This is a genomic window from Bacillus sp. R86525 (assembly GCF_042466195.1).
Lineage (GTDB): Bacteria > Bacillota > Bacilli > Bacillales > Bacillaceae_G > Bacillus_A > Bacillus_A nitratireducens.
Map to the genome: position 1 here is coordinate 4937672 of NZ_JAXHPX010000007.1, position 57671 is coordinate 4995342.

The 57671-nt window shown below is 35.3% G+C and carries 50 protein-coding genes, 2 pseudogenes, 3 riboswitches and 1 other annotated feature (2 of these 56 running past the window's edge); of the genes and pseudogenes, 12 read left to right on the forward strand and 40 right to left on the reverse strand.

Translation table 11 applies throughout. From position 1 onward, the window contains the following. Positions 1 to 140 carry the 3' portion of a BH0509 family protein gene (locus tag SJY24_RS28100; RefSeq protein ID WP_000817786.1) on the forward strand. 7 nt of this gene lie to the left of the window's left edge, so 140 of the gene's 147 nt are visible here — the last part of the coding sequence; its start codon lies beyond the left edge, outside the window; the stop codon is at positions 138 to 140. 106 nt (positions 141 to 246) lie between these two features. Further along, positions 247 to 675, forward strand: coding sequence for an EamA family transporter (locus SJY24_RS28105; RefSeq protein WP_002115869.1), 429 nt, complete (start codon positions 247 to 249; stop codon positions 673 to 675). Between the two features lie 14 nt (positions 676 to 689). Here SJY24_RS28105 and SJY24_RS28110 read toward each other — a convergent pair whose 3' ends face one another. Continuing rightward, positions 690 to 1283 (reverse strand): DedA family protein, encoded by a 594-nt coding sequence (locus tag SJY24_RS28110; protein WP_377866994.1) that lies wholly within the window; start codon positions 1281 to 1283, stop codon positions 690 to 692. Between the two features lie 476 nt (positions 1284 to 1759). On the opposite strand from SJY24_RS28110, the gene SJY24_RS28115 reads away from it, so the two are divergent. Beyond that, positions 1760 to 4516, forward strand: a complete 2757-nt coding sequence (locus tag SJY24_RS28115; protein WP_377866995.1) for a tetratricopeptide repeat protein — start codon at positions 1760 to 1762, stop codon at positions 4514 to 4516. A 211-nt stretch (positions 4517 to 4727) separates the two neighbouring features. Here SJY24_RS28115 and lepB read toward each other — a convergent pair whose 3' ends face one another. From lepB to SJY24_RS28130, 3 genes are all read right to left on the reverse strand, one after another. Continuing rightward, positions 4728 to 5264 (reverse strand): signal peptidase I, encoded by a 537-nt coding sequence (lepB, locus tag SJY24_RS28120; RefSeq protein ID WP_000983287.1) that lies wholly within the window; start codon positions 5262 to 5264, stop codon positions 4728 to 4730. A 275-nt stretch (positions 5265 to 5539) separates the two neighbouring features. After that, positions 5540 to 6220: a lysoplasmalogenase gene (locus SJY24_RS28125; RefSeq protein WP_071745359.1), complete on the reverse strand. Its 681-nt coding sequence runs from the start codon at positions 6218 to 6220 to the stop codon at positions 5540 to 5542. A gap of 123 nt (positions 6221 to 6343) precedes the next feature. Further along, positions 6344 to 7294: a DMT family transporter gene (locus SJY24_RS28130; protein WP_000845724.1), complete on the reverse strand. Its 951-nt coding sequence runs from the start codon at positions 7292 to 7294 to the stop codon at positions 6344 to 6346. A gap of 426 nt (positions 7295 to 7720) precedes the next feature. Here SJY24_RS28130 and SJY24_RS28135 point away from each other — a divergent pair, with 426 nt between their 5' ends. After that, entirely contained in the window at positions 7721 to 9646 is a 1926-nt protein-coding gene (locus SJY24_RS28135; RefSeq protein WP_377866996.1) for a heavy metal translocating P-type ATPase, read from the forward strand. 183 nt (positions 9647 to 9829) lie between these two features. On the opposite strand, the gene SJY24_RS28140 is transcribed toward SJY24_RS28135, so the two are convergent. Genes SJY24_RS28140 through SJY24_RS28150 form a run of 3 tightly spaced genes read right to left on the reverse strand, consistent with a single transcriptional unit; the run spans position 9830 to position 11739 of the window. Next, on the reverse strand, positions 9830 to 10699 hold the full coding sequence (locus SJY24_RS28140; RefSeq protein WP_377866997.1) for a YihY/virulence factor BrkB family protein: 870 nt from the start codon (positions 10697 to 10699) through the stop codon (positions 9830 to 9832). Between the two features lie 6 nt (positions 10700 to 10705). Continuing rightward, on the reverse strand, positions 10706 to 11221 hold the full coding sequence (locus SJY24_RS28145; RefSeq protein ID WP_377866998.1) for a DUF4075 domain-containing protein: 516 nt from the start codon (positions 11219 to 11221) through the stop codon (positions 10706 to 10708). Between the two features lie 53 nt (positions 11222 to 11274). After that, the gene (locus SJY24_RS28150; protein WP_000250903.1) at positions 11275 to 11739 is read right to left on the reverse strand and encodes a low molecular weight protein-tyrosine-phosphatase; all 465 of its coding nucleotides are present in this window, start codon (positions 11737 to 11739) and stop codon (positions 11275 to 11277) included. Positions 11740 to 11915: 176 nt separating this feature from the next. On the opposite strand from SJY24_RS28150, the gene SJY24_RS28155 reads away from it, so the two are divergent. Further along, positions 11916 to 12140, forward strand: a complete 225-nt coding sequence (locus SJY24_RS28155; RefSeq protein WP_000366197.1) for a DUF1128 domain-containing protein — start codon at positions 11916 to 11918, stop codon at positions 12138 to 12140. A gap of 192 nt (positions 12141 to 12332) precedes the next feature. Beyond that, positions 12333 to 14999 (forward strand): cation-translocating P-type ATPase, encoded by a 2667-nt coding sequence (locus SJY24_RS28160; protein ID WP_377866999.1) that lies wholly within the window; start codon positions 12333 to 12335, stop codon positions 14997 to 14999. 189 nt (positions 15000 to 15188) lie between these two features. On the opposite strand, the gene SJY24_RS28165 is transcribed toward SJY24_RS28160, so the two are convergent. The 7 genes from SJY24_RS28165 to SJY24_RS28195 form a co-directional block, all read right to left on the reverse strand. After that, the gene (locus SJY24_RS28165) at positions 15189 to 16271 is read right to left on the reverse strand and encodes a toxic anion resistance protein (RefSeq protein WP_044739901.1); all 1083 of its coding nucleotides are present in this window, start codon (positions 16269 to 16271) and stop codon (positions 15189 to 15191) included. 18 nt (positions 16272 to 16289) lie between these two features. Next, the gene (locus SJY24_RS28170; RefSeq protein WP_377867000.1) at positions 16290 to 17921 is read right to left on the reverse strand and encodes a YceG family protein; all 1632 of its coding nucleotides are present in this window, start codon (positions 17919 to 17921) and stop codon (positions 16290 to 16292) included. A 110-nt stretch (positions 17922 to 18031) separates the two neighbouring features. Continuing rightward, positions 18032 to 18823: a TerC family protein gene (locus SJY24_RS28175; RefSeq protein ID WP_097881462.1), complete on the reverse strand. Its 792-nt coding sequence runs from the start codon at positions 18821 to 18823 to the stop codon at positions 18032 to 18034. 73 nt (positions 18824 to 18896) lie between these two features. Then, positions 18897 to 19475, reverse strand: coding sequence for a TerD family protein (locus tag SJY24_RS28180; RefSeq protein ID WP_377867001.1), 579 nt, complete (start codon positions 19473 to 19475; stop codon positions 18897 to 18899). A gap of 80 nt (positions 19476 to 19555) precedes the next feature. Next, positions 19556 to 20140: a TerD family protein gene (locus tag SJY24_RS28185; protein ID WP_377867003.1), complete on the reverse strand. Its 585-nt coding sequence runs from the start codon at positions 20138 to 20140 to the stop codon at positions 19556 to 19558. A 23-nt stretch (positions 20141 to 20163) separates the two neighbouring features. After that, positions 20164 to 20760: a TerD family protein gene (locus SJY24_RS28190; RefSeq protein WP_219917002.1), complete on the reverse strand. Its 597-nt coding sequence runs from the start codon at positions 20758 to 20760 to the stop codon at positions 20164 to 20166. A 128-nt stretch (positions 20761 to 20888) separates the two neighbouring features. Then, on the reverse strand, positions 20889 to 21767 hold the full coding sequence (locus SJY24_RS28195; protein WP_377867004.1) for an ROK family protein: 879 nt from the start codon (positions 21765 to 21767) through the stop codon (positions 20889 to 20891). 203 nt (positions 21768 to 21970) lie between these two features. On the opposite strand from SJY24_RS28195, the gene SJY24_RS28200 reads away from it, so the two are divergent. Continuing rightward, positions 21971 to 23098, forward strand: a complete 1128-nt coding sequence (locus tag SJY24_RS28200; RefSeq protein WP_377867005.1) for a cell wall anchor protein — start codon at positions 21971 to 21973, stop codon at positions 23096 to 23098. Between the two features lie 116 nt (positions 23099 to 23214). Here SJY24_RS28200 and proS read toward each other — a convergent pair whose 3' ends face one another. Next, a complete protein-coding gene (gene proS / locus SJY24_RS28205; protein WP_377867006.1) occupies positions 23215 to 24645 on the reverse strand; it encodes a proline--tRNA ligase in 1431 nt (476 codons plus the stop codon). 46 nt (positions 24646 to 24691) lie between these two features. Next, positions 24692 to 24900: a binding site (T-box leader), on the reverse strand. Between the two features lie 93 nt (positions 24901 to 24993). Then, positions 24994 to 25287 (reverse strand): YesK-like family protein, encoded by a 294-nt coding sequence (locus SJY24_RS28210; RefSeq protein WP_377867007.1) that lies wholly within the window; start codon positions 25285 to 25287, stop codon positions 24994 to 24996. 155 nt (positions 25288 to 25442) lie between these two features. On the opposite strand from SJY24_RS28210, the gene SJY24_RS28215 reads away from it, so the two are divergent. Next, a complete protein-coding gene (locus tag SJY24_RS28215) occupies positions 25443 to 26756 on the forward strand; it encodes an alkaline phosphatase family protein (RefSeq protein WP_377867009.1) in 1314 nt (437 codons plus the stop codon). A gap of 108 nt (positions 26757 to 26864) precedes the next feature. Next, positions 26865 to 28148, forward strand: coding sequence for an MFS transporter (locus tag SJY24_RS28220; protein ID WP_377867010.1), 1284 nt, complete (start codon positions 26865 to 26867; stop codon positions 28146 to 28148). 46 nt (positions 28149 to 28194) lie between these two features. Here SJY24_RS28220 and SJY24_RS28225 read toward each other — a convergent pair whose 3' ends face one another. From SJY24_RS28225 to SJY24_RS28295, 15 genes and pseudogenes are all read right to left on the reverse strand, one after another. After that, positions 28195 to 28587 carry a hypothetical protein gene (locus SJY24_RS28225; protein ID WP_377867011.1) on the reverse strand — a complete coding sequence of 131 codons (393 nt, stop codon included), beginning with the start codon at positions 28585 to 28587 and terminating at the stop codon, positions 28195 to 28197. 12 nt (positions 28588 to 28599) lie between these two features. Then, entirely contained in the window at positions 28600 to 28851 is a 252-nt protein-coding gene (locus SJY24_RS28230) for a helix-turn-helix transcriptional regulator (RefSeq protein ID WP_128856027.1), read from the reverse strand. A 56-nt stretch (positions 28852 to 28907) separates the two neighbouring features. Continuing rightward, entirely contained in the window at positions 28908 to 30140 is a 1233-nt protein-coding gene (locus tag SJY24_RS28235) for an MFS transporter (protein WP_377867012.1), read from the reverse strand. Positions 30141 to 30206: 66 nt separating this feature from the next. Further along, positions 30207 to 30788 (reverse strand): TetR/AcrR family transcriptional regulator, encoded by a 582-nt coding sequence (locus SJY24_RS28240; RefSeq protein ID WP_377867013.1) that lies wholly within the window; start codon positions 30786 to 30788, stop codon positions 30207 to 30209. Between the two features lie 76 nt (positions 30789 to 30864). Further along, a pseudogene (locus tag SJY24_RS28245) lies at positions 30865 to 30951 on the reverse strand (histidine kinase); the annotation flags it as partial. Positions 30952 to 31080: 129 nt separating this feature from the next. Then, positions 31081 to 31326: a hypothetical protein gene (locus SJY24_RS28250; protein WP_377867014.1), complete on the reverse strand. Its 246-nt coding sequence runs from the start codon at positions 31324 to 31326 to the stop codon at positions 31081 to 31083. 13 nt (positions 31327 to 31339) lie between these two features. Further along, positions 31340 to 31654, reverse strand: coding sequence for a thioredoxin family protein (locus tag SJY24_RS28255; protein ID WP_377867015.1), 315 nt, complete (start codon positions 31652 to 31654; stop codon positions 31340 to 31342). A 10-nt stretch (positions 31655 to 31664) separates the two neighbouring features. Then, positions 31665 to 32036, reverse strand: coding sequence for a DnaJ family domain-containing protein (locus SJY24_RS28260; RefSeq protein ID WP_377867016.1), 372 nt, complete (start codon positions 32034 to 32036; stop codon positions 31665 to 31667). Between the two features lie 579 nt (positions 32037 to 32615). Beyond that, positions 32616 to 34160, reverse strand: a complete 1545-nt coding sequence (locus SJY24_RS28265) for an ABC-F family ATP-binding cassette domain-containing protein (RefSeq protein ID WP_377867017.1) — start codon at positions 34158 to 34160, stop codon at positions 32616 to 32618. A gap of 305 nt (positions 34161 to 34465) precedes the next feature. Next, a pseudogene (locus SJY24_RS28270) lies at positions 34466 to 35238 on the reverse strand (hypothetical protein). Positions 35239 to 35304: 66 nt separating this feature from the next. Next, positions 35305 to 36054 (reverse strand): ABC transporter ATP-binding protein, encoded by a 750-nt coding sequence (locus tag SJY24_RS28275; protein ID WP_098597612.1) that lies wholly within the window; start codon positions 36052 to 36054, stop codon positions 35305 to 35307. Further along, complete coding sequence (locus tag SJY24_RS28280; RefSeq protein ID WP_377867018.1) at positions 36051 to 37049, reverse strand: ABC transporter substrate-binding protein; 999 nt, start codon at positions 37047 to 37049, stop codon at positions 36051 to 36053. The genes SJY24_RS28275 and SJY24_RS28280 overlap by 4 nt, the downstream gene beginning before the upstream one ends. Further along, a complete protein-coding gene (locus SJY24_RS28285) occupies positions 37046 to 37819 on the reverse strand; it encodes an ABC transporter permease (RefSeq protein WP_001057159.1) in 774 nt (257 codons plus the stop codon). The genes SJY24_RS28280 and SJY24_RS28285 overlap by 4 nt, the downstream gene beginning before the upstream one ends. Continuing rightward, positions 37791 to 38111, reverse strand: a complete 321-nt coding sequence (locus tag SJY24_RS28290; RefSeq protein ID WP_000082898.1) for an MTH1187 family thiamine-binding protein — start codon at positions 38109 to 38111, stop codon at positions 37791 to 37793. The genes SJY24_RS28285 and SJY24_RS28290 overlap by 29 nt, the downstream gene beginning before the upstream one ends. Positions 38112 to 38211: 100 nt before the next feature. Beyond that, positions 38212 to 38313: riboswitch (TPP riboswitch) on the reverse strand. 61 nt (positions 38314 to 38374) lie between these two features. Further along, positions 38375 to 40114 carry a methyl-accepting chemotaxis protein gene (locus SJY24_RS28295; RefSeq protein ID WP_377867019.1) on the reverse strand — a complete coding sequence of 580 codons (1740 nt, stop codon included), beginning with the start codon at positions 40112 to 40114 and terminating at the stop codon, positions 38375 to 38377. Between the two features lie 135 nt (positions 40115 to 40249). After that, positions 40250 to 40334, reverse strand: a riboswitch (cyclic di-GMP riboswitch). A 282-nt stretch (positions 40335 to 40616) separates the two neighbouring features. Here SJY24_RS28295 and SJY24_RS28300 point away from each other — a divergent pair. Further along, positions 40617 to 41930 (forward strand): anaerobic C4-dicarboxylate transporter family protein, encoded by a 1314-nt coding sequence (locus SJY24_RS28300; RefSeq protein WP_000498716.1) that lies wholly within the window; start codon positions 40617 to 40619, stop codon positions 41928 to 41930. A gap of 57 nt (positions 41931 to 41987) precedes the next feature. On the opposite strand, the gene SJY24_RS28305 is transcribed toward SJY24_RS28300, so the two are convergent. From SJY24_RS28305 to thiM, 3 genes are all read right to left on the reverse strand, one after another. Beyond that, complete coding sequence (locus SJY24_RS28305; protein WP_377867020.1) at positions 41988 to 42923, reverse strand: alpha/beta hydrolase; 936 nt, start codon at positions 42921 to 42923, stop codon at positions 41988 to 41990. Between the two features lie 82 nt (positions 42924 to 43005). Beyond that, the gene (thiE, locus tag SJY24_RS28310) at positions 43006 to 43665 is read right to left on the reverse strand and encodes a thiamine phosphate synthase (RefSeq protein ID WP_377867021.1); all 660 of its coding nucleotides are present in this window, start codon (positions 43663 to 43665) and stop codon (positions 43006 to 43008) included. Positions 43666 to 43681: 16 nt separating this feature from the next. Then, positions 43682 to 44488 (reverse strand): hydroxyethylthiazole kinase, encoded by an 807-nt coding sequence (gene thiM / locus SJY24_RS28315; protein ID WP_377867022.1) that lies wholly within the window; start codon positions 44486 to 44488, stop codon positions 43682 to 43684. A gap of 72 nt (positions 44489 to 44560) precedes the next feature. Further along, a riboswitch (TPP riboswitch) is annotated at positions 44561 to 44673 on the reverse strand. 228 nt (positions 44674 to 44901) lie between these two features. Here thiM and topB point away from each other — a divergent pair. Further along, positions 44902 to 47091, forward strand: coding sequence for a DNA topoisomerase III (gene topB / locus SJY24_RS28320; RefSeq protein ID WP_377867023.1), 2190 nt, complete (start codon positions 44902 to 44904; stop codon positions 47089 to 47091). 41 nt (positions 47092 to 47132) lie between these two features. Here the strand turns inward: topB and SJY24_RS28325 are convergent, their stop codons facing one another. The 4 genes from SJY24_RS28325 to SJY24_RS28340 form a co-directional block, all read right to left on the reverse strand. Continuing rightward, positions 47133 to 49994 carry a YhgE/Pip family protein gene (locus tag SJY24_RS28325; protein WP_377867024.1) on the reverse strand — a complete coding sequence of 954 codons (2862 nt, stop codon included), beginning with the start codon at positions 49992 to 49994 and terminating at the stop codon, positions 47133 to 47135. Positions 49995 to 50299: 305 nt separating this feature from the next. Continuing rightward, positions 50300 to 51091 carry an endonuclease/exonuclease/phosphatase family protein gene (locus SJY24_RS28330; protein WP_044739883.1) on the reverse strand — a complete coding sequence of 264 codons (792 nt, stop codon included), beginning with the start codon at positions 51089 to 51091 and terminating at the stop codon, positions 50300 to 50302. A gap of 4 nt (positions 51092 to 51095) precedes the next feature. Next, the gene (locus SJY24_RS28335) at positions 51096 to 52733 is read right to left on the reverse strand and encodes a PTS transporter subunit IIBC (protein WP_000705548.1); all 1638 of its coding nucleotides are present in this window, start codon (positions 52731 to 52733) and stop codon (positions 51096 to 51098) included. A 206-nt stretch (positions 52734 to 52939) separates the two neighbouring features. Further along, positions 52940 to 54604, reverse strand: coding sequence for a glycoside hydrolase family 13 protein (locus tag SJY24_RS28340; protein WP_377867025.1), 1665 nt, complete (start codon positions 54602 to 54604; stop codon positions 52940 to 52942). Between the two features lie 397 nt (positions 54605 to 55001). Here SJY24_RS28340 and SJY24_RS28345 point away from each other — a divergent pair, with 397 nt between their 5' ends. Next, a complete protein-coding gene (locus tag SJY24_RS28345) occupies positions 55002 to 56336 on the forward strand; it encodes an FAD-binding oxidoreductase (RefSeq protein ID WP_377867026.1) in 1335 nt (444 codons plus the stop codon). A 122-nt stretch (positions 56337 to 56458) separates the two neighbouring features. Here the strand turns inward: SJY24_RS28345 and SJY24_RS28350 are convergent, their stop codons facing one another. Then, complete coding sequence (locus SJY24_RS28350; RefSeq protein WP_377867027.1) at positions 56459 to 57142, reverse strand: ABC transporter permease; 684 nt, start codon at positions 57140 to 57142, stop codon at positions 56459 to 56461. 157 nt (positions 57143 to 57299) lie between these two features. Next, positions 57300 to 57671: the 3' portion of a Crp/Fnr family transcriptional regulator gene (locus SJY24_RS28355; protein WP_001081901.1), read on the reverse strand. It continues 318 nt past the right edge of the window; 372 of the gene's 690 nt are visible here — the last part of the coding sequence; its start codon lies off the right edge, out of view; it ends in the stop codon at positions 57300 to 57302.

The window sequence follows — 57671 nt, forward strand, 5'->3', positions numbered from 1 at the left end:
GAGAAGAACGCAAAAACATGATTGAATTTATTGAAAAGAAAAAAGGAATTGAGCGTGACGAATTATTGTTTATGACAGACGATGAAGTAGAACATATTTATAATGTAACGTACTTTTTATATGAGGAAATTGCAGAGTAGTATAATAATCCCCACCTTATTAAAAATATAAGGTGGGGATTATTTCGTTATTAATACATGAGAATGATTTTCATGTATAATAATGTAAGATTGGAGGAATTTTACTATGAGCTCATGGCTATTATTCGCACTATTATCAGCAATTGCTGCTGCCCTAGTATCTATTTTTGGAAAAATCGGCTTAGATGGAATCGATGCTAACGTTGCAACGACGATTCGTTCTATTATTATGGCATTATTTATGGTAGGGGTTATTATTATACAAGGTAAATTTCAAAATATCGGTGATGTCCTCCTAAATAAAAAAGCACTGCTATTTATCACATTAAGTGGAATAGCTGGTGCTTCGTCATGGCTATTTTATTTTCTTGCATTAAAAACAGGAAAAGTCTCACAAGTAGCACCTATCGATAAATTAAGTGTAGTATTTTCCATTATTCTCGCGATGATTATATTAGGTGAAAAGTTAAACTTTATGACTGGTATTGGTGTAGTCTTTATTACAGCTGGTGTATTATTTATTGCTTTCAGCTAAAAAAACCGCTATTATTAGCGGTTTTTTCTTTTCCTTATATAAATCCACACAATCAATGCTACAATTGCCGAAACTAATAAAATCCATATTCCATAATGATGTAAACTATATTCAACAAAGCGCCACTTCTCTCCCAGTTTCCAACCTAGACCAATAAAAATACTTATCCAAATGAGCGCACCGCCGTAAGCGTACAAACAAAATCGCCACAATGTTAAATTCGACACCCCAGCAAAATATGCTGTTAAATGACGTACTCCTGGTATAAAGTATCCAATCATTAAAAGAAATGGACCGTATTTTTCAAATAAAATATGTGTTTTTTCAATATGATGTTCCTTAATTCTAATTTTCGGTCCATATTTTTTTAAAACAGGGAGCCCAAGTTTTAACCCTAATATGTAACTTAATGTAATACCAAGCATTGCACCTGCCATTCCACTTAAAAAAGCAGCTGTTCCTGACATAACTCCTTTTGAAATGTTATAGCCTATAAAAGTCAATAAAAACTCATCCGGTATAGGTAATCCAACAATCCCGCCAGCTAAAGCTATAATAATTCCAAAATACCCATAATGTGCGATTAATTCGCCAATATGTTGCTCCATTCGGAAGACACATCCTATGCACGATCGTTATTCCATATTGTGCCCGTTCTATCTTCAAGCCAAACATGGTATACATATTCACTATACATTGTTTTTATAATGAACTCTACTTCTATTCCGTTCCTTTAACAGAGATTGAATCCGTGTTTTTTTGTCCCTCCCCACCGATTATTAGCCTGCACCAATCGGGATTTTACGGGCTGCGGGGTTTCCACTTAACTTCCTTGCATTCGCTAATTTTTGGAGTAGGAGTCTTACCGCCTATAAATAGCCAGATTAAAAAATAAAAATTCATAGGCTTATTTTTTTGTTACAATAAAGGAAAGTTACTTTTTGCAACGGTTTAACTCTCAGGAAAAATGATATATCTAGCAAAAACATAGTCTGGTCTATATAATGCAACTTCTACCTATTAGAGTAACATGCACCCTTTTACATACAACATCATTTTTCTAAATTATACAGGGGGAACGAACATGACCATTGAAAAACAATTTATCCAAAAGATTTACTATAAAACATTTTTAACAGAAGACTCTTCCATTCCGGTAACGGAAGTACTCGGTGAAGCATATATAAATGAATCAAAAAATGAATTCTCCAATATATCTAATATTCGCTTCGCACAAGGTGAAGTTTATTTTCAAACTAAAGACTTTGAAGCCGCTATATTCAAATGGGAGAAAGTAAATAATGAACTTGCTCTCTGGGCCATGAAGAATATTGCAGATGCCTATTTCGAATTAGATTTCTTACCAAAAGCAGAAGAAATTTATAAATCTATCCAAACAGAAGATACAACTCTTACGATGGAAGTTTCCCTACAACTTCTTTCTCTTTATATCGAGCAAAATCGTTTAGGTCTAGCATTTAAGACGATTAGTGAAGCTGTCGCGTTTCAACCGGACTATCCAAATATTACTGCAATCGCTCGATCGTTCTATGAAAAACAAGAAGATTGGAATAATGCTATTGAACTAGCGGTTCAAGAAGGAATTCGAACAAAATCATTACACTGGTTTGATACTTTAATCAATTATGTAAACAGAGGCTTTACTAACAAGATAAAACCCGAGTATTTCTATGAATCTTTAAAAGCCTTATATGCTATTGATCAAGTTCAGTTTAAAGAACTTGTTATTTCACTTTGGAACAGCTATGAAAATGAATCATTCCATCTACCTTGGATTCAAACAATAAATCACTTATTCTTACATATTGAAGTAGATGCTAATGACAATTGGAATGAAATTTCTACTCGCTATCAAGAGACTTACTTCGAATTGATTACTGGACAACATTTCATGCACGAATTACAAGAACTTGTACCAGATTTATTAACAAATTGGTTTAGTTTAACGAAAGCGGAAGATTCTTTACTTGTCTCCGCAGCAGTATTAGCATGGAATGAAGTTTCACCAACAACTCTAGAATCATTACTTGTAAAAAGCGCAGGTGCCTTACTTTCAAATGCATCAGCTCATTCAAATGTTGATATGGCAGACGTATCAGCATTATTTGAAACGATTGCTGTATGGGCTGAGAAGAATGATGTAGATTTAGGTCATCAATTCACACTACTTGTTCGTGAGTTATACGATTTAACTGTTACACAACTTCTAGTAGCAGGAGCTAGCGATTATGATAAATCAGCCTTTATTAACTCTATACTAGGAGAAAATATATTAAATGAGGCTATAACAACTTCAATTACATTTAAAGATGATAGTCAAACTGAAATAACTGAGCTTACAGAACTAGATATACGAAATATACCAAACTTTGACGAACTTCATAACATACTAGCGGTACCTTCTCAGTCAGAACTAGAAAGAAAATGTATTGAAGTTAAATTACCAAGTAGATTTTTACGAAAAAATAAGTTTTCATTCCTTGTTACACCTACTGTGCATGGACAACTTAACAAAAACAACTCTCACTTTGAATATTTACAGGCAGCAGATAGTCTCATCTATGTACTAAATTCAGCTTCACCATTACATGATGAAGAACTCGATACATTATTATATATTCGTGAGCAAGTACCAAATTTACAAATTCAATTCGTCTTACAAACAATTGATACGAATACTAGTGAAAATATCACGAACAACATTAAAAAGAAAATACTCGTACATTTCCCAGAAGCACAATTTTTCCCTTACTCTCCTTCCCAAGAGAGTAGTGAACAGCTAGGTAACGTAACAGACTCTATTCTTTCTAACCTTACTCAGCGTAATGTGGAAAAAGAACGCATTGAAAAATTATTATGGTTTATCCAAAAAACAATTGCATACCTTGTAAATGAACGTGTGGAATTAGAAAATACGTTAGTGAAATCCGTCCGCTGGAATAAGCATATTTTAGTAAAACTTGATGGCTTTATTAATAATCTTACTGCCATCCAAAAAGATAAAATTCGTTCTATTACAGAATCTTATCTTTTAACGAAAGAAGAGATTACGCAAGATATACATTCTCAAATCCCTGAATTGTTGCAGAGTTGCTCTGATCTCGTTCAAGAAGATAGTGATTTCAAATTAGTCCATGAAGAGCTAAATGTAGCAATGAATGAAAGAATTCAAAAGCATGTACAGCAAGTGCTTCTTCCTAAGTTTACTGGGTCTATTCAAGAATGGATTGAAACTGCTCATAATGAATTCATCCAAGCTCAGGCTTATTTAGATGAAATGGGCGATACCTTTAATAAACTCTATGAGGAAGAGCGTATTAAACTTCCTTGCGATTTCAAATTACTAGATGACTGGGATAGAGATGTTGCAAGAATGACGAACAGAATTACAGTGGCTGACATCAATATTTTATTACGCTTTACACCAACACAATTTTTCTTAAAAAGTGCAGGAAAATTATTCGGTAATATGCAAAAAAACCAGTCTATGCTATCAAATAAATATAAACAATATATTGAAACAGAAGATTATACAGAAGTTGCTCAGATGATTTCAAAACAATTCTTCCTTCAATTTGAAGTGTTTGAAGGTGCGCTAGAACGTGATATCATGATGTTCTTTAAAGACCCTCTTAGCATATTGAAACAAACTGTAGAAGCGGCCCAACTTGAAATACAAGAAGATGAGCAAACATTAACAAAGCTAAGAACCAACCCAGAAACTTATCATGATCCTTTAGCACTATTTAAATTGCAATTATTACAAAAAAAATTCATGTTAAATATTGAAACTATCGATTCACAAGAAACAATAAAGTGAAACTTTAATCAGTGGGGGGTTTTTGTTCATCCCCACTGATTATTAGTTGAACCAATCGGGCGTTTACGGGCAGTTGATCTCCCACCTAGCTTCTTTGCTCCACCTGAATTTTGAGGTGGGAGTTTTACTGCCCGTTAATGCGGGATAAATACAACACCAACTGTTTAAATAAGAAAAACCAAGCAACTAATTCGCTTGGTTTTTCTTATTTTTAATTTACAATTTTCACATGTTCAAATGGATAATATATCGCCATGAGCTTTCCTAATACTTCTGTTCTATCAATGAGCCCTAAGCCGTTCCTACTATCCCTACTAACTAAACGATTATCTCCCATCACAAAAATTTTATTTTTAGGAATTGTAATCGGTCCAAAGTCTTCAGTTAAATTGATAAGTAATTTTTCTGCCTGTTTTTTATTATTATTTAAATACTCTTCGTTTTTCACTTGATGATTAACATATAGTTGATCATTCTTCATCTCAATTACATCTCCTGGCAATCCAATAACTCTCTTCACGTAGAAATTATCTGTCTTCACGACAATAATATCCTCTCTCTCATAACTTTCAAATCTCTTGGCAAGTTTATTAATGATTACTTTATCTCCATCTTGTAACGTCGGCCTCATCGATGCTCCTTTTACAGTCGTAGGAAAAAACAAAAAGATTTTTGCCAAAAACACTAATAAACATGCTATTGCAATTATTTCAAAGAATTCACGCAAACGTTTTTTCTTTTGCATCATTCCACCATCTCATCATCTTTTTATTTTTATTATAAATACTCCGACTGATGAATTTCCACAAAATTCTGAATTATAACATTGGAATATTACAAATATAAAAATAACATTCCTCATAAATTTACTATTCTTATATATTACTAGATAGGTATTTTTCTATGGAATTCCTGATTAGTAAATATAATATACTGCATAAATTAAACAAACAAATATATTAGCATAGCGATAAAAAAAGATACTCTCAAAATAGCCTATCTACTATTTTTGAGAGTATCTTTTTATAATCCTACATATACAATACACATCTGCGCTGCGACATATGTAAACCAAATCCAAAGTGGTTCATACTTCAGTTTGCGCCCCCCGATATCTGTAACACCGATAATAAAATCAGAAATCACGAACAATAAACCACCAAGTGCTGGCACCCACCATATTCCTGTATTCTCGTAATATAAGGCGAATGCAAAACAAGCCATTCCTCCGACCCACAAACCGTAAATTAGAGCCCCTATCGTAAACAATTTATCCTGTTTTTCATTTCGGATAAAAAAGAACCATCCTATAATTAGAAAGAGTCCGTATACGAGTAAACCAATCCAAAAACCATTCCATGAAATACCTGTTTGTAAAAATGCTTTCACATAGAAACAATGTGCAAGAGCGAAAGTAACCATTCCTCCAATTAATCGATGACCAATTGGAATCAATCCTGCCATAAATAAATCTCCTATAGTTGATAAAGTCATACCAAGTGCAACCCATGTACTATATTCTACCGACGGATCTTGTAACCATATCCAAATTGCACTACCAGTTAAAGAAAAACTCAGAATAAGACGAACCGCTAACGGCAACGGCATATTATTTCTCGTTCTTTTCGTCTGTCCTATTGCATAAATTGCTCCCGTTAAAAAAAGAATAATTTGTCCGACTAACACAATGTAAAGTACATTCATAATATGTTCTCCTCAATAAATGCTTTTTCTATCTTTTTTTCGTTACATATGGCACGTTTTCCTTTTTCTATGTAAAAAAAGAAGAACATTACTGTTCTTCCATTTTAATCGTTTTTCTGTTCTCTATGCTACCTGTTTTTCTTGCTCAATTTTCTGTTTAGCCGGAGCACGATTTACTACAATAATTCCCGCTGCAACACATGCTAAACCAAATAGTACAAAGGAATGAATTGCTTCCCCTAAAATTAGACTGGATAGTAAAACACCAAACACTGGTATAAAGAACATATACATCGAAACTTTTCCTACTTTGTTATACTTCATAATTGTATTCCATATACAAAATCCCGCTGCCGATAAGAACGATAAATATATGAGCATAAGTATTGCATGTAGGTTAAATGTAAATGGTATTACTCCAACTTGAAATGCACCTATACATAGTAACCCAATTGATCCAAAAATCATTTGGTATGCTGTCATGTACCCAACATCTAATGTTTTACTTCCTTCTTTTGCTAGTATATTTCCATACGAATACATCATTGCTGCCCCAAGAAGTAATAAGCTACCTATTCCAAAGTGGAATGATAAGCTTCCATCACTCGGTACATTCACCAAAATCACACCACAAAAACCGATAGATACTCCAATTATTTTTCTCATATTGAGAGCATCATCTTTATATAAAAAGTGCGCGAGTAAAATTTGAAAGAATGATGATGTTCCTGAAATAATCGCTCCTTCAATTCCTGAACTGTAACTCATTCCAATATAAAAACATATATATTGAAGAAAAGTTTGGAACAAACCAATTTGAACTAACTGCTTCCCTGTTCCTTTTTTGAACTGCATATCTTTTCCTAACGCTTTAAAAAATAATAAGAGCATTGCACCAGATAAGAAAAAGCGATAACCCGCAAATAATATTTGTTCTCCGACTTCTTGTGGCTGAATTCCAAGTTCAACATAGCTTAATTTAATAAAGGGAAATGCGCTTCCCCATAAAAAGGTTGCTACTATTGCAGCAATAAACACGCCAATCGGATTGGTAAAAAATTTCTCTGTCTTCAACTTGATGTCTTCCTTTCCGATCTTTTTATGAACAATATTCATATATACCAAAGGAAATGCGAAAACACAAGTTTTCAGTTTATCCCGCTATTCGCCGGGCAGTAAAACTTCCACCTCCAAATTCGGCTGGGGCAAAGAAGTTAGGTGGGAGCCCTGCTGCCCGTAAAAGCCCGATTGGTAGGGGCTAATAATTAGTGGGGGATGAACAAAACCCCCACTAATTAAAGTTTTACTTTATACTAAAACAAAAACATATCATCTAAGAAAAACATATGCTATACTATAGAATAATTACAACATAATAACTATTAAAATCAGATTCAACAGAAATGCTGCTATCCATTATGGATGGCAGCTTTCGTCGTTTTATAGGGGTTTCGATTTTGATTCTTTTTCTCAATAAGAATTCGGAAGGAGCGAGTAGTAATGAACGCAGAAGTAAAAACATTACAAGCACAAAAAGATATTTCTCATCCCTCTTTATGGGATACATTAAAGAAACATTATGAACTTATATTTGCAATCGCATCTGGTATTTTCATTTTAGCTGGTTGGTTATTCACAAAGAACGAGGCAATAAACGCAGGTATTATTTTCTATATCCTTGCCTATGTAATTGGAGGATTTGCAAAAGCAAAAGAAGGTATTGAAGACACAATTGAAGAGAAAGAGCTAAATGTTGAAATGCTCATGATTTTTGCAGCTATCGGTGCCGCAGTTATCGGTTACTGGGCAGAAGGTGCTATTTTAATCTTCATCTTTGCATTAAGCGGCGCAATGGAATCTTATACATTAAGTAAAAGCCAAAAAGAAATTTCAGCGCTTCTTGATCTACAACCGGAAGAAGCATTACGTATTTCAAACGGAACTGAGGAACGTATTCCCGTTGGACAATTACAAATTAACGATATTATTTTAATTAAGCCAGGTGAGCGTGTTCCTGCTGATGGCACAATTCATAATGGTGAAACAAATATTGATGAAGCAGCTATTACAGGAGAACCTATTCCGAATGAGAAAAAATTCGGCGATGAAGTATTTGCCGGCACTGTAAATTTACGTGGTGCTATCGAAGTTAAAATTACGAAGCCGAGCGATCAAACATTATTCCAAAAGATTATTCGTCTCGTACAAAGTGCACAAAGTGAAAAATCGCCATCACAACTATTCATCGAAAAATTTGAAGGAACATACGTAAAAGGTGTACTACTCGTTGTTGCGCTTATGATGTTCGTTCCTCATTTCTTACTCGATTGGAGCTGGAATGAAACGTTTTATCGCGCTATGATCTTACTTGTAGTCGCTTCTCCTTGTGCGCTAGTTGCAGCCATTACACCAGCAACTTTATCAGCAATTTCAAACGGAGCGAGAAATGGTATTCTCTTTAAAGGTGGTATTCATTTAGAACGTCTAGCTTCAGTAAAGGCGATTGCCTTTGATAAAACAGGAACATTAACACAAGGAAAACCTACTGTAACAGATGTATATGTTCGAGATGGCATAGCAGAAAGTGAAGTACTTTCTATTACAGCAGCGATTGAAAGTCACTCTACACATCCTTTAGCAGAAGCGATTGTTAAATATGCAAAACATGCTTACGACATTACGATAAAAAAACCAGAAAACGTTGAAGATGTAACTGGTTTTGGATTAAAAGGAATATTAGAAAACAACGCTTATAAAATTGGTAAAGCTGATTTTATCGGAGAAGAAACAAAAACATTTCATAATGGCATTTCTGTCTCACTTGAAAAAGAGGGAAAAACTGTCGTTTATATAAGTGATGAGGATGGTATTCTTGGACTAATCGCTTTAAAAGATACCCTTCGTCAAGAAACAATAGCTGCTATTCGTGATTTGCAAAGCATTGGTGTAGAAGCAATCATGATTACTGGTGATAATGAAGAAACAGCAAAAGCAATTGCCAATGAAAGTAATATAAAAGAATATTACGCATCATGTTTACCAGAAACGAAAGTTGAAACGATAAAGCAGTTAAAAGAAAAGTACGGTACAGTAGCCATGGTCGGAGACGGCATAAATGATGCGCCTGCACTCGCTACTGCTAGTATTGGTGTGGCAATGGGTGAAGGAACAGATGTAGCATTAGAGACTGCAGACGTTGTTCTCATGAAGAACGAATTATCTCGTCTCTCTCAAGCAATCCGTTTATCAAAACGAATGAACCGTATTGTGAAGCAAAATGTAATCTTTTCGCTAGCTGTAATTGCAATGCTGATTTGTTCTAACTTCTTGCAATTTTTGGCTCTTCCATTCGGTGTTATTGGACATGAAGGAAGTACGATTCTTGTCATTTTAAATGGTTTGCGATTATTAAAAGGAAACAAATAAAACGGGTCCCTCATAAAGGACCCGTTTTTTTAATGGTAGCTATTGTGACCGTTCGCACTGCTGCTCGTTTTATGCTTTGGATGCGAACTGCTCTTTTGTTTATTGTTACTTTTATTATTGTGGTTCTTTTTATTATTACTCATGAAATATCCCCCCTGTTCCCTTTTATTATGGAACAAGAGCTCATTTTTCATTACGGGAATTATTGTCACCCGTTCTATAATGATGGAGTAAACCATTAATTTCACCGCCAAGCAAAATTACCCATCCAGTTAAGTAAAACCATAACATTAAAATAATGATACCACCGAGACCACCATATGTATTAGCGTAATTTGCAAATTTATCTACATAATAGGCAAATGAGTACGATACCACAATCCATCCTACAGTAGCAAATAAAGCCCCCGATATGACTTCTCTTCGCTTTAATTTCCGATCAGGCGCAAACGTATATAAAAAGCTAAATAAAGCGAACAAAACGAAGAAACTCGCTACTAAACGCGTAATACTCCAAACGTAAGAAAAACTATCCGATAAACCAATTGCTTTAAACACAGCTGCCCCAATCACTTGTCCAAATACCGGAACGATTAGTGCAAACACAATCATAAAAATTATTGCTAACGTAAACACGATAGATAAAGCTCTTGTTTTAATAAAGGAACGGGTTTCTGCTACATCATAAGCACGGTTAAAAGCGTTCATAACCGCATTCACCCCGTTTGAAGCAAACCATAGCATCGATAGTAAACCGAATGATAATAAACCACCATTTTGCTCGTTTACAACTTTATCTACGTTTACTTCAATTAAGTTCATCGCATCTTCTGGTACGTACGGTTCTAATAAATTGAGCACACTTTCTGTTTGAAGGTCAATAAAGCCAAGAAGCGTAATTAAGAAAACAAGCCCAGGAAAAATCGCAAGCAAGAAGAAATAAGCGAGCTGTGCTGCCAAGCCCGCTACATCATCGCGCATCGTCCGGTCATATAAATCTTTCCCAAACGAAAAAGTGCGATGTCTTCTTACTTTTTCTATAAATTTCTTCATATATTTTTAAACGCTTTTCTTCTCTTCTTTATTTTGCTTTAACTCAATGTACGCTTCAGTTTTTTTTTCCTCTGCATTTGAGTCTTTCATAAATAATTCACGCGCTTCTTTCATACCACCATCTTCAGCTACCACTGGCTCTTCTTCCGCTTTAAGCTCATCTACCTTTGGAGATACAGCTTGAATTTCAATCGTTTCTGGTTTTTCTACTGGCTCAACTTTTTTCTTACTAAAAATTTCTTTCGTTTCTTTTAACGTCTCTACAACAGACGGCGTTAATTTTTTAATTTCTGCTACTTTCGCTTTCACTACATTAAAATCAGCAAGTTCGCGTCCTTTATCTGTAACAGTTTGCACTTTTTCTTTTATCTTCGCATTTTCACCAATTTCAATCATCTTTGTTTTTGCTTTTTCTGCTGTATTTTTTACTTTTTCACGGTTTTCTTTCTTTAACATAGATACCGCTACACCTGCAGCTACACCAATCGCAATGTTTCGAGCAATATTATTTTTCTTTGCCATATTCCTTCACCCTTTCATTTCTTATGTTAGAAAGTATTACTTTCTAAGCTTCCTCATATTCCTTGTTCATTTCGAATGAAAGCTAATAGCTTTGCACACCCTTCTGTTACAAGGTCATACACTTCTTGGAAGTTCCCTGTAAAGTAAGGGTCAGGAACGTCTGTCCAGCCACCGTCTGGAACAAAATCGGACAGCATACCAATATAGCCTCCAGTTTTACCTAAACTTTTTAAATCTGCTATATTCTTGTTGTCCATGGCAATAATATAATCAAACTTTGTTAAGTCTTCTTTTTCTACTTTCCTTGCTTTAATTCCTTCAAAAGCGACTTCATTTTCTTTTAAAATTTTTTGTGTTCCTTTATGTGGTGGATGACCAATATGCCAATCTCCAGTTCCTGCAGAATCAATGACAATTTTCTCTTCGAGTCCCTCTTTTACGACAAGATCTCGAAAAATCGCTTCTGCCATTGGAGAACGGCAGATGTTCCCAAGACAAACAAACAATACTTGGACCATATTTTTGTTTCTTCCCTTCTTGGTGCATTTCTTGCTATATACTTATATAGTATAAACAACCAATTATTAATTATAAAGGAAATCCCTACTAATTTAATAGGATTGAAAAGTTTCATTAACGAAAATGATAAAAAATGTTAAGATAACCTTATGTTATTTTAAAGGGGGACACTTCGGTGGATTTATCCGTAAAATCAGAAGAAAACGTTGAATATATGGTAGAAGCTATTAAAGAAAAATTACGCATGGTTAATGCTGGAGCAATGAGAGCAGCTAGCTTTAACGAAGAAATGTACGAGGACTTACGTGACATTTATGAGCATGTTATGAAACGTGAAACATTTAGCATTAGTGAAATGCAAGCTATTACAGAAGAGTTAGGTACATTAATTAAAAAATAACAAAGAGCCTCATAAATAGAGGCTCTTTTTAATTTCAACAAATTCATGACAACTCTGCGCTTTTCCTCATCACATTCTAAAATACTGTACAATGAAAGTAGAACCTCATCTTAGATTTTTTCTCCATACATACTACTCTAAAAAAATTGCCACACTACCATTGCTAACTGTTTTTACTGGGGGTGCTTACTTATGAGCAATTGGTACAGTAAGACGAAAGATCAAACATTAATCGACCTAGAAACAAATGAACAACACGGTTTAACAGATGAAATCGTAAATGAACGTTTAAAGCAATATGGCCCTAATGAATTAATAACAAAACAAAAACGTACTTTATGGCAACGCATTTTCTCCCAAATTAACGACGTCCTCGTATACGTCCTTATTATTGCTGCCCTTATTTCCGCCTTTGTAGGTGAATGGGCCGATGCAAGTATTATCGCGCTCGTTGTTATTTTAAATGCAGTTATCGGTGTCATCCAAGAATCAAAGGCCGAGCAAGCTTTAGACGCACTAAAGAAAATGGCGACACCTAAAGCTATCGTAAAACGAGACAGCGAACTTAAAGAAATCCCATCTGAGCACGTCGTTCCAGGTGATATCGTTATGCTTGATGCCGGACGATATATACCATGTGATTTACGGCTTATCGAAACTGCTAATTTAAAGGTTGAAGAATCTGCCCTAACTGGTGAATCTGTCCCTGTCGATAAAGATGCAATCTACCACCCTTCCATGCAAAGTGATGAGCAAGTACCATTAGGCGATCAAAAAAACATGGCCTTTATGTCGACGCTAGTAACATACGGACGTGGCGTCGGCGTCGCTGTTGAAACTGGAATGAACTCACAGATTGGTAAAATCGCTACCCTTTTACATGAAGCAGACGATGATATGACACCACTTCAAAAAAGCTTAGCACAAGTAGGAAAATATTTAGGTTTTGTCGCTGTAGCTATTTGTGCTACTATGTTTCTCATCGGTTTTTTACAAGGACGAGATACGTTAGAAATGTTTATGACTGCAATTAGTTTAGCTGTTGCAGCCATTCCAGAAGGCTTACCAGCTATCGTTTCCATCGTTCTTGCAATTGGTGTTCAGCGTATGATTAAACAAAATGTTATTATTCGTAAACTACCAGCTGTTGAAGCCCTCGGTTCTGTCACAATTATTTGTTCAGATAAAACGGGTACGTTAACACAAAATAAAATGACTGTTACTCACTTTTATAGTGATAACACATACGATCACTTAGAAAATTTAAATGTAAATAATGATGCGCAACGTCTATTGTTAGAAAATATGGTGCTATGTAATGATGCGTCTTACAATAATGACTCACAAACCGGAGACCCTACTGAAATTGCGCTTCTCGTTGCTGGAAACACTTTTAACATGCAAAAGGATCATTTAGAAAAGATACATGAACGCGTTAACGAACTACCTTTCGATTCTGATCGTAAAATGATGTCAACTGTACACACGTACGATGAAAACTACTATAGTATGACGAAAGGTGCTATCGATAAACTTTTACCTCACTGCACCCATATCTTTATAAATAACAAAATCGAGGTCCTAACAGATTCTGATAAAAATCAAATATTAGACGCTGCCCAGTCAATGTCTCAAGAAGCTTTAAGAGTACTTTCATTCGCATTTAAACAATACAATTCAAGCGATGTGGATATAAATCATCTCGAAGAAAATCTCATCTTTATCGGTCTTGTCGGTATGATTGATCCACCACGTACAGAAGTAAAAGATTCCATTACTGAGTGTAAAAAAGCTGGTATTCGTACAGTTATGATTACTGGCGATCATAAGGATACCGCCTTTGCAATTGCCAAAGAACTTGGCATTGCTGAAGAAATATCTGAAATTATGATTGGAACTGAATTAGATAACATTCCAGATACAGAACTAGCAAGCAAAATTAATCACTTAAATGTATTCGCTAGAGTCTCTCCAGAACATAAAGTGAAGATCGTAAAAGCATTACGCGCTAAAGGAAATATTGTTTCCATGACTGGAGACGGTGTAAATGATGCTCCATCTTTAAAACAAGCAGATGTTGGAGTAGCAATGGGCATTACCGGAACAGATGTCGCAAAAGGCGCAGCGGATGTCGTTTTAACAGACGATAATTTCTCATCTATCGTTAAAGCCGTTGAAGAAGGTAGAAATATTTACCGTAACATAAAAAAATCGATTCTCTTCCTACTCTCTTGTAACTTCGGAGAAATTATCGCTTTATTTTTAGCTATTTTACTTGGCTGGGCGACACCTTTACGCCCAATCCACATTTTGTGGGTCAATTTAATTACCGACACACTTCCTGCACTGTCACTCGGTGTTGATCCTGAAGATCCAGATGTGATGAAGGAAAAACCACGACATGCGAAAGAAAGCTTATTTAGCGGTAGCGTTCCTTTTCTTATTTTCAATGGAGTTGTAATTGGACTTCTCACTTTAACAGCCTTTATCGTTGGGGCAAAGCTCTATACAGGAGATACAAATTTATTTCCTCTCTTCCCAAAGCAAATTGATGAAGACGCTCTATTACATGCTCAAACGATGGCATTTGTCGTTCTTAGTTTTTCGCAACTCGTTCATTCATTTAACTTACGTTCAAGAACGAAATCGATTTTTTCAATTGGGATATTTACAAATAAATATTTAGTCTTCTCCCTTCTTATCGGTGTTCTTATGCAAGTTTGTATTATCTCCATCCCTCCTCTTGCCAATATATTTGGTGTGCATGCATTAACATTACGCGATTGGGGATTTGTTCTCTTATTAAGTATCATTCCTCTTGTTGTGAATGAAATTATTAAATTAGTTAAGAGAAGCTAAAAGGCAATGAGGAATATTCCTCATTGCCTTTTCATTTACCCCGCTATTTGTCGTGCAGTAAAACTCCCATCTCAAAATTCGGCTGGAGCAAAGAAGTTAGGTGGGAGATCCACTGTCCGTAAACGCCCGATTGGTGAAGGCTAATAATCAGTGGGGATGAACAAAACCCCCACTGATTAAAGTTTCACTTTAGCCTTGTAATTCTTTTTTGATGTTCTCAGTTAATGCAGCCATACGCTTACGACTTTCTTCACGCTCACGTTTATTTTGTTCTTCAATTTGTTGTGTTTCTTGCATACCTCTTGAAATAATATTCCAAGTTTCCTCAAGTGTTTCCATCTTAATACTAGAAGAACCTGATAATCTCGCTACTTCCACACTTTGTGTTGCGATATTTTGTGCATTTTTCTTAAGTAATTCATTTGTACGGCGATCAAGTTCAGCCATAGAATCTGCAACAAGCTTTTGACGCTTCGCATTTACCGCTTGAATAATACCATTTTTAAAGATAGGAATCGTTGTAATAAATGCTGTATTGATTTTACCGATTAATTTGTTGTTACCACGTTGAACCATACGAATTTGTGGCGCTGTTAATAGAGCAACCATACGCGCTTTTTCTAAGTCATCAATACGTTGTTCTAAAATTTCAACAGAGTTTTTAAGCGATTCTAATTCAATACCTGCTAACTGATCATTATTACGTACGCGCTCTTCGTACATCGGAACTAACTCTGTATTTAAACGCTCTAATAACATTTCCCCTGCTACTACGTATTTTTCTAAATCTAAATAATACTTTAAGTTTTGCTCATACAGGCCATCTAATGTACCAATTGATTTTTTCATTTCATCTTGATACTTCGTAATTTCTACGTATACTTTATCCATTTCGCGACCCATTGTCTGATACTTACTAAAGATTTGTTCAATCATTTTATCTGCTTTTTTGAACATGCGTGAGAAGAAACCACTTTTCTCTTCCGCAAAGTCTTTACTATCAAATCTGTCCATAATTTTACCAAGCTGTTTTAATAATTCGCCAGAGTCTTCTATTTTTGATAAAGACATTGTATGTAAAATTTGATCAGCGAAACGTGAAATTTCCATAGATGGTTCTTTTCCAAGCTCGATTAATTCTAATTGATCTTTAATATCTACCGCATTATAAATACGTTGCACTTCCGCATCTTGTCTAAGTTGTAAACGAACATCTTGTGCAGTTTGCTCATTCAATTCTGTTTTCGAATCTAGTACGACTGGGTTATTCATATGGTATTCTCCCTTTCCTTATAAAAATGGACGAAATAGTCCTTTTATTGTTTGTGATAAATTTTTATAGGCTGATGAACCATGAAACTCAAGATCGAAATTAACTTCTTCAAGCCAATGTGAATCAAATGCTCCTACTTCAATATACGGTTCAATATCGTTTCTCCCAGTTGGATTGAAGTGGAATACATCTACTCCAATTTGATTTAAAAACAATAATAAAACAGCATCAGAACGGCTTAATTCTCCACTCTTCTCATTATTAAATATAACAATTTTCGGTACTTCTTGCGAATAATCAAATTTCTCAAGCTGCTCTAAAATGTTCGGCGGGATTTGAGAAAGCTGTGCGAAAACATACAGTGCTACATCTTGTTTCGTCTCTTTCGCAATTGGTTTACACATTTCACTTTCGCACGTATGAATGATTGCCTCTGCAATACCATGTTGTAAACCTTCTGGTAAACGTTTATGTGGCCACCAATGGCTATTCATAATTAAATCCGGATGTAACTTTCCTCCGCGGTCTAAAGCATCCCGGTAATGATATTGGAAATTCGCTTTTTGTTCTTTCGTAAATGGAAATGTATTAATTAATAAACTGTTATCAAATGATGTAACAGCCTTTAATCGTTGAAAATATTCTTTATCATTCTTTGACACACCTGATATTTTTGCAAATAAAGAAGGAATATAAATATGCTTATTTTCAACAAAGAAGGTTGGGCGTACAAATGCCTTTTCTTTCGTAATTAAAAAGAGTTCATCATATGTTGTTTTTAATGTACGTGCTACAGGTGTATATGAACGGAATTGCCATGGCTTGTACAGCAGTGAATTATCGTGGTGAAGTACTTGCTCGATTTCTTTTGAAGCTTGATAAGCTACTGTTGCGACGCGCTCACGACGCCGATTAGGAAATGGCTCCAATGAAATACGGCCCAAATGAGATACGACAAAAGTCCTTCCTTCCTCATCTACACTCTCAAACCCATCTTTTCCTTCAGGGTGATAATAAAGTACATCGCAGCCGAGCATAATAAGAAAGTATAAGAAATATATACGACTCTCCGTCGCATCACCGTACCAAACGATACGCGGCATTTGTTTCTTATAATTAATCGTAGAGAACCACTTCGCTACGTAATTTTCACTTAATTTAATCATATCGATTAAAAAACGACGGAACCCTTCTGTTTTTAAAGATTGATTATGTTGTTTTTCATACAATTTTAATACGGAAATAAACGTCGTATGTATATAATGCTGTAAATCAGGATTGTCTACTTGTGGTAATAGTTGTTTTCCAGACAAATGGGCTACAAGTCTATTTACTGTAAGTCCATTCGGTGCTTCTTGATGTAATGCAAAAACTTCTTGAATATGGCGCAGTTTTTCGGGATCAATCACCTTATTTAAATTTTGTTCATGCAAAACCTCAATCCCTTTTGCTTCACTATAATCAAATAACTCATTAAAATATTCATCTACATCATTGGGAACACCAAGAATACGAGTTGCTATATAACTAAATTTCATCTCATTCTCTGTCAGTTCATATTGTGGGCGTTTTTCTAAAAGCGCTTCAAATTGCTTTAAATCTGATTCTTCTTTTAATGCACATGGTTGAAGTGTAAAACGTGAGAACACAACAGTTCACCTCCAAAAACATTTACGTTTTTTATAAAGTCTCTCTTCTATTATAAACTATTTTTAGTTATAAAAAATGGGCGCTCGTATAACGAGCAAACCCATTTCAATTATTTATGTTCATTTTTAGTAGCTGCAACTTCTTCTTTAGCTTGTCCAGAATTCTTCATGTAGTGAAGTATAAATGTTGCTCCAAACGCTATTACTAAAATAATAAAGAACAGCATATGACTTATTTCAATATGAATGACAGACAGTAGCATTTTTGCTGCAATAATTAAAATTAAAATATATGCTGTCGTTTCCAATTCTGGAATACGCTCTAACAACTTTAAGAATACACCAGCAATACCACGCATCATTAAAATACCGAGCATTCCACCTAATAGTAAAATCCAAACTTCATTCGATACACCAAATGCAGCAAGAACACTATCTACAGAGAAAGCGATATCCATTAATTCAACCATCGCAACCGTTCCCCAGAAGACACCAAACATTCTGAAGAGAATACTATTTTGGTTCATACCATGAGCTTCCTCTTCTTCTGCATTACCTTTTCGTTTATCAATGAAGTATTTAATTGAAAGCCAAGCTAAGTAAAGTGCACCTAACACTTTTACCCATGCTAATTTAATTAAGAACATTCCGATTCCAATTGCAATAAAGCGGAATACATAAGCTCCAATAAGTCCATAGAATAATGCTTTTTTACGTTTCTCTTCCGGAAGGTGTTTTACCATTACTGCTAACACAAGTGCGTTATCAGCAGATAACAATCCTTCAAGCACAACAAGTGTACCAATTAATCCCCAAGATACTGGATCTTGCAACACTTTAATCCACATGTCCAAGTCGAAAAACTGAGCATACGTATCAAGGATTCCTTGCAAAATACTCATCTTACCTTTATCCCCTATTCTTTGCTAGATTTATAGAAAGGTCAAAAAAAGGAAACGAATGTCGTTTCCCCTCTTATGCATCCAAGCCATACGCTCTTACAAGCGCACCTAAGCCACCTTGGAAACCGCTTCCTACTGCATTAAACTTCCACTGTCCATTATGACGGTATAATTCACAAAAGACAACTGCTGTTTCAATAGAGAAATCTTCTCCTAAATCAAAACGAAGAACTTCTTCGTTTGTTTCTTCATTTGCTAAACGAACGAATGCATTTGCAACCTGCCCAAAGTTTTGATTACGGCCTTCTCCATCATAAATTGTAACTGTAATAGCAATTCTGTGCACATCTGCTGGAACTTTCTTCAAGTCCACAACAAGTTGCTCATCGTCGCCTTCACCTTCACCTGTACGGTTATCTCCTGTATGTAGAACAGATCCACAAGGAGACTGTAAATTATTATAGAAGATAAAATCAGTTTCCTTCGTACATTTTCCGTTCGCATCTAATAAAAAGGCAGATGCATCTAAATCGAAATCTGATCCACCGTCATAAGATTTGATATCCCATCCAAGACCAATTACTGCTTTTGTTAAACCAGGGCTTGTCTTACCTAAATCAATTTTCTGTCCTTTTTGCAATTGAATAACCATTTATATTCACCTCTATATTTTAATCTTAAAAAATATATCCATCAGTAAATATACATTTCACTGATGGATATATAAATCTATTACTCTACATCTAAACCAAAGTTATTACATAGAGAACCTAATCCACCTTGGAATCCACTTCCGATTGCATTGAACTTCCAGTCACCTGCATGACGGTATAATTCCCCTACTACAACAGCTGTTTCAATAGAGAAGTCTTCTCCTAAATCGTAACGAATTAACTCTGCATTCTTTTCTTCATCTAAAATACGTACGAAAGAGTTAGAAACTTGTCCGAAGTTTTGGCTACGGCCTTCTCCATCGTAAATTGTGATTGTGAAGCAAATCCGTTCAATATGTGATGGAACGTTTTTTAAATCTATTTTAATCGATTCGTCATCACCTTCACCTTCGCCAGTTCGGTTATCTCCTAAATGCTCTACAGCACCATTTGCACCTTTTGGGTTATTATAGAAGACGAAATCCTCTGCACCTGAAACTTTACCGTTAGCACCTACTAAGAAAATACTAACATCTAAATCGAAATCGTTTTGTCCGTCATAACGATTCGTATCCCAACCAAGTCCTACAAGAACTTTTGAAAGACCTGGATTTGTTTTTGTTAAGTCTACCTTTTGTCCTTTTTTCAATGAAATTGATGCCATATTCAATTCCTCCTTGGTTTATCTTATTGGTAACGTGATACAATCTCACTTAAGTTTTTATCTTGTGTTCCTTCTCCAACTGCTGAAAACTTCCATTCGTTTCCGTCTCGATACATTTCACCTGCAATTAGAGTCGTTTTGCCAGCATAATTATCCGATAAATTATAGCGTGCTAATTCTTCACCAGTTTGCGGGTTTTGAATACGAATATATGCATTACGAATCATCCCGAAATCTTGGCGGCGATTTACACAGTCATAAATATTTACAACGAATACTAAACGATTAATACGGCTCGGAACTTTATGTAATTCTACGAAAATTGTTTCGTCATCACCAGCGCCTTCACCTGTTAAATTATCTCCTGAATGAATAATACTACCACAAGTAGAAAGCTTGTTTCCGAAGTAAACTAAATCGTTTTTGTTTAAAAAATGATCCCCTTCTAACATAACAACAGATGCATCACAATCTACATTTGGTTTACTTCCAAATAATGAAGACAGAAACCCACCTGATTGCCCAATTGGATCCCAGCCCAAGCCAACCTGCAGTTTTGCTACTCTCGGTTGTCCTTTCGTTAAATCGATCTTTTGACCTTTTTCTAAAATAATAGGCATGAAGTTTCTTCCTTTCTACAAAGCATTTTCCAAGGCGGAAAATATTGTATTCTTCCCTTATATTGTAGCATTATTTATCTAGTGATAAAAAGGATAAATTCTCAGTTATATGAAAACATTCATATAATTTACTTATGATGATGTAAGAAGTGGTAAATAGCACCAATCATTCCTGCGCAATTACCGTTTTGTGCAAGTTCAATTTCACAATTACTATAAATCTCTTTGTTTAAATATTTTTCTACCTCTTCTTTTACTTCTTTTAAGAACTTATTTCCTCTATCAGTAATTCCTCCACCTATAACAATCATTTCTGGATTAAGAATATAAGCAAGGTTACTAATTCCAATCGCTAAATGTTTAAAGAAAACCTCAACTGCTTGCGTAACTTCCCTATCTCCTTTATCATACAATTCGAAAATTGTTTTTCCATTCCAATTACTTTCACCTTTATATTTTCGTACAAGACGAATTAACCCTGAAATTGACGCAACCTCTTCAAACGTCTTCCCTTCTATTAACATATTTCCCCACTCGCCAGCACTAAACGAATGCCCTCTGTATAACTCTCCATCTATAAAAATCGCTCCTCCAATACCAGTTCCAAGAGTAAGCATAATAAAATTTCTTTTTCCATTTCCAATACCTTTCCATGTCTCTCCCAAAACTGCACAATTCACATCATTTTCAACGGACACAGGAACTTGTAATACCTCTTGCAATCTAGCAATAATAGGAATGGTAGCGTAGTCCGGAATATGATCCACCCCTCCCGTTACAACCCCTTTATAAATATTAACAATTCCCGCTGTACTAATACCAATTCCTGAAATAGTATGTTCAGTCATTAATTTTTTTGATAAATATATAAGCTTTTGAATAATTTGTTCCCCGCCCAAGTGAATTTCTGTTGGGACCTTTTTATGCATTAGTACTGCCCCTATTTCTGAAACAATTCCATATTTAATTTGCGTACCACCAATATCAAATGCAATATATTCTTTCATCCGTTGCCACTTCCTCTACTGTTATGAGTGTAAATTCTCCATCGCTCTACTATTTGTAGGAAATTTACATTAACTCTTTTCTCCCTTTAGAAATACACCACCTTTTTCTATATATAGTTTTTTTTGCATAAAACCCTTTTTCCTATGAAATATTACAAAGGGATGTATTTTAGATGGAATATTAATTTCTTAGGAGGAAAACAATGACGAAAATCTTCATTTTAGCATCAACACTTTCTTTATCCTTTTTTAGCGGCTTAAATATTGGTAATGCCGCAACGGAAAACTTCCATCCAATAACAAACGCTATTGTACAAAATAACGATAATTTAGCAGAAGGTAATTCAAAAGATAATAATAAACCTCCAGGAAACAATGGTTCTCAGGACGATAGTGGTTCTGGTGGCAGTGGTTCTGGCGGTAACGGCTCTGGCGGCAGTGGTTCTGGTGGTGACGGTTCTGGTGGCAATGGTTCTGGTGGCAGCGGTTCTGGTGGCAACGGTTCTGACGGCAGCGGTTCTGGTGGCAACGGTTCTGGTGGCAACGGTTCTGGTGGCAATGGTTCTGGTGGCAACGGTTCTGGTGGCAATGGTTCTGGTGGCAGCGGTTCTGGTGGCAATGGTTCTGGTGGCAATGGTTCTGGTGGCAGCGGTTCTGGTGGCAATGGTTCTGGTGGCAATGGTTCTGGTGGCAATGGTTCTGGTGGCAATGGTTCTGACGGCAACGGTTCTGGTGGCAATGGTTCTGGTGGCAGTGGTTCTGGTGGCAACGGTTCTGGCGGCAATGGTTCTGGCGGCAATGGCTCTGGTGGCAGCGGTTCTGGTGGCGGCAGTTCTGACGGCAATGGCTCTGGTGGCAGCGGTTCTGGTGGTAATGGTTCTGGCGACAATGGCTCTGGTGACAGCGGTTCTGGCGGCAATGGTTCTGGTGGCAGCGGTTCTGGTGGCAATGGTTCTGGTGGCAACGGTTCTGGTGGCAACGGTTCTGGTGGCAGTGGTTCTGGTGGTAATGGTTCTGGCGGCAATGGCTCTGGTGGCAGCGGTTCTGGTGGCAACGGTTCTGGTGGCAGTGGTTCTCAGGGCGGTAACCGTGTTAAAGGCGATAGCAGTTCTCAGGGTGGAAACGGCTCTCAAGGCGGCAACCATATTAAAGGCGATAGCAGTTCTCAGGGTGGAAACGGTTCTCACGGTGGCAATGTAAAAGATAATGCGAAAAAACAAGGCGATAAGTTACCTAATACTGCAACACATTACCCTGCATCAATTTTAATGGGGATTTCGACATTCCTAATTGGTGTGTTACTATTTATTCGTCGTAAAAACGCAAAATAAAAACAACATCCTTCCATCTAAAAAATACATGAAACAAATTGTAAAACTAAAAAGGACTTTGGATTGCATTTTATTATGCACCCCAAAGTCCTTTTCATCATCTATCAAAAAGAGCATTAATACGCTTTTCCCCAATACACCATTTTCTTAGCTTCTTTACCACAACAAATACATTCGTCAGCTAAATGCTCTTGCTCAAAAGGCATACAGCGTGAAGATACACCAACTTCTTCTTTTAGCTTCTCTTCACAAGCTAATTCTCCGCACCACATTGCTTTAATAAACCCTTGCTTTTCATCTGCTACTTTTTTCATCTCTTCGAAATTCGTCGCACTATACGTATTCTCATCGCGAAATACTTTTGCTTTATTAAATAAATAATGATGAATCTCCTCAAGTAATGCTGGAATTCGTTCTTCTAATTGATCCATTGATATAAATTCTTTTTCCTTCGTATCTCTTCTTACAAGTACAACTTGATTCTTTTCAATATCCTTTGGACCAACTTCTAATCTAATTGGAACACCCTTCATTTCATACTCATTAAATTTCCAGCCAGGTGTTTTATTACTAGCATCTATTTTTACTCGCGCAACCTTTTGAATACGCCCTTGTAACTCTGTTGCTTTTTCTAAAACGCCTTCTTTATGCTGAGCAATAGGGACAATAACAACTTGCACTGGTGCAACTTTCGGCGGCATTACAAGTCCATTATTATCGCTATGAACCATAATAAGTCCACCTATCATTCTTGTTGATACACCCCAAGATGTTTGGTGTACATATTGCCATTTACCGTTACGATCTAAAAACTTAATATCAAATGCTTCTGAGAAGTTCGTTCCAAAGTTATGAGATGTTCCTGTTTGAAGCGCTTTTCCATCATGCATTAAACTTTCAATCGTATAAGTTGCCTTTGCTCCTGCAAACTTTTCTTTTTCTGTTTTTTGCCCTTTAATTACTGGTATTGCTAAGTAATCTTCACAAAAAGAAGCATATAGATTTAAAATATTTAATGTTTCAGCTTGTGATTCTTCTGCCGTTTCATGAATCGTATGACCTTCTTGCCATAAAAATTCAGTTGTACGAAGGAATGGTCTCGTCGTCTTCTCCCAACGAACTACTGAACACCACTGATTATATAGCTTTGGCAAATCATTATATGATTGCACAATCTTTGAAAAATGCTCACAGAATAAAGTTTCAGATGTAGGGCGTACACAAAGTCTTTCCGCTAATTTTTCATCCCCACCATGAGTAACCCATGCTACTTCAGGAGCAAACCCTTCCACATGATCCTTCTCTTTTTGCAATAAACTCTCCGGAATAAACATTGGCATATACACATTTTCATGACCAGATTCTTTTAACTTTTCATCCATCACTTTCTGCATATTTTCCCATAAGGCATAACCGTACGGACGTAGAATCATACATCCTTTTACACTTGAATAGTCCACGAGTTCAGCTTTTTTTACGATATCGGTATACCACTGCGCAAAGTCCTCTTCCATCTTCGTAATAGTTTGTACCTGTTCTTTTGCCATAGTCCTTCTTCCTCCTTTAGAAAATACAAAAAAGCCCGTGTCCCCAAATAGGGACCGAGCTTTGTCGGCGTTACCACCCTGATTCATACACAAAAAAATTGAGTATGCTCTCTTTTTGATAACGGGAATTTCCCGCTGCATATGCAGAACTCAAAGGCAGGTTCCATATTGCCTTTTTAAGAATCTTTCAGCCTGGCGGATTCTCTCTCTGCTAAAAAGGTTGAACATGTACTAGTCCTTTTTCATCGTTATAACGAAATAAATTTGTTGATTATCATAATACAAATTCTTTTTTTAAACAATAGCTAATTTTCTTATTATTATATATTCTTTTCATTTTTTGCAGTTTTATACGTAGCTTTTTCGAGAGATTTTTACAAGTTGATGTGCAATCATACCGATAAGTGTACCTAGTAGAACGAAGAAACCAATAAATCCATATCCCATTCCTTCCCATCCACCAATAACCATCATTGTAGCGGGAAAGGATGCTAAGCAAAGAAGTATTAAACTAAGTGCAAATATAATATCGAACTGTTTGTCTGGAAACCGTTTCTTTAGTAAATACGAAATAGCAAATACGAGGATAATCGTGATTCCGCCAATGATGTAAAAGATACCAAATCCATCTAGCCAATCCATAGTATTCCCTCCTTCCATTCATTCCCTTATACTTAATTATATGTTTAATTTTTCTGAAAATAAATAATGAATTTTTGTTCAAAAATATATTTTTATTACCAGGTATTAATAGTAATATATAAGAATAGGTTTTATATAATCAGGAGGGAAGCTTTATGGATAAAGCATTAACAAACCACGTCATTATTTTATCTTTCGATTGCTTATCAGCTTTAGATTTTCCTATATTACAAAAACTACCTAACTTCCAATGTTTAATAAAAAATGGCGCTGTTGTGGAAAAAGTGGAGCCAATTTATCCTTCTGTAACGTATCCAAGCCACTCAACAATCGTAACCGGTAATTATCCTAATAAGCATGGCGTTGTCAGCAATACATTACTTCAACCAGGACGTGAGTCACCAGATTGGCATTGGTATCGAAAGTCCATTAAAGGAACAACTTTATACGATGAAGCACGCAAAGCAAATTTAACGACAGCTGCCCTTCTATGGCCTGTTACTGGAAGAGCAAATATTGATTACAATTTACCTGAAATTTTTCCAAATAGACCGTGGCAAAATCAAATTTTAGTTTCATTATTTAGCGGTAGTCCGCTATATCAATTAGATTTAAATCGTCGTTTCGGCCATATACGAAATGGACTGTCACAGCCTGAACTTGATGATTTCGTCCTCGCTTCTACTGTACATACAATCCATACGAAAAAGCCAAATGTTATGTTCGTACATTTTACTGATTTAGACACTCAAAGACACTATCATGGCTTTGAGTCTAAAGAAACAATAGCTGCAATCCACAGACACGACGAACGCCTTGGAAAAATTATTCATGCATTAAAAGAAAGCGGGATATACGAAGAAAGTACAATTATTGCACTTGGCGATCATAGCGCCTTAAGTGAAAACAAAGCCGTTCAATTAAATGTACTATTTCATGAAAAAGGGCTTATATCTATAAATTCAAAAGGAAAATTAGTAGATTGGAAGGCCTATTGCCAAAGTTGCGACGGGTCTGCCTATGTATATGTGAGAGACAAAAACGATACGGATACAATTCGAGAAGTACAACTACTCCTTGAAGACCTGCTTCAAAATAAACAAAACGGAATTGAATTTATACTTCATGATGAAGATGCGAAGGAATGCGGTGCAGACGGTAATTGTTTATTTATGTTAGAAGCACAAGAAGGGTATTATTTCACTGAAAACTATACAGGAGATTTTATAAAAGAAATTACTGCAAAAGATGTTACGCCTAGTAAAAAATATACATTTGGAACTCATGGTTACTCGCCAATAAAACCTAACTATGAAACAATTTTTATGGCTGCTGGGAAAGGTATTCAAAGCGGCGTTACAATTCCGTATATGAGACTGATTGATGAAGGTCCGACTATCGCTAGGTTACTCGGTTTGCACTTAGGTGAAACAGACGGCGCAATTGTAGAGGATTTACTTCAATTGTAAAGAACTGTGTATATATGTAAAAGTTATGTAAAAATCATCACTGTTTCTCTTTTTATAATTTTTATTTTTGTACACTGTTAGTAGAACAAATTTAAGGGGGAACATTATATGAAAAAAATGTCCAGACCAGAAAAAAGCTGGATATTATACGATTGGGCGAACTCGGTATATTCGCTCGTCATTACAACTGCATTATTTCCAATTTACTTTAAAGCAGCTGCAAAAGAAGCTGGACTATCTGGTGCAACTTCAACAGCCTATTGGGGATATGCAAACTCGTTCGCTACACTTTTAATTTCTATACTTGCTCCTATTCTCGGCACAGTTGCTGATTATAAAGGGTTTAAAAAAAGATTTTTCACATTCTTCTTTGGACTTGGCATCGTATTTACAAGTATGCTAGCAGTTGTTCCAACATCTCAGTGGTACTTATTACTAGGGTGCTATATGCTTGCATTAGTTGGCTTTGCTGGAGCAAACATTTTTTATGATGCATTTTTAGTAGATGTTACCTCAAAAGATAGAATGGACCGAATTTCTACAAGAGGCTTTGCATTAGGTTATATCGGGAGCACAATTCCTTTTATCGGTTGTATCGCTCTTATTATTCTTGCTCAAAAAGGAACTATCCCTTTATCAGTCGGCATTGCTAGTCAAATTTCATTCGCAATAACAGCTCTTTGGTGGGGATTATTTACAATTCCAATGCTAAAAAATGTAGAGCAAACACATTATATTGAACGTCACCCAAGACCAATTGCAATGAGCTTCAAACGCCTTGCTGATACTTTTAAAAATATTAAAGAATATAAAACTGTATTTATGTTCCTAATCGCTTACTTTTTCTACATTGACGGGGTCGATACAATTATTACTATGTCTACCGCTTATGGAACAGATCTCGGTATTAGTGCAACGAATCTATTAATCATCTTATTTGTCACACAAATTGTAGCTTGTCCATTCGCTTTATTATACGGAAAATTATCAGAAACATTTACAGGTAAAAAAATGCTATATGTCGGTATCATTATTTATATCATTATCTGCACATATGCTTATTTCTTAAAAACGACACTCGATTTCTGGATTTTAGCAATGTTAGTTGCAACTTCTCAAGGTGGTATTCAAGCACTTAGTCGGTCCTATTTTGCAAAACTAGTACCTAAAGAATCTGCAAATGAATTCTTCGGATTTTATAATATATTTGGCAAGTTTGCCGCGATTATGGGTCCAGTATTAGTCGGTGTTACAACGCAATTAACCGGAAAAACAAACGCTGGTGTACTTAGTATTATTGTTCTGTTTATTATCGGTGGATTCCTATTAACTAGAGTTCCTGAAAATGATACATCTATTACACCACCTACCCCTAAAACTAAAACGATATAAGAAAAAGATCCTCTTTACACAAGAAGAGGATCTTTTTCTTATATTTTTAACGATAACGCCTTACAATTAAAAACTCTACAGCTGGCTTTACAACTATAGCGGCACATAGTGCAAATAAAAGCGGTATATCATGAAAATCTATCCATTTATTAAAGCCTACCGATGCGAAAAACAAACCAAAAATTAATACAATGAGCACATAATATGTAACATTTGCACTTGTTTTTAATACATGTTTTTCTAAATCTTCTTTTTCCTCATTTACACCTTCAACATTATGTGCTGCCAAAGTTTTAAACATATAATGTAATGCGATGCTACAAATAAATAGTGCATACCAGTTTACTTGAAGTTCAGTTAACCAATAATAAAGTCCAAACAATAGCGTACTTATAGCTACTAATGTCGTAACTAAAAAGTTTATTTTCTCTCTCCCCAACAACTACTCCCCCTAAAGCTTGTACAAAAATAATTTATCAACAGTTGTTCCTAACACTTCAGCTAAACGGAATGCTAGCGCTAAACTTGGATCATATTTATTATTCTCAATTGCATTTATCGTCTGTCTTGATACGTTACACTTATCCGCTAATGCACCTTGTGAAATATTATTTTCAGTGCGTAATTCATAGATTTGATTTTTCACACCATTTCTCCTAACCTGTAAAATTATTTTTACAACATCAGTATATAGTCGGTACATTTCATTGTCAAAAGATTGCCATGAAAAAAGGGGGCAGTTCTGCCCCCTTACAATAGCTATTTCGAAACCAATGAATTCGTCGTTTCCTCTCGATTAACAACATCTTCTTTGTTTATTTGCATACGTAAAGCCGGACCTATCGCTAGTAAAATAAGTGACATTGCTATACAAAACACAGTAACTAATGAGGTCATCTCCTTTAATCCTCCAGCTAGTGAAGTTCCAATTAGCATAGCGCCCATAAACAGTGGTAAAATTGTTCCATTTACTCTTCCAACCATATTTTCCGGTACAAGTTGAATCATAAGCGTACCGACAACGATATTAACACAAGCTAAACAAATACCTGTTCCAAACCTCATGAAACTAGTAATCCAAAATGATGTAGATAGCCCTTCTACTAAAAATGACATCGCTAATATGCTCATACCGAATACAAACATCTTTTTCGGATTCACTTTTGAAGCGAAAACTGCAGCAACAATACCACCGATTAACATACCTATTCCATCAGCTGCGGCTAAATATTGAACTGCTTCTTTTTCCATTCCAAGCCGTTCTATTACAAGAAACACCTCTAATGGATTCGTTAGTCCAACAGCTAAGCCCATAATGGTGAAAGTAATCGTAATCATACGTAAATTTTTCGTATGAAGAACGTATTTCCAACCCTCTTTTATATCATTTTTTAATGAATCTCTCGCCACTTGCTCTTGTTCAACCCATTTTGGTAAAAATGAAAGAGCGATAGCAGATAACAAAAATAAGATGATTAAGCTATATAGTGATGTAAATAAACCAAGTTGTGTATACACAAGCGATCCTACCACTGGTCCAAAAATCATAAATAATGACTGTAATGTTTGGTTAAATGCAATCGCATTTGCTACCTGTTCTTCCTTTACATAGCGCTTAAATATACGCGAAGATGATGGCTGAGAAAACTGACCTACAATCGCGGAAATGAGTGTTGCAAAAAATATAGCCTGCCAATAATCCAGCTTTAACAACAAGACAATTCCTATAATAGACAGTACACTTAACACATCCCCAGCAACCATTGTTCTTTTCGGATTCCAGCGATCAGCTAGCGCACCACCGATAAACGAGAAAATAAAGATAGGTGCATATTCCATAACCGATAACAACGAAACTGAAACTGGATCATTATTTGTTCGCTCCATTATGAAATATAAAAGAGCCATATTTCTGATCCAAATTGCAAATTGTTGTAAAATATCAGATGCCATAACGAGCATAAATGCTCGGTTTTTAAATAAAGCGTTCATTTTCATTCCCCCTTTATAAACCGACCGTTCGGTCTAATTTATTTTGTAAGAAAAGCAACTGACCTATTATTCAGCTGCCATTCCTTTTAACAATACATCTATTGCCTTTTTATAAATACGTTTCAGCTCTTTATAATCTAACTCGTAGTAAAGTACTCCCAGCCCCGATAATAATCCATTCACAATATACATAAGATCGCGCGTATTATCTTCACGAAACTCTCCAGACTGTATGCCTGCTTCAATTAGTTTCTCAACCATAACATATGATTCTCTAGTTAAAGCTAACAGTTCATCCAGAATCTCTTTACTTACAACTTGGCTCATAGAGAATTCCTCTATTGCATTTGAAATTGGTTGCTGTATGTCCTCTACATAATATTCCGCGAGACCATATAGTTTTTCAGTACTAGTGCTATACAACTTCTCTTTTTCATTCCATTTTTCAAGCCAATCATACGTATGCTGTTTCACTACAAATAAAAATAATTCTTCTTTACTTTTAAAGTGATAATAAATGCTTCCTTTACTTCTCTCTGTAATTTCACAAATCTCTTCCATAGATGTAGCTGCATAGCCCTTCTGTGAAAACAGACTTTCTGCTTTATATGCAATTTCTTTCTTTATCTCTTCTGCGCTTCTTCTCATATTCACACCTCTTTAAACCGACCGTTCAGTCTAATAATAACAAATAAAAAACCTCTATCGCAAGAGGCTATATTCCTTATTTAGAAAACGTACTTTCAAACCACATTCGAATCATATGTATTATTCCAAATTCAAATCCTAATTTAACAAGAAATACGGTTCCCTTTTCATTTCCCTTAGTATGTTAAAAATATTTAATCAAACGTTTGTTTAACTGTTTTTATGCGTATGTAAGCCAACTAATCAAACGTTTGTTTAAAAAGAAATACGCCCCCTATAGGGCGTATTCTCATCAATCACCTCCGCCACCATCACAGCTGCCTCCGCTATCTCCGCCAAAAGATCCTCCGCAATCATGTGAACCTCCATGCGAGCTATCATTATCAGATCCAGCAAAGAAAAATAATGGTGATGAGTTGTTAGATGAATTATGAATGTTATTTTGTTTCGTAAGATTTACCTTCTTTTTGTTTGATCGAACTGCTGTTACGATCGTTCCAACTACAACAAATAATAGTATGACAATAATAAATTCCATATAAAAGCCTCCCTTAATCTTCGAATAATTGAATGGTTCTCTCTAAATTTTCAAGTGAAATGAAGCGTGATTCACGAATGATCTCTTTTCCATTATAAAATAATAAAACTGTTGGCCCTGTAAATACTGCATATCGCCCCGCGATCTCTTGCATGTCTTGTAGTAATATTTCTACTTTCTCTACGTAATCATAATTCTCTAATACGCAATTTACTTTTCTTAACATAACATCACAAACACCACAATTTTCCGTTTTAATAAATAGAAGTACCAATTGTTGTTTTTCAATATATATTGCTAATTCTTCTATCGTTTCAAATGTATTCATCTTATCCCTCTTAGCGTAATTTACGAAATACTTTATCCTGATACATACGAAAAGCTGAACTATCTTTAATCTTTCTCTTTTCCATTACCTGCTGAAAACGCAGCGTTTTTGCTGTTAACTCTTCTTGTAATTCTTTTCTCTCTACTTCATCATAACAACAAGCGATTAAATCCTCTATTTTCAATATATCTTTTTGCAATTCCATTTCTGGTGGAATCATGCCTGCATTTTTCAAGATTTTATAACTCATTCTTAATTCTGGAGGTACCATTGAAAGATCTTCTAATTGTAGTGGTTTTCCTTGTCCCGGAATATGATCAAGATCACCATTCCGTATCGCTTGACGAATTTTTTCCTCAGCAATGTTCAAAAACACATCCACACTATCCCCTCCTTTACATATTTTTACTATTATTTTACATGAAATTTCATCATCCTGCTACGTCATTCAAAATTGATTCCGTGAATTTACCGGAAATTCTTTTAAACGATACATAAAATTAATAATGCATAAAAAACGGTAATATTCCTTCTCATAAATGAATGACAACAGCACAGAAACCCGAGCCAAACTTTTAATTTTGCCAAAAATCAAAAGCTTTAATTATAATAACCTATTATAATTATATTCAGTTTATAATATGAAGTTCGTGTGAAGTTCATCTGAATTTTACATGAATTCCCTTTAAATTCTATTGTCTTCCCATACTAATCACATTATCCTTTACATATAGGAATTATTTTCATTCCTTTTCAAACTATCTATATATATAAAGAAAGATAGTAGCCTATTAGGGAAAGGCATCTAGTATTATTATAAATATAAACATAATCGCAGAAAAAGCACGCTTATAAGCGCACCATAAGAGTGCTTCTTCATACAATTCTCATGTAAGAGTTCTCGAAAATCATGTTAATCACAAAGAAAAGGCCTTAGCTTGTATAAGCTAAGGCCTTTTCTTTATTCATATTGTTCAGCGTTCCATTCTTCTATATTCCATACTTTTGTAATCCACGCTTCATAGAAAGAAGGCTCATGTGAGACAAGTAAAACTGTTCCTGTATATTGTTGTAACGCTTCCTGCAAAGACTTCTTTGTTTCTATATCCAAATGATTAGTCGGTTCATCTAAAATTAAAACATTGCTTTTCGTTACGATAAGTTCACATAAACGCACTTTCGTTTGTTCTCCGCCGCTTAATAAACGAATAGGTTTTAATACGTGCTCTTCTTTCAAGCCACACTTTGCTAATGCTTGGCGTACTTCTTTCCTTGTCATATCTGGTCTTTCTGCCCAAACTTTCTCTAATGGTGTTGTTTCTGAAGCAAACTCTTCCTGTGCAAAATAAGCTGGATTTACTCGCTCGCCAACAGAAATTGAACCACTTAGCGGCTTTATTTGGCCTAATAACGTTTTTAACATCGTCGTTTTTCCGATTCCATTATGACCAACAATCGCTATCTTTTCTCCCTTTTTCACTTGTAAATTCAGCTCTGGACATAACGGATCACTATAACCTATCCTTAGTTTCTCAGCTTGCAATATACGACTTACTGGCTCCTCATAAACAGTAAAATCAAAACGGGATCGAGTTACATGATTGACCTTTTCAATCCTTTGCATTTTCTCTAATACTTTCTCTCGACTCTTAGCCTGTTTCGCTTTTCGAATTTTATTTTTTTGAATAAATGTTTCTAACTGAGCAATTTCTTTTTGTTGTTTCACATGCGCCGATTGTAATTGTTTCCTTTGCAATTGATAACTTTGCACAAATTTTTCATAATTTCCTACGTACCGCTTCACTTTCCGTTCTTCTAGATGATAAATAACATTCGTAATACTGTTCAAAAATACTTCGTCATGTGAAATGATCACATAAGCTTTTTCATACAGTCTCAAATACGATTGCAACCATTCTATATGAGCTGTATCTAAATAGTTTGTTGGCTCATCCAGCAATAAAACATCAGCTTTTTCTAAAAGGAGCTTCCCAAGTAATAACTTCGTTCGCTGTCCTCCACTTAACTGTGAAACATCCTTTTTCAAACCTATTTCAAGTAAGCCTAAGCCGATTGCTACTTCTTCAATTTCTGTATGAATTTGATAGAAATTAGAACTTTCCAATATAGTTTGTAATTCTCCATACCTTACTAACAGTTTTTCTATTTCTCCTGCTCCATTCATTTCTTCAGCAATTTTTAACATTTCACACTCAATCGCATACAGATTAGAAAATGCACTTTGTAAGTATCCCTCAATTGTTATTCCTTCTTGTAAATCCATATGCTGCTGTAAAAAACCTATCTTCACATGTGGAAACCATTCAATGTTTCCGTCATCATGTATAAGTTCTCCTGTTAAAATCCTTAACAATGTTGATTTTCCAATTCCATTTTTCCCAACTAATCCAACATGCTCGCCCTTTAATAGTCGAAAACACGCATTATATAAAATGGTTTTCTCACCATACGAATGACTTAAATTTTCTACTGTTAATATACTCATTTTTTTCTCTCCTCTACTTATAGTTCATAAGCTAAATAGAGAGAACAACAGTATAAAGCCTTATTTAATTGTATATATATAAAATGGGTAAGGTGAATACACCTTACCCATTACATATTATCGTAAAAAAGGATTAAGGTTCTTTACCTGCTGTCTTCAATTTAGCTTAATTGTTAAAAATGGGCAGACTTCTCCCGTATCAAGCTAAAACCATTTGAAGAACAGTTGATAAAGTCATTTTATCCTTTCACTCCTTTAACATTTGTTATATTAAGAGTATAAACTACTCTGTTATATTCTATTCTCTATTTTTTCTTTTGTTCCTTCTCCGTTTTTTCATTTTCTGCGTAAATTTCTTTATACAACTTTTCTAATGCATATGGACTTGTAAAGATGAGCGTTAACGATTTCCACATATAAATTCTTCTTTGTAGTTCTATCCCATACTCTTTACTAACCATATTTTTCACTTCTGGAATATGTTCTTCGTTTTGAAATTGTTGTACAGATTTCAATTCCTTCGTCTTAAAATCCGTTAAAAGGCCTATTACAGTTCGTCCATGTTCCTGCGACCTTTCTTCTAAATCAAACTGAAGGGAATGAACAAAACCTAAAACGTGAAAGATTTGAGCATGCAACCCGACAGCAGCGCGCTGTTCCATTAAGTTGTAGCACTCTCGTTTTAACTCTTCTACCATTTCTAAAGAATTTCTATTAACTTTTCTTTTGCCAACAAACATAATTTTTACAATATGAGCGACTGCTCCCATACTTTTTAATACACTCTCTAGAATTTCTACCGCATCTTCCACATAACCATTTGAAATTATAGAATGAATAAATTCATCTAATAACACTTGAAACTTTTTAACTAAATGTAAATCACGTAATTCTGGAACAGCTTTTCTCAATTGATCCCGCCTTGAACCCACTTTAAAACTTCTGTCATTTCTTCTTCTCTTAATTCATGATGTTCCATACCATACTTCATTAATAAGATATGATTTTTTAATAAGGACTTTCCTTCTTCAAGATTATCAGCTGTTAACGAATCAACTATTTGCTCTATAGATTTCATCTTTCTCCCCCTATATAAAAAAGCCTCTTAACAGTAATTATACCAAAAACTGTTAAAAGGCTTTTTCTATTTTTTCATATACGGAGCTAATACTCTCAGAATTTCTTCCTTATCCTTCTTTAACTCAAATGATGTTAACATATCCATCGTTCTCGGCCTAGGTAATTTCACTTGTACCTCACCAACTATTGATGCTGGTCTTTGAGATAATATAAATATGCGGTCCGAAAGCAAGATTGCCTCATCTAAGTCATGTGTGACCATAACGATTGTTTGCTTCTCTTGGTGCCAAGAGTTTAAAAGCCAGCTATGTACTTCCATTTTTGTAAAGGCATCTAATTTTCCAAAAGGCTCATCAAGTAGCATAATTGGCTTTTCACATAAATATGTGCGCAGAAAACTAATTCTTTGACGCATACCACCAGACAATTCATCTGGATAATGGTCTGCATATTCATCTAGTTCAAACTGCTTTAATGCTTCCATTCCCTCTGTCAGCCTTTGTTTTTTAGGTTTCCCTTCGATTTCCAATGGAAGAACTATATTTTGCAAAGCTGATCGCCACGGCAGTAATAAATCCTGTTGCGGCATATAACTTACAACATCTTGCTCTTGCATTTGCTTATCGTTATACGTTACATTCCCATTTGTTGGATTTTCAACATTTGCAATCATATTTAATAATGTACTTTTTCCGCAACCACTTGGGCCTACAAAAGAAACGAACTCTCCCTCTCGTATAGAAGCACTAATATTTGCTAATACATTCTTTCCATCGAAAGATTTCACAATATTTTCTATTTGTAATCCGCTCATTTTTCGCTTGGAAGGAACTCATTTGTAAAGGCATCTTTTACATCAATTTTCTTCTTAATTACTTTGTTATCATATAAGAAATTCATGTAATTCGTCCAAACATCTTCCTTCTGTACTCCCCATGCTTTTGCATCATCTTGATACTTCGTGCTTAACCACTTTTGACTTTCTTGTACTAAGTCTTTATTTACATCTGGAACAGCTTTAATTAAAATATCAGCAGCTTCTTTCGGCTCTTTAATTGCAAAATTATACCCTTCTGTCGTTGCACTCATAAACTTTTTCACAAAGTCTTTATCTTGCTTCGTATGTTTTTCACTCGTAATAATAACAGGACTATAGAAATCAAGCGCTGGGTCTAAGTCTTTCACCATAATCGTATTTAACTCTTTTCCTTGGCGCTTCGCTTCAATTCCATCCCATCCGTAATAAATCCATTCAAAGTCTGCATCACGGCCGATTGATTTAAAGAAATCGGTTTGTCCTAAGATGATTTTTTCAACTTTATTAAAATCAGCTTGATGTTTCTCCATAATTGTCTTCAACGTTGCTTCTTCTGCTGGTCCTCCCCAGCCTCCGTAACGTTTACCTTCAAAATCTTTCGGTGAAGTCATGTTATCTTTCTTAAGCGATGCAAATGCTGAAGTGTTATGCTGAATAATCGCTCCGACAGATACAACAGGAATACCTTCTACACGAGCCAATGTTACATTTTCTTGTGCGCTTATTGCGAAGTCAGCTTTTCCTGAAGCTATCATTTGCTCCGCTGTCACATTATCACCAGGCTGAATAATCTCTACATCTAAGCCTTGCTTTTTATAATAATCTTTCGCTTGCGCTACATATAAGCCAGTATGATTCGTATTTGGAAACCAATCTAATACTACTTTTACTTTTTGATTTTTACTTGCACTATCTTCTTTCTTCGCCGGATTACATCCAGCCACACCTACTGCTAATAAGGCAGCCAACATAACTTTTAAACCTTTTTTCATTTTCTGCCGTCCTTTCTATATATCCATGGTGCTGTTATTCTTGCCATAAACTCCACGATAAAATACAGGCATAATGTCACCATAACAATAATTGCTGCCACACCAAATACTCGGGCTGTTAAAAAGGATTTTGTAGCTCTCGTAAGCATAACTCCTAATCCTTCACTGGCACCGAGCCATTCCCCAATAATCGCTCCCATTACGCTATATGTAACTGCAATTTTTAACCCTGAGAAAAAGTATGGAAGCACTGCTGGAAACTTTACTTTCTGGTAAACTTGCCATTTCGTTGCCTTCATCGTTTGCAACAACTTCAACATATTTTTATCTACCGTTTGAAAACCTTCTAAAATGCTAAGCGCAATCGGGAAGAAACAAACGAGTATGACTACCATTACTTTCGGTAGCATTCCATATCCAAACCAAATAATAAATAACGGTGCAAGTACAACGATTGGAATCGTTTGCGAAATAACAAGCAACGGATTTATTAAAATACGAAATAAAGGGATAACATCCATAATAATTGCAATACTTGTCCCAATTAAAATCGCAAAAAACAATCCGATTAGAACCTCTTGTAACGTTTGCATCGTATTCGGTAATAGTAAATCTTTCATTCCAATTAATTCTTGAACAATGGCAGAAGGCTTCGGTAAAATCCACGGTTCAATTTTAAATAATGAAACAGATCCTTCCCATATCGCAATGAGAAGGATAAGCCAAATAGTTGTAATTATTTTAGATTGCTTCTGGTTTTGCATATTCATCACGGTACTTCCAAACCTTTTCATCTATCGTTACACCAGTGCTTGGACGATAATGGATTTTAATAGAAGTAATCACTTCCTCTGCTCCAGCATCCACACAAGCTTGTTGCGCACGTTTAATGACATCAAGAAGTACATCTAATTCTCCTTCCAGCGTTGTTTCCATTGCCCCTACTTCATAACGAACTCCCGATTGTTGTACAACCTCAATTGCTTTATCAACAACAGAATACACATCTTTGTTCTTCGCTTGTGGTACTACTGAAAATGAAATTGTAACTTGTTGTGACATAGTAAAATCCCCCTTATGAAATTAAATTTAAAAACAAGAAAAGGCTTTCCTACTACGTAGGAAAGCCTTGTATGCAAGTTATTATAGAATAACATATGCTACATCACTTTAAGTAACTCCCTACGCTGGCATTATCCAGATCAGGTTGAGGGTCGATGTTTGGTTACATCCTCTCAGCCAATTGGCTCCCCGGTCCTTAATTCGTTTTCATTGTAGCATGATTTATTTTATTGAACAAACAAAAGCGCGTATAATCATTTCATTTAACTTTTGAATTCTCCTATTAACTCTTGTAACTCCTGCGAAAGCCAGCTTAAAGAACTAGCTAATTCCGCAATATCTTGTACAGACATTTCCTGCTCTTTCATACTTTCTTCAACATTACTACTACTATTCGCATACGTATTTGCAATAAATGATAGTTCATCTACAATCCGCACAATATTTTGGCTATTTTGCAATATATCACTTGAATTGTCAGAAACAACTCTAACCTGATTTGTAACAGATTGTGCTGATTTTGAAATTCCACCAATGAAAGCACCACTACTTTCAACAAGTTTCATACCCGATTCTACTTCTTTTAAAGCATTTTTCATTGAAACAACAGCTTCTTCCGTACCAGCTCGCGTTTCCCCTATTAATTTTGCTATATCTTTTGCTGATGCTTCCGTCTGCTCTGCTAATTTACGCACTTCATCAGCAACAACAGCAAATCCCCGTCCTGTTTCCTCAGCACGTGAAGCTTCAATAGAAGAATTTAAAACTAGCGAATTCGTTTGATTTGAAATACCGGTAATTACTGTTACAATATCACTAATTTCATTTGATCTTGTTTCCAAAGAATAAATAATAGAAGATAAATCTTGTACTGCATTTTGTATTATGTTCATTTGATTAATCGTCTGTTCAATAATACCATTTCCTTTTACTGAATGATGCTTTGTACCTTCAGACTCTTTCGCCATTTGTTTTGCAGCATTCGTTATCTCTTCCATCCTATCTTCCATTTCATATATAATATCTAAATACTTTGGTACTGCAGTTTCTTGTAATTGAACGCCAGCCCTTAACTCCACTATAGAACTTACGATTCCTTGGACTGCCATGCTATTCTCTTTCGTACTCACTGACAATTCTTGTGAAGATGAGGAAACCTGTTCGGCTGTCTGCTTCACTTTATCTATAATTCCTTTAAACTTCTCGATGGTATTATTAAAATACGCATTAATAATACCAATATCATCTGGTCTTTCCTCTAATTTAATACTTAAGTCACCTTCACCGACTTTGCGCAATCCTTCACGTAAATCCCGCAATGGAGCAAGTGCGTTACGTACGATTAGGAATTGAATAACCGTTGCAATTAAAACAGAAATACAAATAAACATTAAACCTTGTATAATGAACTTTTCTTTTGTCATAGGAACAATAGAGGCATCTACATCGGCTGCAACAATTGCCACAATATTATCTTCTCCATCTTTAATTGGCTCTAATATCGTTACCCATGATCCTAATGCGTCTTCATATACTTCTGTCATGTTTGCTTTTTTCGTGCTCATTACCTTATCATATGCTTTCATCCAAAGATCTGGTTGTTTATAATAGTCTCCCGGTTCTACTTCAACAACATTTGCTAACCCTGTAGCCAAAGCGACAACTTGTAACTCACCTTTTTCATTTTCTTTTGCTCCAACAATGTACGTTTGTCCAACACTGTTCAATTCTTCCGTTGATTCATCTAACTTCTCTATTAGCTTCTCTCTCTTTTCTCTTTCTGTCGTTGGGTCTTTTGCAACATCTCTCAATATTTCTGCGTCTAATTTATGTAATACCGTATCTCCTGTTTCAAAAGAATGCCTTTCAAATATAGACATCATACTATTTTGAAACATGTTAAAACTTAACGCTCCCATAGTACCAACAAGCGTCAAAATAACTAATACAGTTAACAATACATTCTTTTGAAGAAACGATAACTTATGCCAATATTTTTTCATTAACTTCACCTTCCCTAATATCCCCAGCAAAAAAAAACAAAATATAAGAATATTTTGTTTGAAAATGGTTCTCAATATGAATAAATATAAAAAAAGACCAATGTAATAAGCATTGGCCAAGACCAACCCTATCCGTCCGGTAACTGGCTAGCTTAGCCCTTCGACCTTAGCCCCTGTAGTTTTGCGTCCTCATGTTTCCATAAGTTTGCCTTTCTCGCTGAACGAGTTGAACGATATGGGAGTTCTATGAGAATTTAAATATTCTCTTCCAAATATTACAACATAAAAATTAAAATGTCCACCCATTTAAAGATGTAAATATAAAGTTTTAATGTATTATTTTTTCGAAATAATTTAACAAAGTTCGTGAATGTTACATTTCTTGTGTTATATAATAAAAAACGTATACAACACAAGAATTATTCCGGATATTCATTTAATTTTCATTCAAATTAAACTATTCGAATATATCTTAACTTACGAATTTCGGAGGTAGTTTATCATGTTTTGGCTACAATTTCTTACGTTACTACTCTGCATTTTTATTGGCGCACGCTTAGGCGGAGTTGGTCTAGGAGTAATGGGTGGCGTTGGTATGGCAATACTTGTTTTCGTCTTCCACTTACAACCTACAGCTCCTCCTATTGATGTAATGCTTATGATTTTAGCAGTAATTACAGCTGCCGGTGCTTTGCAAGCTGCTGGAGGAATGGATTATCTTGTCCATCTCGCTGAGAAGGCATTACGAAAAAACCCAAAGCGCATTACATTCTTTGCTCCTATTGTTACTTATTTATTCACACTATGCGCCGGAACAGGTCATGTCGCTTATTCTGTACTTCCTGTTATCGCCGAAGTATCTCGTGAATCAGGAATTAGACCTGAACGACCTATGTCAATTGCCGTTATCGCTTCACAGCAAGCAATTACAGCTAGTCCAATATCGGCTGCAACAGTTGCACTTTTAGCAATGTTAGCCGACTATAAAATCACCTTGTTAGACATTTTAAAAGTCAGTATTCCTTCTACTTTCATCGCTTGTATGGTAGCTGCATTCGTTGCTAGTAAAATGGGAAAAGAATTAAATGAAGATCCTGAATACTTGAAGCGATTAAAAGAGGGAATGATCCCTAAACTTGAAGAGAAAAAAGAATTTGTGGGTGCAAAAGGCGCTAAATTATCAGTTATCCTTTTCCTAGTTGGAACTTTCCTTGTCGTACTTCTTGGTTCATTTGAAGCTCTTCGTCCGGGATGGATGGTTGACGGGAAGTTAGCTCGTCTTTCCATGCCAAACACAATTGAAATGGTTATGTTAACTATTGCAGCTCTTATTATTATTTTCTGTAAACCAAATGTAGAAAGCATTGTGTCCGGTAACGTCTTTAAAGCAGGGGCAACGGCAGTTGTTGCTATTTTCGGTATCGCTTGGATGGGAGATACTTTCTTTAACGGAAACTTAAATATGATTCAAGGATCAATTCAGCACTTGGTGACTAGTGCACCATGGCTATTTGCTATCGCATTATTCATTCTATCTATTTTACTATACAGCCAAGCAGCAACTGTACGTGCTTTAATGCCTCTTGGATTATCACTCGGTATTCCACCAGCACTACTGATTGCGATGTTCCCTGCAGTAAATGGATATTTCTTCATTCCAAACTATGGAACAATCGTTGCTGCAATTAACTTTGACCGTACTGGTACAACAGGAATTGGTAAGTATGTTTTAAATCATAGCTTTATGATTCCTGGCCTAATCGCAACCTTTACTTCTATCGGAATTGGAATGCTCTTAATTTCGATTATGTTTTAAAGAAAAAGCACAAACCTTTATTTAAAAAGGTTTGTGCTTTTTTAATCAAACGTTTGTTTAAATACTTTTAACCGCCCATTCTTCCATTATGTTCTTTAATATTTGTGTAAAGTCCTCTGGGAAAAGATGACCTAATCCTTCTCTCACAATTAATTTACAGTTCACATTATATTTCTCGAACATAGACATTACTTGAAGTGTGTTTTCATAAAATTGATCTTTATCTCCCGTGACAATATATCCTTTCACATTCGTTATGTCATTCGATATAACGATACTTTCAATTGCCTCTACATCTCGAATAGCAGGTATAACCGCAATAAACTTTTGAGTCGCTAACATATTCTTTAACGCTAACTCTATTGCTATATTTCCCCCTTGAGAAGCTCCCGCGATGATGATATCTTCCAAGTTATATTTATTTGTAAAATCATTAAAACTTTTCATAACATCTTTTATAGCTATCTCATGATTATCCCAGCTGTAAGAATTCATTCCATATATTTGTGAGGATTGAGAAAAACCTAACATATACTCACGTAGTATTTCTTCTTCACACCAATATGGTGCAAAATCATTTACGTTTGATCCTCTCCAATGTAAAGAAAATATACCTGCCTGCGCTTTTTCATTTCCATAAGTAAATAATTTTGACTGACTCATCATCTGATGCTCCTTCAAAATCTCTTCGCACTTTTTGACTATCGGCTTAAAATCTATTTTATCCTGTAATCCTTTTAAATCTTCATCATGCATGAGTGTATATGGGTTCCACCAAATTCCCCTTTGTATGGCTTCATTAAGTATAGCAATTGCCTCTTTATGCTTACCTTCCACTGAATATGCACAAGCTTGCCAAAAACTCGTTTTATCCATTCTTTCAGGAAACTCCCTTTTCGTTTCATCTATGCATCTATAAATGGCATCAAATTCCCCTTTTTCAAATAAACGAAACAACTCATTTTGCAACTCTACAAATCTATTCCGTTTCAAACAATTTCCTCCCTATTTCTAATTTTCAATACCAAAAACAAACAAAAAGCTATGTAGCGTTTTAATACTACATAGCTTTTTTCTACAAACTCTTACTTACTTCCTCTACTAGCTTCTTCGTACTCTCATACGCAGATTCCGCTAAACTAATCGCAGAAATAACAGAGACACCATCCGCACCTGCTTCTATAACGGAAGAAGTATTTTCAATCGTAATCCCACCGATACCAACAATCGGTGTCATAATTCCTTGTTCTCTAAAGTGGGCTAAACCTTTCGTTCCTTGCACTGCTTTCGTATCTTTTTTCGTACTCGTTGGGAAAATAGGGCCAACACCTAAATAATCAGCTCCGTTTTCAATTGCCCAGCGTGCTTCTTCAATTGTATGGGTAGATACACCAACAATTTTATCTCCCATTTTTTCACGAACAGAAGTAATTCCTTCATCATCTTGTCCAACATGAACACCATCTGCATCTAACTCGAGGGCTAGTTCTACATCATCATTTACGATGAATGATACACCGTACTCCTTGCAAAGTGCTTGTATTTCTTTCGCGAAACAAATACGTTTCTCTCCGGTTAAAGCCCCTTCTCCCTTTTCACGAAATTGAAAAATTGTTATACCACCTTCTAGCGCATCTCTCAATACTTGTAATGGTTCCTTCGTACAATTGTTACTTCCCATAATAAAATATACTGGTAATAACCTAGACATTTCATCCATTGTAATACGCGGCATCTAGTTCCCCTCCTTACTATATAAGCTCAATCTTCCCATACTTCTTAATATCATCTGAAGTTGTATTCGCTAACTGATTTAAAAATTCAATTTGGAAACTTCCTGGTCCATTCTTTACTGTTTTCGAAGCCGCTATTTCTGCTGCTACTCCATAGAATATTAATGCAGCCACTGCTGCCTTTACATAATCCTTTTCTACCGCTACAAATGCTCCTATTACAGAAGTTAGTAAACAGCCTGTTCCAGTCACTTTCGTTAAAATAGGATGGCCATTTCGAATAAGAATAGTTCGCTCTCCGTCTGTAACAACGTCTTCTTCTCCAGTAATTACCGCAACTGTATTTAATTCATCCGCTGCCTGTTTTGCAATATTTACAACATTACCATTTCCAGTACCAGCGTCTACACCTTTAATTTCCCATTTTTCATTAATAACATTAGCAATTTCAGCTGCATTTCCGCGGATAACTGCTAAATCGATTTCAGCTGGAATATGTCTCGCAACTTCTGTTCGATACGATGTTGCTCCTGCACCAACTGGATCAAACAATACTGGTACATTATTCACATTTGCTGATTTACCCGCAAGTAACATCGCTTCTACTTCTTCAGGACGAAGTGTCCCCATATTTAATACTAACGCTCCAGCAATGCTAGCCATTTCTGCTACTTCTTCTTTTGCATACGCCATTACAGGCGATGCCCCTAATGCTAATAAACCGTTTGCTGTAAAATTTGTTACAACAACATTTGTAATATTATGAACGAGCGGATTAGACTCTCTTACCAAATCCACTACTTTACTAATTTCTTTCATATTCATCCTTTTCATCTCCTAACTATAGTGATGGGAGATACACAAAAAGGCACTTTGCGCGTACGCAAAGTGCCTGAACATGTGCTTTTACACTCTCCCTACGCTGGCATTATCCAACAGGTTCAAATGGTCAATGACGGTCTAGTAGTCATACTCTCAGTTTGCATCCACAAACTCCCATGTGTTTATTATTCATCTACTTCAAAGTCTACTCTTATTCTAGTAAAATAACAAGTTCTTTCCTTTTATAGAATGATAGAGATCATAACTCTCCTGGTTCAACCATTCTTCGCCTTTATATAAGTAAAACTCTCACACATATATTTCATCACAAATAACTCAAACCGCCAGCAAGACTGAATAGAACAAAGATGTATGCTATATTTAACGTATGGAAATTTGAAAGGATGTTTTTAAATATGGCAAAAAGTATTGTAATTGCTGAAAAACCTTCTGTTGCACGTGATATCGCACGTGTACTGAAATGTGATAAAAAAGGGAACGGCTATCTTGAAGGTAGTAAATATATTGTTACTTGGGCTTTAGGTCATCTCGTTACATTAGCTGATCCAGAAAGCTATGATGTGAAATATAAACAGTGGAATTTAGAAGATTTACCAATGCTACCGGAGCGTTTAAAACTAACCGTTATTAAACAAACAGGGAAACAGTTTAACGCTGTAAAAAGTCAGCTTCTTAGAAAAGATGTAAATGAAATCATTATAGCTACTGACGCCGGTCGTGAGGGAGAATTGGTCGCACGCTGGATTATCGATAAAGTTAAAATGCAGAAACCGATTAAACGTCTATGGATTTCATCTGTTACCGATAAAGCAATTAAAGATGGCTTCGCAAATTTAAAACCAGGAAAAGCATATGACAATCTATACGCTTCAGCTGTCGCACGTTCAGAGGCTGACTGGTATATCGGACTTAATGCGACTCGAGCATTAACTACTCGCTTTAATGCCCAACTAAATTGTGGTCGTGTTCAAACACCTACTGTAGCCATGATTGCAAGCCGTGAAGATGAAATTAAACATTTCAAAGCTCAAACTTACTATGGTATCGAAGCTCAAACAGCTGAGAGATTAAAACTAACTTGGCAAAATACAAAAGGAAATAGTCGCAGCTTCAATAAAGAAAAACTCGATGCACTTGTGAACAAAATCAGTAAGCAAAATGCTACTGTTGTAGACATTGATAAAAAGCAAAAGAAATCGTTCGCTCCTGGTCTTTACGATTTAACTGAGCTACAACGTGATGCGAATAAAATATTTGGCTATTCTGCGAAAGAAACATTAAACATTATGCAAAAATTATATGAACAGCATAAAGTTTTAACGTACCCTCGTACAGATTCACGCTATATTTCATCTGATATTGTCGGCACACTTCCAGAGCGTCTGAAGGCGTGCGGAGTTGGAGAATACCGTCCTTTAGCGCATAAAGTATTGCAGAAACCTGTAAAATCTAATAAATCATTTGTTGATGATAGCAAAGTAAGCGATCATCACGCGATTATTCCAACAGAGAGCTATGTAAACTTCTCAGCTTTCACAGATAAAGAACGTAAAATTTATAACTTAGTTGTAAAACGTTTCTTAGCTGTTTTATTCCCGGCCTTTGAATATGAACAACTAACATTGCGCACGAAAATTGGTGACGAAACGTTCATCGCACGTGGAAAAACGATTTTACATGCTGGTTGGAAAGAGGTTTATGAAAATCGATTTGAAGATGATGATGCAATCGATGATGTAAAAGAACAAATCTTACCTCGCATCGAAAAAGGCGATACATTAAACATAAAACTAATTGTCCAAACATCAGGTCAAACAAAAGCACCTGCACGCTTTAATGAAGCAACTTTACTTTCAGCGATGGAAAACCCAACAAAATACATGGATACGCAAAACAAACAACTTGCTGACACGTTAAAGTCAACTGGTGGATTAGGTACTGTAGCTACACGAGCTGATATTATCGACAAGTTATTCAATTCGTTCTTACTTGAAAAACGTGGTAAAGATATTCATATTACTTCAAAAGGCCGTCAGTTACTTGATTTAGTGCCAGAAGAACTGAAATCTCCTACACTAACTGGTGAATGGGAGCAAAAGTTAGAAGCTATCGCTAAAGGAAAATTAAAGAAAGAAGTATTCATTTCAGAAATGAAGAACTATACGAAAGAAATTGTTGCTGAAATTAAATCGAGTGATAAGAAATATAAACACGACAACATTTCAACCAAGTCTTGTCCAGACTGTGGTAAACCAATGTTAGAAGTAAACGGCAAAAAAGGTAAAATGCTTGTATGCCAAGATCGCGAATGTGGTCACCGTAAAAATGTATCCCGCACTACAAACGCACGCTGTCCTCAGTGTAAAAAGAAACTAGAACTTCGTGGTGAAGGAGCAGGCCAAATTTTCGCATGTAAATGTGGCTATCGCGAGAAATTATCCACATTCCAAGAGAGACGTAAAAAAGAATCCGGCAGCAAAGCTGATAAACGCGACGTTCAAAAATATATGAAACAACAGAACAAAGAGGAAGAACCATTAAACAATCCATTCGCAGAAGCATTAAAGAAATTAAAATTTGATTAAATAAAAAGGTTCCTACCACTATCGGTAGGAACCTTTTATTTTTAATGAATAATTTTACTTCCTTTTGCGTTCTCAACAAACTTTTCACTCGATTTGTTAATTGGTGTTTTCAGTAATAACGCAGCAATAATCATAACTACTACGAAAACACTTAACACAAGTAAATCTCTTATTACTATATCCCAAAGCATTCCACCTACTGTTTCACGAATTGCACTAATTGCATATGTGAATGGTAAGAACGGATAAATCGCTTGGAAGAATGGTGGCGTCATTTGAATTGGGAACGTACCACCCGATCCTGCTACTTGTAGTACAAGTAAAATAATCGCCATCGATTTCCCAACGTTTCCGAAAATAGAAACGAGTGAGTACACGATACAAACAAATACTCCCCCAATAAATAAACTAAATAACACGAACCAGAATTTATCGACTACGTACGTACCGAGTAAGAATATATCCCCCATCGATACGATAAACGCTTGTGAAAGACCTATCGTTAAGAATGTTAATAAACGTCCGAAGTAAACTTCATGGCTCTTATAATTCGCGCCCTCTTCGTGCACTTCTACCGTTAATAATGAAACCATTAATAATGCGCCTACCCATAATGCAAGCACTGTATAGAATGGTGACATTGCTGAACCGTAGTTCGGCATTGCAAATAATTTATTCTCTTTTAAATTTACTGGATTCGCGAAGTAATCACTTTGCTTTTCAACATCATTCTTTAATAAGCGTATGATGTCTTTTATATCCTCTTCTGATTCAAAATCACGAATTTTATTTGCTAATTCTTTAATCTTTTTCTCAGTCTCCGGCATTTCAGCTTTAATGTCTGCTAATTTCTTTCTACCGTCTACTAAGCCTTTTGATGAATCCTCTAGTAATTTTTTAACATCTGGAAGCTTTTTGTCTGCATCATTTAAAATTTGAGTTGTATTTTTAGACATCTCTTTTGTACGAGCAATTGCTGTGTTGAAACCTGGTACAATTTCTGCATCATACGTCGATAATACATCTGCTAATTGAGCTGATCCGCCTTTCGCAGCATTGTTAATACTTTCAATTACATCTTTTGTCGGTTTCTGGCCATTGTTAAGAAGTGTAATACCCTTATTCGTTGCCTCTACACCTTTTTGTAAACTACTTTTCGCTTTATTTAACTTTGTAATTCCATTATTAAGGTTTTTATCACTATTTACATCTGCTAAAACCTTATTTGTGCTTTCTAGAACTGGAATCATATCATCAATTAAACCGATTCCAGATTGGAATTGACCATTCAAACTTTTTAAGGCTTCCTTCGAACCTTCTAAACCGTTAACGCCTCTATTTTGCACATCCTCTAGTGCTTTTTGGAAACTAGATTTAGTACTTTCAAAACCATTTTTCGCTTTATCGTAATCTGCTTTCGCATTATCATATAATTCATTTGCATCAACTTTAGCTTGATCTACTGTGCTAACTGCTTTTTTATAATCTGCTACAAATGTTTCATTGTAATCTTTTTCAGCTTGATCAATTAACGCATTTGCTGCATCTAATTTTTGATTAGCTACATCTGTTACATCTTTCTTTACTTCTTGTCCTGTACCAATAACATTTACAATATCTTTAATACCGTTATTCGCATTTTCCATACCGTCTTTAAGCTTCGTTAAGCGATCCACTCGTCCTTGGAAAAAGCTTTTACCAAAATCAGTCGTTACTGATTTTTGAAGTTCGGTAAATACATTAATAAGATACGAAATACCTTCTGTACGAGATTGCAATTGATCTGATACCGCATTTAAATCTTTCTTTGCTTGTTCCGGATCAAATTTTCCATTTTGCAATCCATTTACAACACTTTTCCCATAAGCCGTTCCTGCACGGGATGAACTTAAAACATTATTTACTGTTTGATTAATATTTTGCGCTATACTCTTGTAACCATCATTGTTCAACTTAGAAAGATCCGGTCTCGCCGGGAATTCAGGTAATCCATTCATTCCAGACAAATCAGGGATATTTAAATCTACACCCGGATTCATTAAAAAGTCAGTAAATGCAGCTGCACTATCCATAACACCTTGGACTACTACTAAATCATTTCTTATCGTCCCTGGAGCATTTTTCAATGTTTGATCTTGATTCGCAAAGAACTTATCTAAGTTTGCCAATGCTTCCTGCCCATCATTTATTACACTCTCTACAACAGGTAGATCTTTTTGTGCTACTTTCACGATATCTTCCGCTCGAGTTGCATCATCTAATGCCTTATCCATAAGTGTATTCATTTCTGGGAATTGTGCTTCTAACTTAAAGACAAGATCCTTGACCTTCTCAATACTCGGTAAGTTAGTTTCTAAATCGATTCCAAGGTCATTGAAGATTTTAAAAATCTCACCGTTTGCTGTTTTAACAAAGTTTTTACTAACCTCTTCTGTAAGACCCGATGCACCTTTAGCTGTAATCTTCGGTGCAATGGCATTCACCTTTTCATTTACATAGTAATCAATTTCCGGTTTCTGTGGATTTTCATTCAAGACCGTTGCAATCTTTTCAGAAAAATCTTTTGGAATAGTAATACTTGCGGAATAATCTCCACGCTCTACTCCATAAATTGCTTGCTTTTCATCAACGAACTTCCACCCGAAATTTTTGTCCTTCTTAAGTGAATCTACAATTTCTTCCCCGATGTTAATATCTTTCCCTCTTAAATTTGATCCAACATCTTGGTTAGAAACTGCAATCTGGATTCCTTTCGTATTTCCGTAAGGATCCCAAGAAGCTTTAATGTTAAACCATGCATATAACGATGGTAAAATCATTAATCCTAAAACAATAACAATTGCAGCCCAATGTTTGGCTACATTCCGTAAATCAGTCTTATAAATACGCCAAATTTGTTTCATAAAAGTTATCACCTAATTATATATTTTTCCTTCTTTAGAAAATGATACATACATTTTGCAATTATATCACTTTCTACATCGTGGATTAAACGAAAACATACTATTTTTCCCATTAAATATTTCACTTACTTCATTATATAACGAAGTGAAAAAAGTATGCATACAAAATGACCAAATTAGTTTTACATTCAATAATAACAAATATATAGGAAATGTCATAAAAAATACAAGTATTTTCTCTTGGAAATACTTGTATTCCTAAAAAAATCCTCACAGCTTTTTATAATCTGTGAGGATTTCTTCTATTATATGTCTAATTGCATCTCTACACCGAAATGATCTGAAATTACATTTCGGTTTGTGCCATTAAAAATAACTTTTGAAGAATGAACTGTTTTACTTTGGTTACACAATATTAAATCGATTCGCAAATTATGTTTATTTTCATCCCAACCAGCAATTTCACCTTGGACAGTTGTTCCTTCATCCTTCTCTATCGCTAGTTCATATGTGTCATATAAACCTTTTTGCATCATATACTCATAACCCTCTCCTTCCAAACGAGCATTGTTATTAAAATCACCCATTAAGAAGGAAAGTTCATTGCTATTTACACGCTCCATTAAACGATCAACTTGGTCTTTGAATGATTCTTCTTCATCATTCCACCAGCCAAGATGGCAAGAATAAAACGTTATATTCTTATCATTATAAGCAATTGTTGCACTTACAATTTTGCGTGTTTTCCAATACGTTGTATCCTTATTTTCTGAGATAAAGAACGTATCTTCCTTTACAATGTTGTGCTTTGTTATAATTGCTAATCCTTCCTCGTACACATCATATCCAATATGAGAGAAATCCCAAATAATATTGTATTCTTTTACATTTAACGCTCTTAACTCTTCTAGCAGTAAAAGTCCAAAATTATCTTTTTTCTTGTTACCGCATACATTTTCAGCTTGTATAGACTGACTTACTTCTTGCAATGCGATCACATCATAATCTTCTTCTTGAATTACTTTAGCAAGATACTTTATTTTTTCAATTTGATTCTCTTCTTGCCAAGAGTGACAATTTAAAGTTAGCAATTTCATATTATTACGCACCTAACATATCTTGAATGTCTGACTTTAATACGTCAGCTTTCGGGCCATATACTGCCTGTACACCCTTATCTTTTACGATAAGTCCTAAAGCACCATTTTGTTTCCATTGTGCTTCTGGTGCAACAACATCTAAATCTTTTACTGTTACACGTAAACGTGTCATACAAGCATCTACGTCAGCAATATTTTCTTTTCCACCTAATAAATCGATAACTTTTGTTGCTAATGAACCATCTTGTACATTTCCTGTTCCTTCTGATGCCTCATCTTCATTATCAATATAGTTACCCGCACGACCTGGTGTTGGTAAATTGAACTTTTTAATTAAGAAGTTGAATAATGTAAAGTTAAGACCGAAGAACACTAATGAAACGATAACGAAATTGATTAAATCTCTTGTTAAACCTGCGTTAACCATCATTGGTGTACGAGTAATTAACTCGATAAATCCGAACGCGTGAACACGTAAGTTAATTAAATCTGCTAATGCGAATGCAAGCCCTGTTGTAATTGCATATACAACATATAATACTGGAGCAATAAACATGAACATGAATTCGATTGGCTCTGTTACACCTGTTAAGAATACTGCTAATGCTGCTGATAAGAACATTGGTTTATATTTTGCACGTTTTTCTTTATCAACATTACGGAACATCGCAAACGCAATCCCCATTAACGCTGCTGTTGAGCCGATAACTTGTCCAGCTTTGAAACGAGCTGGTACAACGTTATTTAATAAATCGTTATATGCTTTCGTATCTCCATTTGCTAGTAAATTATTTAAGTCTGTAATCCATGCAAGCCATAATGGATCTTGTCCTGCTACAATTTGTCCAACTTTTGAGCCAGTTAACATCGTATATGTTCCGCCTAGCTCTGTGTAGTTCATCGGAATCGTTAACATATGATGTAATCCAAATGGTAATAATAAACGCTCTAACGTTCCATATACAAATGGTGCAACAACTGGCGCACTATCTTTAGATGCTGCAATCCAGCGACCGAATTCATTTAATCCACTTTGGATGAACGGCCATAAAAGTGATAATACAATTGCAGTGACTGTAGACCAAACAATTACAACGAATGGTACGAATCGTTTTCCATTAAAGAATGCTAATGCCTGTGGCAGTTTATTATAGTTATAATATTTGTTATATAGAGTAGCTCCTAAGAAACCTGTGATAATCCCTACGAAAACTCCCATGTTTAATGCTGGTGCACCAAGTACAGAAGTAAAGTAATCTTTTACAACTAAATCTCCAGCTAATACTGAAGAAACTGTCGCTTTTGAATCCGCTAACATTTCAGCGTTTACGCCAAATATAGCTCCTGTAATTCTGTTTGTTAAGACGAATGCTAACAGTGCTGCAAATGCACCACCTGCACGATCCTTCGCCCAAGATCCCCCAATTGCTACTGCAAATAAGATGTGTAGATTTGTAATAATTGCCCAACCGATATCTTCCATTACTCGAGCGATTGTATGAACTGCGTTAATATCCCCAGCAGACATCCCAATTAACTTACCGATAGAAATCATTAAACCAGCTGCTGGCATTACAGCTACAACAACTAATAATGCTTTCCCGAACTTTTGCCAAAAATCAAAAGACGTAATTTTCATCTGTTCTTCCTCCCCTTTATTTATAACAACATAATGATTTAAATTATAATTTCTGTTTCTTATTATGAAAACGATTCCTTATGTTACTTTATTTTTATCTTTACGCAACCGTTTTCATAAATCTATTTTAATAAAAGCGTTTTCACTTTGCAATAGAAATTTATTTTTTTTCATAAAAAAAGATGCTCAAGGAGCATCCTTTTTTATTATGAAATGCGATAAACCCTTGTTTCATAAGGTTTTAACGTGATTGAAGTTACTTGTTCATGTTCCGCAACTTCATAGTTATTTAAAAGCAAACGTTTGCGTTCTAGTGCAAATAAAGGCTCGTTATACACAGCTTCCTCTTTTGAGATATTACTAATTACAATGACTTTTTCATCCTGTAACGTACGTGTATACGCATAAATTTGTGGATCGTCCTCTAAAAGTAAATCGTACGTACCATAATTCAATACATCGTTCTCTTTTTTCAAGGCAATCATTTTCTTATAGAAATTGAAAATAGACTTTTCGTCATTTTTTTGCTTTTCAACATTAATTTTTTTGTAATTTGGATTCATGCCAAACCAAGGTGCACTTGTTGTGAAACCAGCATTCATCTCATCGTTCCACTGCATAGGTGTACGTGAATTATCACGGCAAGAAGCCCATATAATTTCCATCATATCTTGATGTGATACGCCTTCTGCAATTTTCTCTCGATATAAATTTTTAATTGCTACATCATCGTAATCTTCAATATTTGGTAACTGAACATTTGTCATACCAATTTCTTGTCCTTGATAAATAAACGGTGTACCGTGCATAAAGAAATACATCGCTCCTAGAGCTGTTGCACTTTCACGCCAATATTGTTTATCATCTCCCCACGTTGAAACGATACGTGGCTTATCGTGATTCTCGATGTATAAAGCGTTCCATCCTTTATTTTCTAATCCTTTTTGCCATTTCGTTAATACTTTTTTCAATCCTACAACATCAAGGTCTTTCTTCTTTTCTGCATCCCATAAGCTTAAATGTTCAAACTGGAATACCATATTGAATTTACCCTGTTCTTCTCCAACCCAAAGCTCAGCATCTTCAATCTTAACACCATTAGCTTCACCGACAGTCATAATATCGTACTTAGAAAATGTATTTTCTTTCAACTCTTCTAATAAAGGTTGAATACCGTCCACATTCATATGTTTATCAAAAGATGGTACATATTTTAATTCTTTTGGATTTGGCATATCCTTGAGGCCATCTTCTTTTTTAATATGGCTAATTGCATCAACACGGAAACCATCAATCCCTTTATCAAGCCACCAATTAACTGTATCGTATAACACTTCACGAACTTCTTTATTCTCCCAGTTTAAATCTGGTTGTTTACGTGAGAATAAATGTAAATAATATTGTTCTGTTACTTCATCATACTCCCATGCCGAACCATTAAAAATACTTTCCCAGTTGTTTGGTTCCGCACCATCTTTACCATCATGCCAAATGTACCAATCACGCTTCGGATTGTCTTTAGATGAACGAGATTCAATAAACCATGGATGTTCATCACTCGTATGATTAATAACTAAATCAATAATAAGCTTCATGTCACGCTTATGAACTTCATCTAGTAAAGCATCAAAATCTGCCATTGTACCAAACTCATCCATAATATCTTGATAATCACTAATATCATAACCATTATCATCATTAGGCGACTTATACATTGGACAAATCCAAATTACATCTATACCTAAATCTTTTAAATAATCCAGCTTTGCAATAATACCTTGTAAATCTCCAATACCATCACCATTTGAATCCATAAAGCTTCGTGGATAAATTTGATAAGCAACTGCTTCTTTCCACCATGTCTTATTCATACTAATTCTCTCCTTTTGCATCCCATCGGAATTTTATGCAAACGTTTTCGTAACACTATCATAACAAAATATGAATAGTTTGCAACTGTTTTCATTGAACTCTATGTAGATTCCTTATTCTTATGCCTTATCCCGCTATTTGCCGGGCAGTAAGAACCCCACCTTAAAATTCAGCGAAAGCAAAGAAGTTCGGTGGGGGTCGGGCTGCCCCTAAAAGCCCGATTGGTGAAGGCTAATAATCAGTGGGGGAGGCACAAAACCCCACTGATTAAAGTTTCACTTTATTTATTTCTCACAAAAGCAAATCTCATTCCTTACCTGCTCTTGTCCACGCACATCACATACGCTTTTCATATATTAATAAAAAGCACTGCTTATTTTAGAAAGGAGTGATAAAGTGAAACAAACAAAATTAACAGGTCGTATCGTTGTTCCCTCAGATCCTGACTATGACGTAGCCCGAATGAATTTAAATTTAAGTATTCCAAAACTCCCTTGTATTATTGTTTTTTGCCAAAATAAAAATGATGTCTGTAATGCCTTAAAATGGGCACGCGAACGTCATATACCATTTCGCTTAAGAAGCGGACGTCATAGCTATGAAAATTTTTCTCTTTTAAATAGAGGACTTATTATTGATGTGAGTGAAATGCATCGCATTACTGTTAATACAGATAAATTAACAGCAACAATTGAAGCTGGTGCAAATCTTGGCACTGTTTATAAAGACCTTTGGAATTATGGTGTTACAATACCGGCTGGTACAAGTGCAAGTGTTGGAATTGTTGGATTAACACTTGGCGGTGGTATCGGTATGCTTTCACGCTTATTTGGATTAACATGTGATCAATTAGTAGAAGTTGAAATGGTACAAGCGTGCGGTAAATTTGGCGCAAAAATCATTCGTGCAAACGAACAAGAAAACCCTAACTTGTTTTGGGCGTGCCGCGGTGGTGGTGGTGGAAACTTCGGAATTGTTACTTCTTTAACTTTTCGAGTACATCCTATAAAAAATGTATCAATCTTCTCAATTACATGGAAATGGGAAGATTTTATCGCTGCATTTCAAGCTTGGCAAAACTGGGCGCCTTATATAGACGAACGTCTCACTTCATCAATTGAATTATTCGCAAAGCAACGAAATAAAATTGAAGCACGAGGTGAGTTTGTCGGCTCTCCCTCTGAACTCCATTCCTTATTATCTCCTCTTCTTGAAACTGGTACCCCCTCTCTCTTTATAGATGAAGTTCCTTATATAAAGGCTGTTGAATTTTTTAACAGTGGTAACATCCCTGAAGACTTCAAGCGCTCTGGTTCCTACGTATATAAACCTATCCCTCTTAAAGGCATTCAAATCATGCAATATTTTCTTTCTCATGCACCAAATAAAGATGCGAGTATTTGGCACCAATCGCTCATAGGTGCTGTTGAAAATATTCCGCCTACTGAAACAGCTTATTTCCATCGTAAAGCAATTATTGCGCAAGAATACATTACCTCTTGGAAATGCGATGATGAAGAAAATCAAAATATACGCTGGGTTAAAGATTTACGAGAAAGCTTAGATCCTTATACACTAGGTGACTATGTCAATTGGCCCGATATCGACATTGAAAATTGGCAAACTAGTTATTATGGCCCTAACTTTCAAAGATTGCGTAAAGTGAAGACAGCATATGACCCTTGTAATGTTTTTCGTTTTCAACAAAGCATTCCACCCTTTCATACGTAAAAAAGGGGATAAAATAAAAAATCATCCAATATGCCGTTACCTCACAGCATGTTGGATGATTCAAGTTGATTTTCTATATCTTTTCAAATTATTGCTCCTACTCATAAACTTTCAATTACGGATTAATTGTGTTTCTCATCATTTTTATGCAATGAATGTAATTTAATATTTGGTACTTTATCTTTTTCAATACCGCTATTATAAGCAACAGGAATTTGAAATTCGAATTGTTTTGTCTCATGTTTTTGTAAATAGACTGGTTTCGGTACTGGATAACCTTTTGAATTCTCGTTTGCATTATCATATAAAACAACTTTTAATGCCTGTGAATGATTACGATAATTTTTTAAAGTCACAATGCATTTTTGTTCGATACCCTCTCCATTTTTCTCCATTCTACACTGGCTATCTTCTTTTTTATATTCTATCGCCTCTACCCCTGTTTTTCCTGCGTAGTACCATGTTTTATTCAATGTATGGAGGATGTTATTTAAAATAAACGGCATCATTAAAATCAAAATACTAATGCCTACTACTTTTATCTTATTCATTGTTCTAAATGTACTAGATTTCTTTTTCACTAGCCATTTTACAAATAATATAAATGCGATTATATGTAGTACGAAAGAAACAATTAATATATTTGAAGCTTTATAACCCATATAAATATATGTATATACCGGAACCTTATAGAAATTGAATAGTTTTTCCCCAATTAATTCATTATCGTTTGGAATTTTTAATAATAACAAAACCCCTATACTGTAACAAATAGCTACTAATCGATCATACTCAATTCGAACCATTCCTTCTCTCCTTCCCTTTGCTTTTTTATTATCGATTTTAGCTATTATTACCATAATATACAATCATTTTATAGAGGATAACGTAAAAAAGTTCCTTATAAATATATAAAGAACCTTATTAATATACAATATGAATTAGAAAATCAATATGCAATTTTCACATAGAGATCTCCTCAAAATATGTTGGATTATGTATTGTAATTTTTTTATCCAGAATTGTAACAATACTATCGTTTTTTAATTGTTTTAATACGCCGCTAACCGTCTCTCGGGACGTCCCAGATATTTTTGATATCTCAATTGTTGTAAGTGGGCATGAAATTACAATCGTTTCGCCACTCTGTTCTCCTAAATCTTGCATTAAATAATTTAATGTTTGAATGACTCGATCTTGTGCATTAGGAATTGTAATATTTTGCACTCGATTTTCGTTTAGTTTTAATATTGATGATAATTGCTGAACAACGTACATTAATTGCGTCCTACTAGATTTCACCATATCTTCGAAAATTACTGTCGGAATATAATA

Excerpts from the sequence above, each read along its gene's own strand:
- SJY24_RS28105 (WP_002115869.1), top strand. The coding sequence starts at position 247 with ATGAGCTCATGGCTATTATTCGCACTATTATCAGCAATTGCTGCTGCC.
- SJY24_RS28110 (WP_377866994.1), bottom strand. The coding sequence starts at position 1,283 with ATGGAGCAACATATTGGCGAATTAATCGCACATTATGGGTATTTTGGA.
- SJY24_RS28115 (WP_377866995.1), top strand. The coding sequence starts at position 1,760 with ATGACCATTGAAAAACAATTTATCCAAAAGATTTACTATAAAACATTT.
- lepB (WP_000983287.1), bottom strand. The coding sequence starts at position 5,264 with ATGATGCAAAAGAAAAAACGTTTGCGTGAATTCTTTGAAATAATTGCA.
- SJY24_RS28125 (WP_071745359.1), bottom strand. The coding sequence starts at position 6,220 with ATGAATGTACTTTACATTGTGTTAGTCGGACAAATTATTCTTTTTTTA.
- SJY24_RS28135 (WP_377866996.1), top strand. The coding sequence starts at position 7,721 with ATGAACGCAGAAGTAAAAACATTACAAGCACAAAAAGATATTTCTCAT.
- SJY24_RS28140 (WP_377866997.1), bottom strand. The coding sequence starts at position 10,699 with ATGAAGAAATTTATAGAAAAAGTAAGAAGACATCGCACTTTTTCGTTT.
- SJY24_RS28145 (WP_377866998.1), bottom strand. The coding sequence starts at position 11,221 with ATGGCAAAGAAAAATAATATTGCTCGAAACATTGCGATTGGTGTAGCT.
- SJY24_RS28150 (WP_000250903.1), bottom strand. The coding sequence starts at position 11,739 with ATGGTCCAAGTATTGTTTGTTTGTCTTGGGAACATCTGCCGTTCTCCA.
- SJY24_RS28160 (WP_377866999.1), top strand. The coding sequence starts at position 12,333 with ATGAGCAATTGGTACAGTAAGACGAAAGATCAAACATTAATCGACCTA.
- SJY24_RS28165 (WP_044739901.1), bottom strand. The coding sequence starts at position 16,271 with ATGAATAACCCAGTCGTACTAGATTCGAAAACAGAATTGAATGAGCAA.
- SJY24_RS28175 (WP_097881462.1), bottom strand. The coding sequence starts at position 18,823 with ATGAGTATTTTGCAAGGAATCCTTGATACGTATGCTCAGTTTTTCGAC.
- SJY24_RS28180 (WP_377867001.1), bottom strand. The coding sequence starts at position 19,475 with ATGGTTATTCAATTGCAAAAAGGACAGAAAATTGATTTAGGTAAGACA.
- SJY24_RS28185 (WP_377867003.1), bottom strand. The coding sequence starts at position 20,140 with ATGGCATCAATTTCATTGAAAAAAGGACAAAAGGTAGACTTAACAAAA.
- SJY24_RS28190 (WP_219917002.1), bottom strand. The coding sequence starts at position 20,760 with ATGCCTATTATTTTAGAAAAAGGTCAAAAGATCGATTTAACGAAAGGA.
- SJY24_RS28195 (WP_377867004.1), bottom strand. The coding sequence starts at position 21,767 with ATGAAAGAATATATTGCATTTGATATTGGTGGTACGCAAATTAAATAT.
- SJY24_RS28200 (WP_377867005.1), top strand. The coding sequence starts at position 21,971 with ATGACGAAAATCTTCATTTTAGCATCAACACTTTCTTTATCCTTTTTT.
- proS (WP_377867006.1), bottom strand. The coding sequence starts at position 24,645 with ATGGCAAAAGAACAGGTACAAACTATTACGAAGATGGAAGAGGACTTT.
- SJY24_RS28210 (WP_377867007.1), bottom strand. The coding sequence starts at position 25,287 with ATGGATTGGCTAGATGGATTTGGTATCTTTTACATCATTGGCGGAATC.
- SJY24_RS28215 (WP_377867009.1), top strand. The coding sequence starts at position 25,443 with ATGGATAAAGCATTAACAAACCACGTCATTATTTTATCTTTCGATTGC.
- SJY24_RS28220 (WP_377867010.1), top strand. The coding sequence starts at position 26,865 with ATGAAAAAAATGTCCAGACCAGAAAAAAGCTGGATATTATACGATTGG.
- SJY24_RS28230 (WP_128856027.1), bottom strand. The coding sequence starts at position 28,851 with ATGTACCGACTATATACTGATGTTGTAAAAATAATTTTACAGGTTAGG.
- SJY24_RS28235 (WP_377867012.1), bottom strand. The coding sequence starts at position 30,140 with ATGAACGCTTTATTTAAAAACCGAGCATTTATGCTCGTTATGGCATCT.
- SJY24_RS28240 (WP_377867013.1), bottom strand. The coding sequence starts at position 30,788 with ATGAGAAGAAGCGCAGAAGAGATAAAGAAAGAAATTGCATATAAAGCA.
- SJY24_RS28250 (WP_377867014.1), bottom strand. The coding sequence starts at position 31,326 with ATGGAATTTATTATTGTCATACTATTATTTGTTGTAGTTGGAACGATC.
- SJY24_RS28255 (WP_377867015.1), bottom strand. The coding sequence starts at position 31,654 with ATGAATACATTTGAAACGATAGAAGAATTAGCAATATATATTGAAAAA.
- SJY24_RS28265 (WP_377867017.1), bottom strand. The coding sequence starts at position 34,160 with ATGAGTATATTAACAGTAGAAAATTTAAGTCATTCGTATGGTGAGAAA.
- SJY24_RS28275 (WP_098597612.1), bottom strand. The coding sequence starts at position 36,054 with ATGAGCGGATTACAAATAGAAAATATTGTGAAATCTTTCGATGGAAAG.
- SJY24_RS28280 (WP_377867018.1), bottom strand. The coding sequence starts at position 37,049 with ATGAAAAAAGGTTTAAAAGTTATGTTGGCTGCCTTATTAGCAGTAGGT.
- SJY24_RS28285 (WP_001057159.1), bottom strand. The coding sequence starts at position 37,819 with ATGAATATGCAAAACCAGAAGCAATCTAAAATAATTACAACTATTTGG.
- SJY24_RS28290 (WP_000082898.1), bottom strand. The coding sequence starts at position 38,111 with ATGTCACAACAAGTTACAATTTCATTTTCAGTAGTACCACAAGCGAAG.
- SJY24_RS28295 (WP_377867019.1), bottom strand. The coding sequence starts at position 40,114 with ATGAAAAAATATTGGCATAAGTTATCGTTTCTTCAAAAGAATGTATTG.
- SJY24_RS28300 (WP_000498716.1), top strand. The coding sequence starts at position 40,617 with ATGTTTTGGCTACAATTTCTTACGTTACTACTCTGCATTTTTATTGGC.
- thiE (WP_377867021.1), bottom strand. The coding sequence starts at position 43,665 with ATGCCGCGTATTACAATGGATGAAATGTCTAGGTTATTACCAGTATAT.
- thiM (WP_377867022.1), bottom strand. The coding sequence starts at position 44,488 with ATGAATATGAAAGAAATTAGTAAAGTAGTGGATTTGGTAAGAGAGTCT.
- topB (WP_377867023.1), top strand. The coding sequence starts at position 44,902 with ATGGCAAAAAGTATTGTAATTGCTGAAAAACCTTCTGTTGCACGTGAT.
- SJY24_RS28325 (WP_377867024.1), bottom strand. The coding sequence starts at position 49,994 with ATGAAACAAATTTGGCGTATTTATAAGACTGATTTACGGAATGTAGCC.
- SJY24_RS28330 (WP_044739883.1), bottom strand. The coding sequence starts at position 51,091 with ATGAAATTGCTAACTTTAAATTGTCACTCTTGGCAAGAAGAGAATCAA.
- SJY24_RS28335 (WP_000705548.1), bottom strand. The coding sequence starts at position 52,733 with ATGAAAATTACGTCTTTTGATTTTTGGCAAAAGTTCGGGAAAGCATTA.
- SJY24_RS28340 (WP_377867025.1), bottom strand. The coding sequence starts at position 54,604 with ATGAATAAGACATGGTGGAAAGAAGCAGTTGCTTATCAAATTTATCCA.
- SJY24_RS28350 (WP_377867027.1), bottom strand. The coding sequence starts at position 57,142 with ATGGTTCGAATTGAGTATGATCGATTAGTAGCTATTTGTTACAGTATA.